Annotated in this window: 33 protein-coding genes, 1 tRNA gene and 9 pseudogenes; 30 read left to right on the top strand and 13 right to left on the bottom strand. The window is 59.5% G+C overall.

All coding sequences use genetic code 11. The features are described from left to right. Window positions 1-69: 69 nt before the first annotated feature. The 5 genes from C8024_RS04155 to C8024_RS04135 all read right to left on the bottom strand — a co-directional run bounded on the left by C8024_RS04155 (window position 70) and on the right by C8024_RS04135 (window position 7,932). On the bottom strand, window positions 70-4,290 hold the full coding sequence (locus C8024_RS04155; RefSeq protein WP_173203054.1) for a DUF11 domain-containing protein: 4,221 nt from the start codon (window positions 4,288-4,290) through the stop codon (window positions 70-72). Then, the gene (locus C8024_RS04150) at window positions 4,287-5,168 is read right to left on the bottom strand and encodes a hypothetical protein (RefSeq protein ID WP_173203053.1); all 882 of its coding nucleotides are present in this window, start codon (window positions 5,166-5,168) and stop codon (window positions 4,287-4,289) included. Before C8024_RS04150 ends, C8024_RS04155 begins: the two co-directional genes overlap by 4 nt. 65 nt (window positions 5,169-5,233) lie before the next feature. Then, a complete protein-coding gene (locus tag C8024_RS04145; RefSeq protein WP_173203052.1) occupies window positions 5,234-6,343 on the bottom strand; it encodes a DUF11 domain-containing protein in 1,110 nt (369 codons plus the stop codon). Window positions 6,344-6,405: 62 nt separating this feature from the next. After that, the gene (locus C8024_RS04140) at window positions 6,406-6,870 is read right to left on the bottom strand and encodes a DUF11 domain-containing protein (RefSeq protein WP_100095090.1); all 465 of its coding nucleotides are present in this window, start codon (window positions 6,868-6,870) and stop codon (window positions 6,406-6,408) included. Between the two features lie 21 nt (window positions 6,871-6,891). Continuing rightward, window positions 6,892-7,932: a hypothetical protein gene (locus C8024_RS04135; protein WP_254305538.1), complete on the bottom strand. Its 1,041-nt coding sequence runs from the start codon at window positions 7,930-7,932 to the stop codon at window positions 6,892-6,894. 368 nt (window positions 7,933-8,300) lie between these two features. Here C8024_RS04135 and C8024_RS04130 point away from each other — a divergent pair. Next, window positions 8,301-8,374: transfer RNA gene (locus C8024_RS04130), tRNA-Asp, on the top strand. Between the two features lie 49 nt (window positions 8,375-8,423). Here C8024_RS04130 and C8024_RS22875 read toward each other — a convergent pair. The 4 genes and pseudogenes from C8024_RS22875 to C8024_RS04110 form a co-directional block, all read right to left on the bottom strand. After that, a pseudogene (locus C8024_RS22875) lies at window positions 8,424-8,633 on the bottom strand (DUF2842 domain-containing protein); the annotation flags it as partial. Window positions 8,634-8,647: 14 nt separating this feature from the next. Next, a complete protein-coding gene (locus C8024_RS04120) occupies window positions 8,648-9,214 on the bottom strand; it encodes a 5-formyltetrahydrofolate cyclo-ligase (protein WP_100095089.1) in 567 nt (188 codons plus the stop codon). Between the two features lie 228 nt (window positions 9,215-9,442). Further along, entirely contained in the window at window positions 9,443-9,766 is a 324-nt protein-coding gene (locus C8024_RS04115; protein WP_173203050.1) for a cell division protein ZapA, read from the bottom strand. A 1-nt stretch (window position 9,767) separates the two neighbouring features. Further along, window positions 9,768-9,956, bottom strand: a complete 189-nt coding sequence (locus C8024_RS04110; protein WP_100095087.1) for a hypothetical protein — start codon at window positions 9,954-9,956, stop codon at window positions 9,768-9,770. Between the two features lie 221 nt (window positions 9,957-10,177). Between C8024_RS04110 and tkt the strand changes: the two are divergent. From tkt to thiE, 6 genes and pseudogenes are all read left to right on the top strand, one after another. After that, window positions 10,178-12,180, top strand: a pseudogene (gene tkt, locus C8024_RS04105) (transketolase). After that, a complete protein-coding gene (gap, locus tag C8024_RS04100) occupies window positions 12,158-13,165 on the top strand; it encodes a type I glyceraldehyde-3-phosphate dehydrogenase (protein WP_100095086.1) in 1,008 nt (335 codons plus the stop codon). The pseudogene tkt and the gene gap overlap by 23 nt, the downstream one beginning before the upstream one ends. A gap of 19 nt (window positions 13,166-13,184) precedes the next feature. Then, a pseudogene (gene pgk, locus C8024_RS04095) lies at window positions 13,185-14,374 on the top strand (phosphoglycerate kinase). 24 nt (window positions 14,375-14,398) lie between these two features. After that, window positions 14,399-15,286, top strand: a complete 888-nt coding sequence (locus C8024_RS04090) for a fructose bisphosphate aldolase (protein WP_100095084.1) — start codon at window positions 14,399-14,401, stop codon at window positions 15,284-15,286. Window positions 15,287-15,307: 21 nt separating this feature from the next. Beyond that, window positions 15,308-15,877 carry an O-methyltransferase gene (locus C8024_RS04085; RefSeq protein WP_254305537.1) on the top strand — a complete coding sequence of 190 codons (570 nt, stop codon included), beginning with the start codon at window positions 15,308-15,310 and terminating at the stop codon, window positions 15,875-15,877. Window positions 15,878-15,990: 113 nt separating this feature from the next. Then, window positions 15,991-16,629, top strand: a complete 639-nt coding sequence (gene thiE, locus C8024_RS04080; RefSeq protein WP_173203047.1) for a thiamine phosphate synthase — start codon at window positions 15,991-15,993, stop codon at window positions 16,627-16,629. Here the strand turns inward: thiE and C8024_RS04075 are convergent. Then, entirely contained in the window at window positions 16,626-16,871 is a 246-nt protein-coding gene (locus tag C8024_RS04075) for a hypothetical protein (protein WP_100095081.1), read from the bottom strand. The two genes, thiE and C8024_RS04075, sit on opposite strands and share 4 nt — an antisense overlap. Before the next feature lie 151 nt (window positions 16,872-17,022). Between C8024_RS04075 and efp the strand changes: the two are divergent. The 15 genes and pseudogenes from efp (at window position 17,023) to C8024_RS04005 (ending at window position 30,081) form a co-directional block, all read left to right on the top strand. Then, window positions 17,023-17,585: pseudogene (gene efp, locus C8024_RS04070) on the top strand (elongation factor P). A gap of 124 nt (window positions 17,586-17,709) precedes the next feature. Beyond that, window positions 17,710-18,527, top strand: a pseudogene (locus C8024_RS04065) (inositol monophosphatase). Window positions 18,528-18,631: 104 nt separating this feature from the next. Then, the gene (gene ndhC, locus C8024_RS04060; protein ID WP_100095079.1) at window positions 18,632-19,006 is read left to right on the top strand and encodes an NADH-quinone oxidoreductase subunit A; all 375 of its coding nucleotides are present in this window, start codon (window positions 18,632-18,634) and stop codon (window positions 19,004-19,006) included. A gap of 47 nt (window positions 19,007-19,053) precedes the next feature. Beyond that, a complete protein-coding gene (locus tag C8024_RS04055) occupies window positions 19,054-19,569 on the top strand; it encodes an NADH-quinone oxidoreductase subunit B family protein (RefSeq protein ID WP_100095721.1) in 516 nt (171 codons plus the stop codon). Window positions 19,570-19,711: 142 nt separating this feature from the next. Further along, entirely contained in the window at window positions 19,712-20,494 is a 783-nt protein-coding gene (locus C8024_RS04050; protein ID WP_173203045.1) for an NADH-quinone oxidoreductase subunit C, read from the top strand. A 108-nt stretch (window positions 20,495-20,602) separates the two neighbouring features. Beyond that, entirely contained in the window at window positions 20,603-21,835 is a 1,233-nt protein-coding gene (locus C8024_RS04045; RefSeq protein ID WP_173203043.1) for an NADH-quinone oxidoreductase subunit D, read from the top strand. 115 nt (window positions 21,836-21,950) lie between these two features. Continuing rightward, window positions 21,951-22,616, top strand: a complete 666-nt coding sequence (locus C8024_RS04040) for an NAD(P)H-dependent oxidoreductase subunit E (protein WP_173203041.1) — start codon at window positions 21,951-21,953, stop codon at window positions 22,614-22,616. Window positions 22,617-22,823: 207 nt separating this feature from the next. Then, a pseudogene (nuoF, locus tag C8024_RS04035) lies at window positions 22,824-24,144 on the top strand (NADH-quinone oxidoreductase subunit NuoF). Continuing rightward, a complete protein-coding gene (locus C8024_RS04030; RefSeq protein WP_173203039.1) occupies window positions 24,141-24,890 on the top strand; it encodes a hypothetical protein in 750 nt (249 codons plus the stop codon). Before nuoF ends, C8024_RS04030 begins: the two are co-directional and overlap by 4 nt. A gap of 70 nt (window positions 24,891-24,960) precedes the next feature. Continuing rightward, entirely contained in the window at window positions 24,961-25,647 is a 687-nt protein-coding gene (locus tag C8024_RS04025) for a hypothetical protein (RefSeq protein ID WP_173203037.1), read from the top strand. Continuing rightward, a pseudogene (gene nuoG, locus C8024_RS04020) lies at window positions 25,647-27,660 on the top strand (NADH-quinone oxidoreductase subunit NuoG). Before C8024_RS04025 ends, nuoG begins: the two are co-directional and overlap by 1 nt. Further along, a complete protein-coding gene (locus C8024_RS22485; RefSeq protein ID WP_302051591.1) occupies window positions 27,657-27,782 on the top strand; it encodes a hypothetical protein in 126 nt (41 codons plus the stop codon). Before nuoG ends, C8024_RS22485 begins: the two are co-directional and overlap by 4 nt. After that, window positions 27,779-28,837, top strand: coding sequence for an NADH-quinone oxidoreductase subunit NuoH (gene nuoH / locus C8024_RS04015; protein WP_173203035.1), 1,059 nt, complete (start codon window positions 27,779-27,781; stop codon window positions 28,835-28,837). The genes C8024_RS22485 and nuoH overlap by 4 nt, the downstream gene beginning before the upstream one ends. Then, window positions 28,834-29,319, top strand: coding sequence for an NADH-quinone oxidoreductase subunit NuoI (gene nuoI, locus C8024_RS04010; protein ID WP_173203033.1), 486 nt, complete (start codon window positions 28,834-28,836; stop codon window positions 29,317-29,319). Before nuoH ends, nuoI begins: the two co-directional genes overlap by 4 nt. Before the next feature lie 147 nt (window positions 29,320-29,466). Then, a complete protein-coding gene (locus C8024_RS04005; RefSeq protein ID WP_100095719.1) occupies window positions 29,467-30,081 on the top strand; it encodes an NADH-quinone oxidoreductase subunit J in 615 nt (204 codons plus the stop codon). 1 nt (window position 30,082) lies between these two features. On the opposite strand, the gene C8024_RS04000 is transcribed toward C8024_RS04005, so the two are convergent. Continuing rightward, window positions 30,083-30,250 (bottom strand): hypothetical protein, encoded by a 168-nt coding sequence (locus C8024_RS04000; protein WP_173203031.1) that lies wholly within the window; start codon window positions 30,248-30,250, stop codon window positions 30,083-30,085. Here C8024_RS04000 and nuoK point away from each other — a divergent pair. The 8 genes and pseudogenes from nuoK to C8024_RS03960 all read left to right on the top strand — a co-directional run bounded on the left by nuoK (window position 30,233) and on the right by C8024_RS03960 (window position 39,071). After that, complete coding sequence (gene nuoK, locus C8024_RS03995) at window positions 30,233-30,538, top strand: NADH-quinone oxidoreductase subunit NuoK (protein WP_100095067.1); 306 nt, start codon at window positions 30,233-30,235, stop codon at window positions 30,536-30,538. The two genes, C8024_RS04000 and nuoK, sit on opposite strands and share 18 nt — an antisense overlap. A gap of 109 nt (window positions 30,539-30,647) precedes the next feature. Next, window positions 30,648-32,650 (top strand): annotated as a pseudogene (gene nuoL, locus C8024_RS03990) (NADH-quinone oxidoreductase subunit L). After that, window positions 32,650-34,188, top strand: a complete 1,539-nt coding sequence (locus tag C8024_RS03985; RefSeq protein ID WP_173203029.1) for an NADH-quinone oxidoreductase subunit M — start codon at window positions 32,650-32,652, stop codon at window positions 34,186-34,188. Before nuoL ends, C8024_RS03985 begins: the two are co-directional and overlap by 1 nt. After that, window positions 34,188-35,641: pseudogene (nuoN, locus tag C8024_RS03980) on the top strand (NADH-quinone oxidoreductase subunit NuoN). Before C8024_RS03985 ends, nuoN begins: the two are co-directional and overlap by 1 nt. Then, complete coding sequence (locus C8024_RS03975) at window positions 35,638-36,351, top strand: biotin--[acetyl-CoA-carboxylase] ligase (protein WP_217271979.1); 714 nt, start codon at window positions 35,638-35,640, stop codon at window positions 36,349-36,351. Before nuoN ends, C8024_RS03975 begins: the two are co-directional and overlap by 4 nt. 15 nt (window positions 36,352-36,366) lie before the next feature. Further along, complete coding sequence (locus tag C8024_RS03970; protein WP_100095062.1) at window positions 36,367-37,149, top strand: type III pantothenate kinase; 783 nt, start codon at window positions 36,367-36,369, stop codon at window positions 37,147-37,149. Further along, the gene (locus tag C8024_RS03965) at window positions 37,146-38,786 is read left to right on the top strand and encodes a ribonuclease J (RefSeq protein WP_173203027.1); all 1,641 of its coding nucleotides are present in this window, start codon (window positions 37,146-37,148) and stop codon (window positions 38,784-38,786) included. The genes C8024_RS03970 and C8024_RS03965 overlap by 4 nt, the downstream gene beginning before the upstream one ends. A gap of 6 nt (window positions 38,787-38,792) precedes the next feature. After that, window positions 38,793-39,071, top strand: a complete 279-nt coding sequence (locus tag C8024_RS03960; protein WP_100095060.1) for a DUF1467 family protein — start codon at window positions 38,793-38,795, stop codon at window positions 39,069-39,071. Window positions 39,072-39,081: 10 nt separating this feature from the next. Here the strand turns inward: C8024_RS03960 and C8024_RS03955 are convergent, their stop codons facing one another. Continuing rightward, complete coding sequence (locus tag C8024_RS03955; RefSeq protein ID WP_173203025.1) at window positions 39,082-39,660, bottom strand: hypothetical protein; 579 nt, start codon at window positions 39,658-39,660, stop codon at window positions 39,082-39,084. After that, window positions 39,657-40,845: hypothetical protein (locus tag C8024_RS03950; RefSeq protein WP_173203023.1), on the bottom strand; the 1,189-nt coding region annotated here is incomplete at its 5' end. The genes C8024_RS03955 and C8024_RS03950, both read right to left, overlap by 4 nt.

The raw sequence follows: 40,845 nt of genomic DNA, 5'->3' as shown, positions 1-40,845 counted from the left end.
CCTTCTCCCTCACGGGAGAAGAAGTCGAGCTTCAAAGCCCCAGGCCGCCCAGACTTTCCTGGTCGAATTTCAGGCGGAAGGTGACGAACGGGCCGTCTCTGGTGTAGCGGCTTTCTTCAAAGTCGCGGTCGGCGAAACCGACGACATTATAGCCGACCGAAATATAGGCGTTTTTGAACGGGGTGATGCCGACGCTCGGACCGCCGGAATAGGCGACGCTGTCGAAATCATTGCCGACGCGGGCGGTGGCCTGGCCGCCGACGTCGATCGTGTCGGACAGGTCGAACTTGACGTCGCGCCGACGACATTGCTCCAGCCTTCGACATCATCCTGCCCGAAACGGTCGAACACATAGCGGCTGCCCCAGAAGAAACCATATTCCCCCGCTTCGGTGAACAGTCCGCCACCGGAATCCAGCGGGGTGTAGTTCACGCTCAGGCTGTTGATGATCCGGCGCGAGGTGACATTGCCGTCGACGAGCAGCGGCGCGCCACCGATCGGTCCGGATTCACCGGAGACCGCATTGCGCAGGCGATCCTCGCGGAATTCCAGCTTCTCGATCCATGACCACCGGCTGTCCGACGGACGATGGGCCCAGCTGGCTTCGGCTTCGATGACGCGCGAGCTCGTACCGCTCTCGTCCTTGGCGACAAATATGCTGGCCAGTGCGCCGAGCGCGCTGCCTTCGCCGATCTGCCTGAGCAAGGCAGTGGTCAGTCCGTAGCGGGTGCTGATATCGCCATCGCGATATTCGGCGCGGCTGTTCCAGCTCCAGTCGGCGTGACGGTAGGTGGCACCGGCGGTGACCGCGAGGAAATCCTCGGTCAGGGTCGCGTCATTGCCGAGGAATCCGCCCGAGGCGACCGGCTGTTCTGTGTTGATGACATCGCTGCGATCAAATCCGCTGATGGTTTCATTGCCATCCAGCGAGAAATCGACGGTCCACTTGTCGCCGATCGGAATGCTTTGCGTCAGGCCGTAAGCGGCATAGCTGCGCGGACCATATTCGGTAATTTCCTGCTGATTCATGCTGCTGACGATGCGCGCGCCGTTCCAGGGGGAGACGTCGACGCCGATGCGGGCCGTGCGGGCATCGATATTCTCGCCATCGGCAATCTCGTAGGTGCCGATGATCTTGATGTCTTCGGTAATCGCATAGCGCGCCGAGAAGCTGTGACGCGCAGGGAAGTCGATGCTTTCATCCTGTCCGCCCAGAGCGAATTCGGTTTGCGCATCCAGTTCCAGCTTGCCGTCGAACAGCCGCTGGGTAGCGCCAAGCCGGACGAGAGTGGATTCATTCACCGTTCCGTCCGACAGCCGGTCATTGGCATAGATCAGGCCGGCGCGGACAGATGTGTTGTCGGTGCGATATTCCAGCTCGGCGGTGGCGGCGCGGCGGCGCGCATCCGACATCAGGAAATTCTCCTGATAGCTGGTGAGGGCGAGTGACAGATTGTCCCGGACGCGAACCCGGCCATCAATGCCGAATTTGCGGGTTCCGCTTTCTGCGGCGTTCAGCTGTCCCAGACCATAGCCGGATGCCTGACGCCGGACATAGGCGAGAATGTCGAATTTCGAACCATGATGTTCCGCTTCGATCAGCCATGCGGTCGCCGCTTTGCCGCTGTCCGAGGCGGTGAGATCTTTCGCCTCGTTATCGGTCAGGGCGAGCTCCGCCCGGAATTCGGTCTTGAGGTCAGGCCGGTAGCGGACGTCGACGCCGAGCAAATCGGTTTTGACGCTCTCATTCTCGTCATGCACGGCGGTTGCACCGACTTTCAGCTTCTCGTCGGCAGTCTGGTAAGTGGCGCGGCCACCGGCGTTGAGATTGCGGTCGCCAACACCCAATGTTTCATATTCGGCGATGATGAACTGCGGATCGAGGGTGCTGCTGCGGCTCAGTACCGGTTCGCGGAAGCGCAAGCTACCGGCGAGATAATCGATGTCATAGTCGATATGCCGGGTCAGTTCGCGCCGTTCGACGATCTGCGCCGAGCGGAAGCGGTCGCGCGTTTCCAACGTGATCCGTTCGCTGTTGGCCAATATATCGCGGGTGGCGAGGGCATAGGGACCGGACAGGCCGTTGCCCTGGATTTCCTCGCGCCGGAAGCGGTTGGGCGAATCCGCCGCAAAAGCGTTGAGATGCACCTGATCGCTTTTATATTCCGCCTTGATGCCATTGAACGCGCGCTGGTAGCGGGCCAGTTCGGGCTCGCTGATGCCCGTCTCGTAATCGCCGAACAGGGCGTAAAACTGGGGCCGCTCCAGCTTCAGATAGAGGCGGCGGACCGATGCGGCATCATAGCGCTGCTCGCTGCGATCCGCGTAGACGGTATAATAGCTGCGCGGATCGATGACGCCCTGGAAGCGGGTTTCGTCTTCTTCCTTGTCGCTGTCATAGGCCAGCGTCATCAGCCATTTGCCCGTGACCCGGCCCTTGGCATAGAGCGCGATCCGGCCGTCGACATTGATATTGTCATCATCGTCGGCGAGATCCTCGAGCCGCTCGTCGAGCGTGTTGAAACCCAAGGTACCGGCAGCGAAGCCGACCACGGTCCATGGCCGGTCACCGGGATCAAGCCAGGTTTCGACTCGCTGGGCGCGTTCGACTTCGCCGTCCCGGAAGGGGAAGGCAATGCTCAGCGAACCGGAAGCGGTCGTCGGTGCCAGTTCGATATAGGCGATGCCTTCGTCGCCCTCGACCCGCCACACCGGCCGACCGCGTTCCAGACCGGCAAGCTGGTTGGCCTGCTGGGCATCGATTTCGATCGCCGGGGCATAAGGGGCGGGGACAGAGAAATCGCCGACCATGCCATTGCGAGCCGGCTTGCCGTCGCGGTCGGTCAGGCGCACCGCGATCACCGGGCGGGTAACGCCGTCGGCGACGAGAATGGAGCGGTCCCTGAGCAGTTCCGCGTGCAGCGGGCTGCCGGCATAATGGACCTTGCGTTCCAGTTGCTGGACCAGCTTGCCATCGCGATCGACCACGCGGGCGATCAGGATATTGGTGCGGTCCTCGATTTCGATCCCGCGCCAGGTGCTGACCCGGACCTTGCCGTTGGCGCTTTTCTTGGTGCCGTCAAAGGCCAGCGGCGTGACCGCTTTGCCATTGACCGAAAGCTCGACCCGCTGGCCGGCGTGATGCTTGATCGCGACGCGCAGCGCCTTGACCCGTGGATTATGCTCTTCTTCGGGGAACAGCCATGCAATGCCGGGCTGTTCGCCGGCAACCCAGTCGCGACCCGCGCCCGCCGCTTCGGGATCGGAAAGAAGTTCCGGCTTGTGATAGGTCTCTGCGGTCTTCATGTCTCTGGGTGCGACCTGTCTGGCCCGGAAATCCGCGCGTTTCAGCGCGCCGCCACGGCCTTCGACAAAGCGCGAAATCGCGCTGCCGGCGGCGCGCGTGTTGCGCGCGCAATCGACCAGGGCCTGATCGGCCGGGAAGGTCGACGGATCGATCTGGACCACGTGCAGTCCGGGCTTGAGGCCCTCGAAATGATAGCGGCCGTCGCTGTCGGTGACGGTATAGGTTCCGTCCTGCAGCATCACGCGGATATCGCCGATGCCCGCCGCTGTCCGGGGATCGGCGCTGCAGCCGCCGCCGGTGATGCGGCCGACAAGCGTGAATCGTTCGGAAATGCCGTCGCGAACGATGCTGACAATGGCATCGACGGTGTCGCTGGTGGTGCCGCGATCATCGCGGGCGGAAGCGAGGTTGAGCGCGTCTCCGGGCTGCGCGTCCTGGCGCACTTCGGCAATATAGGTCAGCAAGGCGCTGCCCGAAGGGGGCAGGGACGGCACTTCGACGGAGAAATCGCGGCCATTGGCCTGGACAGACGGCGTGACCAGGTCGCCATTATAGCGGACCGTGCCGGTCTTCAGCCGCATCGCGCCTGGCAATTGGTCGGAAATGGTGATCTGGCCCGTGCTCCGCAAAACGTCGGAATTCTGCACGGTAATCCGATATTGTACCGCATCTCCGGGCGCGGCCTGGGCGGTGGAGGCCGATTTGGTGATCAGCAACGGCGCGCCGGGCCGGTCCAGCGGTACATCGACACGGACCGGGGACGGATCGCTCAGGATGATGATACCGCCATAGGAGCCATCGACAATGGTGAAGGGAAGCCCGTCGGTGCGCCGCAATCCGGCCAGTTGCGCGGGCGTCGCCACCGATTCGAAACGATAGGGCTGGGGCGGCTCGACGAGCAGGCGATAGCGGCCTGCCCGGGCAAAAGGGAAACGGTAGAAGCCGTCGCGGAAATCGTAGACCGTGCCGCCGCTGTCGGTCACCATTCTCCCGAAATCACCGTGCTCGGGAACAGCGAAACCCCGTCGTCGCCGAATACCTGGGCCGGCTGGCCGGTCGCGATATCGATCAGGGTGACGCGTGCGCCACTGACCGGCGTGCCGTCACTGCTGTCGAAAATCTCGCCGAACGGATCGATCAGGATGCCGACTTTCGCGCTGCCGATCGCGTTGCCGCCCATTTCGTGGACGGTGATGTCAAAGGTTTCACCGCGTTTTACCGACAGGACGCAATCGCCCTGAACCGGGGCAGGCGGGACCGCGGCGGTGTTGATCAGGCCGACAAAGCGGCCGCTGTCGGGCGCTGTCTCGACGATATTGATCTGTTCCCGGTCGCCGGTCGGTGTGGTCAGATAGATGTCGAAGCTTTCGATCGCCCGCGGATCGAGATTGCGATTTGCCGCTTTTATCGAGATGATCAGCGGCTCACCGGCCCTGATACTGTCCGTCGGCACGACCGAGGCGGGACTTCTGGGTGTCCCGGCAAAAGCGCCGCTGAGTTCGATCGGGATGCTGCCGCGCGTGCTCCGGCACATGGTCTGTGCAATCGGGAATTGCTCGGCCCCTGGCGGGTCGGCAAAGTGGAATAGCATGACGTCCAGCGGATCGGAAGGCGGCTGGACAATCTGGATGTCTACGCGATTGGACGGTTTCTGCTGCCGCTGGCCGCCGATATCCCATTCCGCTCGCGCGATATTGCTGATCAGCGGCAGATGGTGCGCCGGTTCGACCTCGAAACCGGACGCGTGCGGCTGCTCCTCGGCAAACTCGGGCTGGGCGAGTGCCGTTGAGGCCGGCGCGCTCAGGGCGCACGCCGCCAATGCCAGACCGACTGGCTTGAAAAAGGTGGTGAATCTACCCACGAATATGGCCGGAATTCAGCGGCAAACCGGAAAAATACCGGTTTGCCGCCAAATTGCGAAAGGCTCTATTCGACCGTTACACGGAAGACGAGCGTTTCGGTCGCGCCCGAGGCAACGGTGCCAAGATTGCCCGAAACCACGCCTGAGGCCTCTGCACCGGTGCCGGTGCCGTCGGCATTACAGATGGATCCGGTGACCGTGCCTTCGGTTACCACGCCGATGACGGCCGGAACCGTCGCCGGACCGGTGGCCAGGCTGCTATAATAGGCCAAATTGGCCGGAATCGTATCCGAAATGGCCACGCCGGTTGCCGCTGCGCCGCCGGAAGCGTTGGCGACAGCGATGCAATATTCGACAATTGCACCGGGAATGGCTTTCGGATTGGTGCTGCCGTTGACCGGATCCCACAAGACACTGCTGGTTTTGGTAACCGTGATGTCCGCCGCGGATACTTCATAGGTATCCGTAGCGCTGTGATAGCCGTCGCCGGCGCCATCGGAACTACCGGTGCCCGCCGCGTCGGCAAAGACATTCTGCACTACCGAAGTGTCGTCCGCGTCACCCGAATCGTTCGAGAAGGCAAGGCCCTGCACGCCCGAACCGGTTGCCGGTAGGCCGCTGCCACCATGGGCTGCCGCCTGGCCGATCAATATGACATCCGACAGATTGCCGGTGACGACACCGCTCGGGATATTCGCCACGACGTGGATCGTCACGCTGCTGTCTTCACCGAGATTGTCGATATAGGTGATCAAAGTGTCGCTACCGTCAAAGACGCCGGCGGTGGTGCCATTGTCGAGATAGTAGGTGAGCGTGCCGGTCACGTCGAAATCGTCCGTGGCCGGTTGCTCGGCGCTCAACAACACGTCGATCGTGTCGTTGGTCTGGTTGCTGACGGTATAGGTCACCGCCTGCTGCGTCGCGTTCGGCGCGACCGATGTGTTCACCGAATCGCTTTTGGCGAGGACAAGGTTCACCTTGCGGTCGACTACAAACACGTCACTGTCGGTTTCCGCGGTCTGGCCGGTCCCCCCGACATTATATGCCACACTTACGGTATTGGTAATGCTCGTTCCTGCATCAGTGCCCAGATCTGCAGCGAACGCGGGGTTTGCACCCAGCGCCGCTACAGAAATGGTACTAGTGGCAACGAGAAGTTTCAGTATACTGGTCATAACTGTCTCCTGTTTCACTTATTTGGATCGCCTAACCCCGCGGCGATCCGGTACGGTTGCGGTCACTTCACAGTGCCGCGAAAAACCAATTTCCCTCCCGAACCTGCAGAAAGGGCACGATTGAACGTCCATTTCACATGGGTGACATCGGTCATAAGGGCAGGACGGATTTCACCGTTCGCACCCAGGTAAGTGAGGTCCGCAAGCGGCCCCCAGTTCTTGCCTCCGTCAACGGAGACAATTTCAGTGCCATCAGACGTTCCATTGAACGCCACCGCCTTCGGTAGCGGATTGGTGACAGAGAAATCCGTAGCCGGCGCGCTGCCGACATTTTTATATTTGACGACGAACACGAGCTTGTCGCCCGGTGTGACGGTCGTCGGCTCCTCGAGCACAAGCGCGGTGGTGCCGTTCGGCTTTGCCACCTTGCGTTCGACGAAAACGTCGCTCGACAGGCTGACATTATTGGCCGCGATCGCCGTGCCCGGCATGATCAGTGCTATCGCGAGAGAAATTGCTTTTATCATTTTGCTATACCCCGATTGCGTTCAGTCGACGGTGACTTGAAAAGTGATGGTGCGGGTCTGCCCGCCCGGAACCGTGCCCAGCGCCACGGCGATCGAATCGTCGGCAAAACTGCCGGCGTCGCCGTCATTGTCGGCATCACCCAGCGGTGCGCCTTCGAGCGTGATGGTTCCGGATCTGTAAGTGGTCTCGGCGGGTATATCGTCGCTGATCACCAGATTGACGAGATCGCCGGAGCCGACCGTGGTCGCGACCAGCTGATAGAGGATGACCGCGCCGGGGACCGGCTGCGCGCCGCCGAACGGATCGGTGATGGTCGCGCTTTTGGTCAGCGTGACGTCGGATGCCTGGATCACGAAAAAGCCGCTGTCGGCATCGCGCGCGCCGGTGGAACCGATCACGGCATCGCCGCCGCCATCGCCCTGTCCGGCGAATATCGTGCCGGGCGTGCCATGGCCGGTATTGGCGACTGCGGACAGCTCGATCTCGGCGCGGTCCCCGTCACCGGCGGCCGCGGGAATCGTCGACAGGATGAAAACCGCTATGCTTTCATCGGGTGCCAGCACCGGATCATTGGTGCCGGGCGTATAGAGAGTGTCGACGCCCGGATCATAGACTCCGTTGCCATTGCTATCGAGAATCGTCTGCTCGAAGACCGAATCAAATTCGTCACCGGGCTTGGCCGTGTCGGCGGACAGGGTGAAGGCTTCCGACCCGTTTCCGCTGTTGGTAACCTGATAGCTCAGTACCTGTGCAGAAAGACCAGGAGCGCTGGCCACATCACCGGGATCGCTGGAGACGACCGTGACATCAAGCAGTTCGTCGACCTTGATGGTGACCTTGTTCGAATCAATCGTGATCGGCGTGCCGCCCTCGGGCGAGTCATAAGTGGCCTGCGCGACATTGACGATGTCGGTTCCCGCCAGCGTTCCCGCTGCCTGTGCAGCAGTGGACGGCAGAGCAAGGGCAGCCGTGCCCAGCGCCAGCGCCAGACGGAGACCCGCACCAAGCGAACTTGGCGAAGGCGGTCGGCATCCCGAAAACTGTGTTTGTGCATATTCCATGCCGGCCATATGCCAAAGAAAGCAAAATATTTGGTAAACGGGAAATAAATGATGTTGGCCCGCCACCTTCCTTTAAAATCACGGAGATCTGGCGTTTTTCCCGGATCGTTAAGCAGTCATTTCGCGCTGGTTAACCCGCTGTTTACCATGATTGCGCTTAACTTCTGACCATTGCGACCGTTGATGGCTGGTTTCGGGAAATAGCGAATCCCGCTTCGGCAGCTTGCGGCAGAAAGGCTATGTCAGGAGGGGCAAATGCGTCGCGGAGAGAAATTTCGAGAAATATATAGAATAATCGAAAGAGTGTTGTTGACAGGGATGCACCGCTCTTATACTTGCGCTGCTCCACCGCCTATAGAGGCACATAAGCGGGTGTAGCTCAGTTGGTTAGAGCGCCGGCCTGTCACGCCGGAGGTCGCGAGTTCAAGTCTCGTCACTCGCGCATTTCCCTTGTTTTCCGGGAAATGGCGCCAAGACCCCGTATTCATCCAGGTCAATAATGGACGCATCGGGAAGATCCACGCAATTCCGAGAATCACATAGACTGGCAATTGCAGCCAGAAGTTCAGCGCGCTGATCCTTTCGATCAGGGTGACCGCGATTCCGCACCACAACAGGATCAGCACCAGTATCAGGATCATGCCCGCCGGCTTGCGCCAGCTGGGTTGGTCTTTCGGCTGGCTGTCGGTTTCTGGCGTCATGGCGTCATCCTGTATCATTCGATTATTTCGCATTCCGTTACGATCATCTGCAAGGGCAGGTCGTGCGCTTCGGTCGGTATCTCGTCGGCTTCCTGAACCGACCAGGCCAGGCCGATACGGGGTATATCGGGATATCGGGCAAAGCTGCGGTCATAATAGCCACCACCCTGGCCGAGGCGCCGCAGCGACCGGTCAAAGGCAACGAGCGGGGCTATGATCACATCAGGATCGACCAGCGGGCAGGAATCGTCCGGTTCGGGGATGTCGCGGAAGCCGCATTCCAGCAGCTCCGGGCCGGTCACCATCCGGAATTCCAGTGCGCCGCTATCCATCACGCGGGGAAAGGCGATATTGACGCCGGTCTCGGTCAGATATTCGACCAGCCGCTCGGTGGGCGCTTCGCTGCCTACGCTCCGGTAAAAGGCGATTGTCTTTCCGGGAGCAAGCAGGCGGGCCAGAGGGGAGGGTGGACGGCGAAAGGACAGATTGCGGCTGGCCCCGTCCAATTGCCCGACAAAGCTGTCGCGCCGCCTTCTATATTCTTTACGTAGTTTCTGCTTTTTCTCTTTTAAGCTACTCAAAAGAATGTCTTTCTTTGGGAAGGTGACGGGACCGTCTCGGTCGTTGGCCGGAAAATCCTCTGACGCCTATTACGTCAGGTGGGCGCCATATGCATCGGACCCGACTGCAAAACAGTCCGCAATCCGGGCAGGGACAGCTCCCTAGGAAGTTATATCGCCTCAGGGATGTTCGTATCTAGCTCGTGCCAGACAGTACCCGTCACACCCTATCTAGGCGCGATGGGGGTGTTACTCAAGACTGTTCGCCAATTGTTCGGCGCGATCTGCCAGTTTTTCCAAGGCGGCAATGGCCTTTTCGTCCATCGGGTCGGGTTTGGCCGGCGCGTCGGCTTGGACAGGCGCGGCATTGTCGGATTGCGCGCTGTGCAGCTCATCGGCGAGCAGCAGCGAAGTGAACAGCAGCATACGGCTTTCGGTCAGGCCGGCCGGATCACCGGATTCACGGGCTTTTCCGTCGACCATTGCGGCCAGTTTCGTCAGATGGGCTTCTTCGCCGTCCTGGCAGGTCACCATGAAGGAGCGTCCGCCGATTTCCAGTTTCATTTGCGCCATGTCAGTGCTCCTGCCGCTCGATCAACCCGTCTATCGTCCGGATGGCCTGCTTCATTTCTGCTTTGAGCGCCTCGTGGCGCGCTTCCAGTGCCGGGTCTATATTGGCCTCAGGCCTGTTCTTGGCCGATTCTATGCGACTGAGCGCCCGTTCGATCCGGCCGATGGCCAGGATGACACGTTCATTGTCCATGAGCATTTTCCAAAGCTTGTTCCCAACAGGTCAGTTCCTGTCTTTCGTTGCTATCAATCTATTCTGACGCCGTAAACACCGGATGATGAAAAGCGGTCCTTGACGCCGCCTCGCTGGATCATCAAAGGAAGAGGCAAAATAGCGAATCGCGGCATTCCGTTGCGTTTTTTCACGCGTCCAATCCAGGGGATCAGACTAGATATGACCGTTACCGAAAAAGCATGGCAAACGCCATCAGAGCGCTCTCCATGGATGCGGTACAAGCGGCAAACAGCGGCCATCCAGGGATGCCGATGGGCATGGCGGACGTGGCCACGGTCCTGTTCAGCGATTTTCTGAAATATGATCCGAAAGCCCCGAAATGGGCGGATCGTGACCGTTTTGTCCTGTCGGCCGGCCATGGCTCGATGCTGATCTATTCGCTGCTCCATCTGACCGGCTATGCGCGGCCCACGCTGCAGGATATCAAGGATTTCCGCCAGCTCAGCTCGCCCTGCGCCGGCCATCCGGAAAATTTCAAGCTGGAAGGCGTCGAGACGACAACCGGGCCGCTGGGGCAGGGCTTTGCCACCGCAGTGGGCATGGCGATTGCCGAGCGCCATCTGAACGCGACCTTCGGCGATGATCTGGTTGATCACAAGACCTGGGTGATTGCCGGTGACGGCTGCCTGATGGAAGGGATCAACCATGAAGCGGTTGGTCTGGGCGGACATCTGGGGCTCGGTAGACTTAATGTTCTTTGGGATGATAATGGTATAACTATCGACGGTGGAACGGAATTATCGACCAGTGAAGATATTCCGGCACGCTATCGGGCGTCCGGATGGCACGTCGTGTCCTGCGATGGCCATGACTTTGACGATATCCGCCGGGCGCTGAAGGAAGCAGAAGCCGATCCGCGGCCTTCGCTGGTCGCCTGCAAGACGGTCATCGGCTATGGCGCCCCGACCAAGCAGGGCACCTCGGCGACCCATGGCGCGCCGCTCGGCGACGAGGAAATCGCTGGCACCCGTGCCGCGCTCGGCTGGGATGCAGAGCCTTTTGTCATTCCGGACGACATAAAGGCGGCATGGCGCAAGCTGGGAGAGAAGGGCGCTGCGGTGCACGCGGACTGGGACGCGCGGCTGGAAGGCCATGCGCAGGCCGCCGAGTTCAAGCGCCGTATGGCCGGTGAGCTGCCGGAGGGCAATGCGATGCAGGCCTATATGGAAGGCTTGGCCAAGGATCCGCCGAAATGGGCGACTCGCAAATCTTCCGAAATGGCGCTCGGCGCGATCACCGAGGTTCTGCCCGAAATGATCGGCGGCAGTGCCGATCTGACAGGTTCAAACAATACCAAAACTCCTTCCACCAAGCCACTGACAAAAGACGATTATTCGGGTCGCTATATCTATTATGGCATCCGCGAGTTCGGCATGGCGGCGGCGATGAACGGGATGGCGCTGCACGGCGGTATCATTCCTTATGGCGGGACATTTCTGGTGTTCACCGACTATTGCCGCGGCGCTATGCGGCTTTCCGCGATCCAGACGCCCGGGCCATCTATGTGATGACCCATGACAGCATCGGTCTTGGCGAGGATGGTCCGACCCATCAGCCAATCGAGCATGTCCAGAGCCTGCGCCTGATGCCCAACATGCACGTCTACCGGCCCGCCGACGCCATCGAAACGGCGGAATGCTGGGCGCTCGCTATCAAGCGCGCCGATGGTCCCTCGACACTGGCCCTGACCCGCCAGGGCCTGGCGCCTATCCGCGATGACGTCAGCACAAACCGCTGCGAACAGGGCGCTTATCGCGTCAAGTCGGCGGAAAATGCGAAGCGGGTCGTGCTGATTGCAACGGGTTCGGAAGTATCGCTGGCGCTGGCGGTTGCCGAGAAGCTGGAGGCTGCCGGTACCGGCGCGGATGTCGTGTCGATGCCTTGCACCGAATTGTTCGACGAGCAGTCTGCCGAATATCGCGGCGACCTGCTGGGCGGCCCGGATATGTTGCGGGTTTCTATCGAAGCGGGGACAACCTTCGGCTGGGAACGTTATACCGGCCTGGACGGGCTGCGCTTTGGCATCGACAGCTTTGGAGCATCGGCGCCGATCAATGACCTTTTCGAGCATTTCGGGCTGACCGCAGATGCCATCACCCCGCAAATACTAGAAAAATTGGCTGAACACAGCCAGCAAGTTCGCATGCAAAGGAGCAAAATTGATGACAAAAGTAGCAATTAACGGATTTGGCCGGATCGGCCGTCTGGTCGCCCGCGCGATATTGGAACGCGAAGATGACGGTCTCGAACTGGTCGCGATCAACGATCTGGCGGACGCCGAATCCAACGCTCTGCTGTTCGCCTATGACAGTGTGCATGGCCGTTTCCCCGGCGAAGTGACCGCCCATGGCGATCATATCATGGTCAATGGCAAGAAAATCGCGGTGACCTCTGAACGCAATCCCGGCGATCTGCCGCATGGCGACATGGGCGTGGACATCGTGCTCGAATGCACCGGCTTCTTCCAGTCCAAGGATGCGGCACAACCGCATATCGACGCCGGCGCGAAACGCGTGTTGATCTCCGCACCGGCCAAGGGTGACCTGAAAACGGTCGTCTACGGCGTCAACCACGACGTCCTGACGTCATCGGATATCATTGTTTCCAATGCGTCCTGCACGACCAACTGCCTCGCTCCGGTTGCTAAGGTGCTGCACGACACGGTGGGCATCGAGCGCGGTTTCATGACCACGATCCACAGCTATACCAACGACCAGCGGATGCTCGACCAGATGCACAGCGACATGCGCCGTGCCCGCGCCGGTGCGGTCAACATGATCCCGACGACCACCGGGGCTGCCCGCGCCGTCGGTCTGGTGCTGCCGGAACTGAACGGCAAGCTCGACGGCTCGTCCGTCCGCGTGCCGACCCCGAATGTCAGCCTGGTCGATCTGGTGATCACGCCAAGCCGCGACACCACGGTCGAGGAAGTCAACGGCGCGCTGAAAGCCGCTGCCGAAGGCGCGATGAAGGGCGTGCTGGTCTTTGAAGACAAGCCGCTGGTGTCCAGCGACTTCAACCATCAGCCGGCCAGCAGCTCGGTTGACAGTCTCGAAACCACGGTGATGGACGGCAAGCTTGTCCGCGTCGTCAGCTGGTATGACAATGAATGGGGCTTCTCCAACCGCATGATCGATACAGCCAAGGTCATGGCGGGCTTGCTCTAACTCACAAAGGTTCTGATTAATGTCAGCTAATAGCTTCAAAACGCTTGATGATATCGGTGATGTTCGGGGGAAGCGCGGCCTGGTCCGCGTCGACCTGAACGTCCCGATGGCGGACGGCAAGGTAACCGACGACATGCGCCTGAAGGCCCTGATGCCGACGGTCACCGAATTGGCTGACAAGGGCGCGAAGCTGCTGTTGCTCGCCCATTTCGGACGCCCGAAAGGGGAATATGTAGCCGAATATTCGCTCGAACCCGTGGTCGCCCCTCTGGCGGCGGTCCTGGGCCGGGACGTCGGCTTCATGCAGAAACCCGACCAGGCGGCCATCGATGCCTTGCCCGAGGGCAGCATCACCGTGCTGGAAAACAGCCGCTTTGCGCCGGGCGAGGAGAAAATGATCCGGCGATGGCCAAGGCGATCGCCGCTTTCGGTGACTTCTATGTCAACGATGCCTTTTCGGCGGCGCACCGCGCGCATGTGACGACCGAGGGGCTGGCGCATCTGCTGCCATCCTACGCCGGCCGTTCGATGGAAGGTGAACTGACCGCGCTCGACAAGGCGCTGGGCAATCCCGAGCATCCGGTGGCCGCCGTGGTCGGCGGGGCGAAAGTCTCCAGCAAGCTCGACGTGCTGCGGCAGATGGTCGAGAAGGTCGATCATCTGATCATCGGCGGCGGCATGGCCAACACCTTTCTGGCGGCGCGCGGCGTCGATGTCGGCAAGTCCCTGTGCGAGCATGAGCTGGCCGACACCGCCAACGAAATTTTGGCCGCAGCGGACGCGGCCGACTGCACCGTGCATCTGCCTTATGATGTGGTGGTGGCAAAGGAATTCCGCGCCAATCCGCCGACCCGTACGGTCAATGTCCACGAGGTCGAGGCCGATGAAATGATTCTCGATATCGGGCCTGCTGCCGTCGAGGCGCTGTCCGATGTATTGAAGACCTGCAAGACTCTGGTCTGGAACGGTCCGCTCGGTGCGTTCGAGACGCCGCCGTTTGATAGTGCCACGGTCGCGTTGGCGAAAACCGCCGCGGCCCTGACCAAGGAAGGGCAATTGCTCTCTGTCGCAGGGGGTGGCGATACGGTCGCCGCGCTCAACCATGCCGGCGTTGCCGATGATTTCAGCTTTGTATCGACCGCAGGAGGCGCTTTCCTTGAATGGATGGAAGGCAAGCCTCTGCCCGGCGTCGAAGCGCTAAACCAATAATATTGAACATATCAGGAAATGAAAATGGCGAATAGTGAAATGATGAGCAAGATCGAGAATGGCCAAGGCTTTATTGCCGCACTGGACCAGAGCGGTGGCTCGACGCCCAAGGCCCTGGCCGGTTACGGCATCGGTGCCGATTCATTCTCCAATGACGACGAGATGTTCGGCCTGATCCACAAGATGCGCAGCCGGATCATCACCTCGCCCAGCTTCGGCAATGGCAAGGTGATCGGCGCGATCCTGTTCGAAAAGACGATGAATGGCGATGCTGGCGGCAAGCCGGTGCCCGAAGCGCTCTGGGATCGCGGCGTTGTGCCCTTCCTGAAAGTCGACAAGGGTCTCGAGGACGAGGCCGATGGCGTCCAGCTGATGAAACCGATCCCCGATCTTGCCGACCAGTGCAAGCAGGCGCTGGCAAAAGGTGTTTTCGGCACCAAGATGCGGTCGGTGATCAACAAGGCCAATGCGAAGGGCATCGCGGCGATCGTCGCCCAGCAATTCGACTTCGGCAAGCAGATCCTGGCCAACGGGCTGGTGCCGATCATCGAACCGGAAGTGAATATCAAGAGCGAGGAGCGGGCCGAATGCGACAAAATCCTGCTCGGCGAACTGAACAAGCATCTCGACGCGCTGGCCGATGACCAGCGGGTGATGCTGAAATTGTCGATTCCGGTCGAGGCCAATCTCTACAAATCGCTGGTCGATCATCCCAAGGTGGTCCGGCTGGTGGCGCTTTCCGGCGGCTATTCCACCGAGGAAGCCTGCGCGGAACTGGCGAAGAATGAAGGCATGATCGCCAGTTTCAGCCGTGGCTTGCTGCAGGACCTGCGGGTTTCGCAGAGCGACGAGGAATTTGATGCCGTGCTCGGCGGCGCGATCGACAAGATTTATCGCGCTTCGATAGCCTGACCGGAGGGCCCGGGCTTGTCCATGTCCGATCCCGCCTGGTCTGCTGTCGACGATTATATCGTCGACAAGCTGATCGGCGAGGACGCTACACTGGAAACGGCGCTCGCGAATAACCGGCGAGCGGGCCTGCCGCCGATCGACGTTTCCCTGGCGCAAGGCAAGATGTTGCAGTTGCTGGCACGTGGCGTCGGGGCGAAGCGTATTCTGGAGATCGGGACGCTGGGCGGTTATTCATCCATCTGTCTGGCCCGCGCGCTGGATGAGGACGGCGTGCTGGTCACGCTGGAGCTCGAAGGCGACTATGCAGCCGTGGCGCGCGGCAATCTCGACCATGCGGGCGTCGGCCATCGCGTCGATATCCGCGTTGGGCCGGCCTGCGACACGCTCGCCGGCATGTGCGCCGAGGCGGAGACCGCTTTCGACTTTGTCTTCATCGATGCCGACAAGGATAATTATCCCGCCTATCTGGACTATGCGATCCGCTTGTCCCGCCCGGGCACGATGCTGATATTCGACAATGTCGTGCGGGCAGGCGAGGTGATCGATCCGCGGTCCGGCGATCCGAAGGTGGCCGGTACCCGCGCTGTATGACGCGCTGCAGGATAATCCGCGCATAGATGCCACGGCGATGCAGACAGTGGGCAGCAAGAAGTGGGACGGTTTCCTGCTCGCCTTGGTCCGATGAAGGCGCTAGAAGACGGAAAATGAACGACATTCCCTGCCAGCTATATCTGATTTCGCCACTGGATGTCGGCGGACCCTTTCCCGACCGTCTGCGCGAAGCGCTGCAGGCCGGACCTGTCGCGGCTTTCCAGTTCCGCGTGAAGGATGTCGACCGGCAGGAAGCCGCGCGGCTGGCCGAGCCGCTGAAAGCGATCTGCGACGAATTGGATGTAGCCTTCGTCGTCAATGACGATGTCGCGCTGGCCCGGCAACTGGGCGCGGATGGCGTGCATCTGGGACAGGCGGACGAGAGTCTGAAAAATGCCCGCGAGACATTGGGCAATGATGTCCAGATCGGCATCACCTGCCACGACAGCCGCCATCTGGCGATGGAAGCAGGAGAGGGCGGCGCCAATTATGTGGCCTTTGGCGCTTTTTTCCCGACCAGCACGAAGGAAACCCATCACCGGCCTGAACCCGAACTGCTCCAATGGTGGTCCGGGATGATGGAAATACCCTGCGTCGCTATCGGCGGAATCACGGCAGAAAACTGCCAGCCTCTGATCGATGCGGGTGCGGATTTTCTGGCAGTGAGCGGCGCGGTGTGGAATGACCCGGCCGGCCCCGGGGCGGCGGTCAGGAAATTTGCCGAAATATTGGAGAAGACTCCGGCCGGTTAGGACGAACCGTGGGTCTTGCCGATATTGGACGACAGATATTGGGCGACGAAACTGCTGACCGACGGCGGGACGAAATTGGGCATTTGTTCCATGTCGCGCAAATAGCCCTCGGTCTCCTTGAACGAGTGCATCCGTCCATTGGCAATCGAATAGCCGAACAGGCCGGCCGCCAGCGCGGTTTTGCGCCGTGGGGTCGCATTTCTGTAGTTGCCGCGCAAGCGTGTCATCTCTGTTTGTGCCATGCCCTGTTCCTAGCCGCAGCGCGTTTCGGCGTATTGTATGAAAAAGACCTGTGGTGTGATCGCACCGCTTTCGGTGTCACCGGGCTTGCCTATTAGGGGCCAGCAGATTACAGCGCCGCTCAATCAAACATTCTATCGAGCGAGACAAGCGATGAAAATCAGCGGTGTGGATATCCGTCCGGGCAATATATTGGAATATGAAGCGGCCTCTGGAAGGTTGCCAAGATCCAGCATACGCAGCCGGGCAAGGGCGGCGCCTATATGCAGGTCGAGATGAAGAATCTCGTCGACGGTCGCAAGACCAACGTTCGTTTCCGCAGCGCCGATACGCTCGAGAAGGTTCGTCTCGACACCAAGACCTTTCAATATCTTTTCGCCGATGGCGACCTGCTGACCTTCATGGACAAGGAAAATTACGAGCAGATCACCTTGCCCGCCGATCTGCTGGGCGAAGCGGTCGAATTTTTGCAGGACGGCATGGACGTACAGCTGGAACTTTATGACGAAAAGCCGATCTCCGTGGCGCTGCCCGACCAGATCGAGGCCGAGGTTGTCGAAGCTGACGCTGTGGTCAAGGGGCAGACCGCTTCTTCCAGCTACAAGCCTGCCGTGCTCGACAATGGCGTCCGCGTCATGGTGCCGCCGTTCATTTCGGCCGGCACGCGGATCATCGTCGATGTTTACGCCCGCGAATATGTTGGCAAGGCCAGCTGACCAAATATCCTCCCGCTTGCGGGAGGGACCAGGGCGGGCACGACCATATTGCTCGCCTGCTCTTTGAAAAACAGATAGACCCACCCCAAGCCCTTCCCGTAAACGGGACGGGGGAGACATTAAAATGCCAGCACATTCCGCCCTTATCACCGTCATGGAGCGCGCCGCGCGCAAGGCGGGATCGCGCCTGCGCCGCGATTTCGGCGAAGTAGAGCATCTGCAGGTGTCCAAAAAGGGCCTGCCGACTTTGTTTCCAAGGCCGACATGCGCGCCGAGCGGATTCTCTACGACGAATTGCTGAAAGTCCGTCCCGGCTGGGGCTTCGTGCTCGAAGAGGGCGGCATGATCGAGGGCGAGGAAGGCAAGCCGCGCTGGATCATCGATCCGCTCGACGGCACCTCGAATTTTCTCCACGGCATTCCGCATTTCGCCATTTCGATCGCGGTTCAGGAGCGCTCGCTCGACGGGCGCGGCTGGGGCAAGATTACCAGCGGCATGATCTACGAACCGCTCACCGATCTCACCTGGTGGGCGGAAATGGACAAGGGCGCATGGCTCGGTGAGCGCCGTTTGCGCGTCTCGGCCCGCCGCGATCTGTCGGAAGCGCTGATTGCCACCGGAATCCCTTTCAAGGGCCATGGCGATCTGGGCGAATGGGCGCGGATCTTCGGCGCCGTGGCACCGCAGGTCGCCGGGATCAGGCGCAATGGTTCGGCCGCGCTCGATCTCGCCTGGCTGGCTGCCGGCCGCTATGACGGTTTCTGGGAAGCCGGTCTGAAAGTATGGGACGTTGCAGCCGGGATATTGATGGTTCGCGAAGCGGGCGGTTTTGTCACCGACTATACCGGCGGCGACCAGCCGATCGGGCAGGGCGAAATATTGGCATCGAACGAAGCGCTGCACAGCAAGCTGCACCGGATATTGGCAAAGTCGCTGCTCTAACTGCGAACGCCTCGCAAAAGGCCGCAATTTTAGCCACTTCACCCTTGCGGCATGGGGAGCCACTGCCTAAAAGCGGCCCCGAATATTAGCGAAACGAGTCATCAGTGGTCGATCTTTCCGAATATGCACCGATATTATTGTTCCTGTTCGTAGCGGCAGGTCTGTCCACGGCCTTTGTGTTCCTGCCGATGGGTGTCTCCCGTCTCACCGGAACCCATAATCCGAGCGCCGAGAAGCTCTCGGAATATGAGTGCGGTTTTCCCGCCTTCGAAGATTCGCGCAGCCAGTTTGACGTCCGCTTCTATCTGGTCGCGATCCTGTTCATCATTTTCGACCTGGAGGCAGCCTTTCTGTTCCCCTGGGCCGTTTCGCTTGAACTCACCGGCTGGGTCGGCTGGACGACAATGATGGTATTTCTTGCCGAGCTGGTTATCGGCTTTGCATATGCCTGGAAAGTAGGAGCGCTGGAGTGGGATTAGAAACTGGCACCAGTGGTTCGGCCATATTGAACGCAGACGGCACGCCGATGCGTCCCGATACGCAGCCTGACGAGGCGTTTTTCAAGGACCTGAATTCGGAAGTGAATGACAAGGGCTTCCTTGTCACTTCTACCGAGGAATTGTTCCAGTGGGCCCGGACCGGTTCGCTCTGGTGGATGACATTCGGTCTTGCCTGCTGTGCGGTCGAGATGATCCACGTCAACATGCCGCGCTACGATATGGAGCGTTTTGGTGCTGCCCCGCGTGCCAGTCCGCGCCAGTCCGACGTGATGATTGTTGCCGGAACCCTCTGCAACAAAATGGCGCCGGCCTTGCGCAAGGTCTATGACCAGATGTCCGATCCGAAATATGTGATCTCGATGGGCAGTTGCGCCAATGGCGGCGGCTATTATCATTACAGCTATAGCGTTGTCCGTGGCTGCGACCGGATCGTTCCGGTCGATATTTACGTGCCCGGATGCCCGCCGACCGCAGAGGCCTTGCTCTACGGCGTGATGCAATTGCAGCGGAAGATCCGCCGCATCGGGACGTTCGAGCGGTGAGTATGACCTTCCATTATAATCCGTTCGCACTGAGCTTGTCGAAGTGCGCTCGTGGTCCTGAGATGTCCTTCGACAGGCTCAGGACGAACGGTATCTCCACTAACGGTCTCTCGACTTCGCTCGAGACGAACGGGGTTTTCTAATGGCTCATTCCGCACCAGCTATCTCCAGTAACGCCGGCGTTGCCGCCAAGCTTGGCAAGGCGATCGGCGCTGCCCTGATCGACACGGTCGAGGCCTATGGCGAAATCAGCTTCACCGTCGAGCGCAAGAAGCTTGCCACGGTATTGGAAAAGCTGCGCGACAAGCATGAATATCAGCAGTTGATGGAAATTGCCGGCGTCGACTATCCGGATCGCGCCGAGCGGTTCGAGGTCTGCTATCATCTGCTCAGCCTGACGAAAAACCACCGCATCCGCGTCAAGGTCACGACCGACGAGGACAATGCGGTACCGAGTGTTACCCATATCTGGGAAGTTGCCGGCTGGCTCGAGCGCGAAGTGTTTGACATGTATGGCGTTCTGTTCGACGGCAATACCGATCTGCGTCGCATCCTGACCGATTATGGTTTTCAGGGCCACCCGTTCCGCAAGGATTTCCCGCTGACCGGCTATGTCGAGATGCGCTATTCCGAGGAAGCCAAGCGCGTGGTTTACGAACCGGTGAAGCTGGCGCAGGATTTCCGCAGCTTCGATTTCATGTCGCCCTGGGAAGGTGCGGATTACATCCTGCCCGGCGACGAGAAGGTGGGCGGTGAAGCGCCGCCGCCGACACCGAAGACCACGGACGACAAGAAAGATACCGGCGCCGGCGAAAAGGCCGACAAGGAGGCTGCCAAGCCTTCGAAGCGGAAAGAGGCTGCGGCGAAGAAGCCTGCTCCGAAGCGGACAAAGTCGGGTACGCAAAAGAAGGGGGAGGGCAAGTGAGTTTCCGGCCCGCAAACCCGTTCGTCCTGAGCCTGTCGAAGGACATGGTCTGTCACAAGCTGGGCTTCGACAAGCTCAGCCCGAACGGCATTGTATCGGAGATATCTAATGTCTGACTATCTCGACGAAATGGACCATCTCGCCGACGAATCCGATCCGACGGTCGGCGATCTGGAAATCCAGAATTTCACGATCAACTTCGGTCCCCAGCATCCTGCAGCGCACGGCGTTTTGCGTATGGTGATGGAGCTGGACGGTGAGATCGTGGAGCGCGTCGATCCCCATGTCGGGCTGCTGCACCGCGGCACCGAGAAGCTGATAGAGCACAAGACCTATTTGCAGGCTTTGCCCTATTTCGACCGGCTCGACTATTGTTCGCCGCTGGCGATGGAGCATAGCTATGTGCTGGCGATCGAGAAATTGCTTGATCTCGAGGTTCCGCTGCGCGGGCAATATCTGCGGGTGCTATTCGCCGAGCTGACCCGGATCTGCAATCATATGCTCAACATTGGCGCCCATGTCATGGATGTCGGCGCAATGACGCCCAATATCTGGGTGTTCGAAATTCGCGAACAGTGCATGAATTTTTTCGAGCGGGCCAGCGGCGCGCGGATGCACAGCGCCTGGTTCCGGCCCGGCGGCGTCCATCAGGATGTGCCGCTGAAGCTGCTCACCGATATCGCCGACTGGCTCGACGAGTTCCCGACCCTGTTCGACGATGCAATGAGTCTGGTGGTCGGTAACCGCATCTTCAAGCAGCGCAATGTCGATATAGCCACCGTGTCGCAGGACGATGCAATCCGCTGGGGCTTCTCCGGTCCGGTGTTGCGCGGCAGCGGCGTCGCCTGGGACCTGCGCAAGTCGCAGCCTTATGACGTCTACGACCGGATGGATTTTGAAGTGCCGGTTGGCACCAAGGGCGATTGCTATGACCGGTTCATGGTGCGGGTCGAGGAAGTGCGCCAGAGCGCGCGGATCATGCGCCAGTGCCTCAATGAAATGCCCGATGGCCCCGTCGCCTCCACCGACCGCAAGATCGTCCCGCCCAAGCGCGCCGAGATGAAGCAGTCGATGGAAGCCTTGATTCATCACTTCAAACTCTACACCGAGGGCTTCCACGTCCCCGCCGGCGAAGTCTATGTCGCGACCGAAAGCCCGAAGGGCGAATTCGGCGTCTATCTGGTCAGCGACGGCACCAACAAGCCCTACCGCTGCAAGATCCGGCCGACCGCGTTCAGTCATCTGCAGGCAATGGATTTCATGACCAAGGGCCATATGCTGCCCGACGCCACCGCCATTTTGGGCGCGATTGATGTCGTGTTCGGGGAGTGTGACCGGTGAAGTTACGCAATTCACATAACGTCATTGCGAGGAGCGAAGCGACGCGGCAATCCAGAGCCTCGCGCGCAGACGCTCTGGATTGCTTCGCTACGCTCGCAATGACGGGAGTAAGATAATGGCCGAAGCACCAACCATCCCCGAGGAAATCGAAACCCGCGCGAAGTGGGGTGATTTCGCTTTCACGCCGGAAAACGAGAAGCTGGCGAAATGGCAGATCGCGAAATATCCGGCTGGCCGCCAGAAATCGGCGGTCATGGCGCTGCTCGACCTTGCCCAGCGGCAGGTCGGTGCGGACACCAAGACGCAAGGCTGGCTACCGGTTCCGGTGATCGAATATGTCGCTGCCTATCTCGATATGCCCTATATGCGGGCCTATGAGGTCGCGACTTTCTACACCATGTATAATCTCGCGCCGGTCGGTCGTTTTCACGTTCAGGTTTGCGGCACCACGCCCTGCATGTTGCGCGGCAGCGACGATGTGATGGCGGCTTGCAAGAACAAGGGCATGGCCAAGGGCAAGACCACGCCGGACGGCCTGTTCACGCTTACCGAGGTCGAGTGCATGGGCAATTGCTCGAACGCGCCGATGGTCCAGATCAACGACGATAATTACGAAGATCTCGACTATGATATCATGACCCGGATCCTCGAAGATCTGGCTGCGGGCAAGGAAATTCCCGTGGGCTCGCAAATCGGTCGCAAGACCAGCGAAGCCGAAGGCGGTCCGATGAACCTGCAGGCGATGGTTGAAGAAAATCACGATTACCGGGGGGAATGGTGATGGATTTTCTGTGAACCGTTTTCCGTTCGTGTCGAGCGTAGTCGAGACACATTGCGCGACAATCGGTCTCTCGACTTCGCTCGAGACGAACGGTGTTGGAAGGGAGCGCTAATGCCATGCTACTCGACGGATATGCAGGCTGGATCGGGCTCGCCGTGGTCATCCTTGGCATTATTGGCGGCCTGTGGGGTCGCTGGAGGAAAAATAATGGCGTTTGATTTCCTTCAGGACAAAGACCGCATCTTCACCAATGTCTACGGTTTCCAGCACTGGGGGCTGAAAGAGGCGCAGCATCGCGGCGACTGGGACAATACCGCCGATATCATCAAGCGCGGCAATGACAAGATTATCGAGGAAATGAAGGCCAGCGGCCTGCGCGGTCGTGGCGGCGCGGGTTTCCGACCGGTCTGAAATGGTCGTTCATGCCCAAGGAAGCGCCCAAGGATAGCCAGGGCAATCCGCGGCCAAGCTTTCTCGTCATCAACGCCGACGAATCCGAACCGGGCAGCTGCAAGGACCGCGAAATCCTGCGCAATGATCCGCACAAGCTAATCGAAGGCGCCTTGATCGCCGGTTTCGCAATGCGCGCGCGCGCCGCCTATATCTATATTCGCGGCGAATATATTTTCGAAGCCAAGGTCATGGAGGCGGCCGTCAAGGAAGCCTATGACGCTGGCCTGATCGGCAAGAATGCCGCCAAGTCCGGCTATGATTTCGACGTCTTCGTCCACCGCGGCGCCGGCGCCTATATTTGCGGCGAAGAAACCGCGATGATCGAAAGCCTGGAAGGCAAGAAGGGCCAGCCGCGTCTCAAGCCGCCATTTCCGGCGGGTGCAGGCCTCTACGGCTGCCCGACCACGGTCAATAATGTTGAATCGATCGCGGTCGTTCCTACAATTCTGCGGCGCGGCGCCAGCTGGTTCGCCAGCTTTGGCCGCGAAGGCAATCACGGCACGAAACTGTTCCAGGTTTCCGGCCATGTCGACAAGCCAGCCGTGTTCGAGGAAGCCATGTCGATCCCGTTCAAGGACATGATCGAGAAACATTGCGGCGGTATCACCGGCGGCTGGGATAATCTGCTCGCGGTTATTCCAGGCGGTTCTTCGGTCCCGCTGGTGCCGGCCGAGCAGATCATGGACGCGCCAATGGACTTTGACGGTCTGAAGGATCTCGGTTCCGGTCTTGGTACGGCTGCGGTCATCGTGATGGACAAGTCGACCGATATCGTTCGGGCGATTTCGCGGCTTAGCTATTTCTACAAGCATGAAAGCTGCGGCCAGTGCACGCCGTGCCGCGAAGGCACCGGCTGGATGTGGCGGGTGATGGAAAAATGCGCGATGGCGACGCGGATATCGAGGATATCGATACGCTCTACGAAGTCACCAAGCAGGTCGAAGGCCACACGATCTGCGCGCTTGGCGACGCGGCGGCCTGGCCGATCCAGGGTCTGATCCGGCACTTCCGTCCGGAGATGGAACGGCGAATCAATGAACATAAAGGCACAGATGTGCTGGAGGCAGCGGAATGAAGACAGCATCATTAATAGTCGGATCCCTCTTGACTTTGGCTCTGGGCGCGCCGTTCGGCAGCCCGGCCCTTGCGCAGGTCGATCCGGACATCCAGCTCGGTTCGAAGATACCGGTCCGTCCGGAGAAGCCCGATCCGGTCAAGGATGGCCTGGTCAGGGACCGCTATGTCAGTTGCGCTTATGGTCCGCACCAGAAGCAGATTGATGGCTTGCTGGCGATCAGCGACCCGTTGACCGTCGATTTCGAAGGCGCAGGTATCGAGGAATCGAAAATGTTCCGCCAGTGGAATATTCGCGAATGTTTTGTCATGCAGGGCGATGCGGTCCAGAGCTCGATCTCTTTCTCTCCGTCGGCCTTCCGCTACATGATGCTGGAAGCAGCCTATTTGCGCGCGCATACCAAAACACCGGTCAATCACGAGAACTGGGTTGCCAAGCCGCGTGACTATGTCACGACCGGCGAAATGTTGCCAACGGCAAAGGCTCTGGGGATCATGTCCGACTGTATTGCGAGCCAGGATCCGGTAAATGCCGACAAGCTGCTTCGCACGGCTTCCGGCACGAAAGCCGAAAAGGAAGCGGCGGTCGCTCTGGTTCCAGCCCTGAGCGCCTGCATCGTTGCCGGCCAGCAGCTGCAGCTCAAGCCTGCTAATATCCGCGGCTTTGCAGCTGACGGAATGTGGCAGCGCTTCGTTGCTGGAGCGCAGACCGCCAGTCAAACTCCTCTGCCAGAGGCGCAGGACTAATGTCTGAATTCACCATATATGAGATGGGATATGGCTACCCGATCAGGTCAGCTGTGCCGGAGGCAGCCGCGTGAAACCGGTCTTTGCATTCATACTCATGGCCATGATGGTAATGGGCGGGGTTGATGGCCCGGCCTATGCGCAATCTTCGCAGGCCAGCGAACGACAGGCTGTTACGCATTTCTGGAGATTTGCCAATTGCGTTGCGAAACATGACCGCCGGCGCGCAGAGGACATTTTAAATGGTGCGGACAACTCGGACGAAAATGTCAGGATGACAAAGTTGCTCGCCACGAAAAACCGCGGCTGTATTCCTGCTGGATCGGAAATGAAATTTTCCGGATCGCTTTTCAGGGCCGCATTGTCCGGTGCATTGCTAAGTCGGAAATACCGCAGTGATGCGGTCGGCGACTATTCTTCTGTCGAGCCCCTCTACCGGGTTACAACATTAGCCGATGGTACGAGCGATGCGATCGTAAAAGACATTGCCCTGAAGCAATTTTCCGAATGTGTTTCCCGGATGGCTCCAGCCAAGACGCTCGCGCTTTTTGGCACAAAGCCTTATTCGAACGACGAGGATGCGGCATTTGCATCCCTGCAAGCTGAAATGAGCCATTGTCTGCCGGTTTCCGAAGGCCAGCAATTCGGTTTCACCCGTCTTGAATTGCGAACGCTTCTTGCGGAAGTCGCTTATGAACTGGATATGAAATTGGCTCTGGGAATGGAAGCAACTGAAACAACCGAGGCGCAAAACTAATGCCTAAAGTCACCGTAGATGGCATCGAGCTGGAAGTGCCGCAGGCGCGACCGTGCTGCAGGCGGCCGAGCTTGCCGGCAAGGAAATCCCGCGTTTCTGTTATCATGAGCGGCTGTCCATCGCCGGCAACTGTCGCATGTGTCTGGTCGAGGTCAAGCCGGGACCGCCGAAGCCGCAGGCCAGCTGTGCCTTGCCGGCTGCCGAGGGTCAGGAAATCCGGACCGACAGCGAAATGGTCAAGAAGGCGCGCGAAGGGGTGATGGAGTTTCTCCTGATCAACCATCCGCTCGATTGCCCGATTTGCGACCAGGGCGGCGAATGCGATCTGCAGGACCAGGCCATGGCCTATGGCAAGGGCGGCTCGCGCTACGAAGAGAATAAGCGCGCGGTGACCGAGAAATATATGGGGCCGATCGTCAAGACCGCGATGACCCGCTGCATCCACTGCACCCGCTGCGTGCGCTTTGCCGAGGAAGTCGCCGGCGTCGAGGAAATTGGCGCTATTGGCCGTGGCGAGGGGATGGAGATTACCTCCTATCTCGAAGGCGCGGTGCACAGCGAGCTCAGCGGCAATGTCGTCGATCTATGCCCGGTCGGTGCGCTGACCAGCAAGCCTTACGCTTTTGAAGCGCGTCCATGGGAATTGACCAAGACGCTGGGCATCGACGTGATGGACGGTGTCGGCACCAATATCCGCATCGACAGCCGTGGCCGTGAAGTGCTGCGCGCTCTGCCGCGCGTCAATGATGACGTGAACGAGGAATGGGCGACCGACAAGACCCGCCACGCCATCGACGGCCTGATGAAGCGCCGTCTCGACAAGCCCTATGTGCGCAAGAACGGCAAGCTGGAAGCCGCAAGCTGGAACGAAGCATTCCAGGCAATTGCCGACGTGAACGCGGGCAGTTCTGTTGCGGCTATTGCCGGTGATCTGGTTGACTGCGAAACCATGTATGCGGCGAAAAAGCTGCTCAAGTCGATGAAGTCGGACATGCTGGAAGGCCGCCAGACCGGGCTTTCCTATGACGTCTCCAGTCTCGCCGCGGTGAATTTTAACACGACCATCGCCGGTATCGAAGAAGCGGATGTGATCCTGCTGGTCTCGACCAACCCGCGCTGGGAAGCGTCGCTGGTCAACACACGCATCCGCAAGGCCGTGCGCCAGCGCGGTGCGAAGGTATATGGCATCGGGCCGGAAGCAGACCAGACCTATCCGGTCGAATGGCTGGGCGACGATATGGGCTTGCTGGCGAAGCTGCCCAAGGCGCTTGCCGATGCTCTGAAAGGGGCAGAGAAGCCCGCGATCATTCTCGGCGGTGGCGCGCTCAGCATCGATGGCGCGCATGGCGCGGCGCTCAAGCTGGCTAGCAAATATAAGCTGATACGCGATGGCTGGAACGGCTTCAACGTCCTGCATATCGGGGCCTCGCGCACCGGCGGGCTGATGCTCGGCTATGCTTATGACGGCGGGATCAGGGCGATTGCGGCGAAGAAGCCGAAATTGCTCTTCTCGCTCGGCGCGGACGAGACCGATTACAGCCTCTTCGAGGGCTGCTACAAAGTCTATATCGGCCATCATGGCGATGCCGGTGCCCATGCCGCGGATGTGATCCTGCCGGGCGCGGCCTATACCGAGAAAACGGCACCTATGTCAATCTGGAAGGCCGGGTTCAGCGTTCGAACAAGGCGATCTTTGCGCCGGGAGATGCGCGCGAAGACTGGAGCATCTTGCGGGCTCTGTCCGATGTGATGGGCAAGACGCTGCCGTTCGACAGTTTTGAAGAATTGCGCGCCAATATGGCCAAGGACCATCCCGAACTGGCCGCCGAAGGTCTGGTGACGCTCGAATGGTCGCCGCCAACCGGCTTGCCCGACAAGCCAACAGGGCACGGCGTCCATCCGGTCAAGGATTTCTACCTGACCAACAGCATCGCCCGCGCCAGCGCGACCATGCAGCGCTGTTCCGCGGAACTGCTGCACGCCGATGACGAGATTTTGGAGGCGGCGGAATGAGTGATTTTGGTGATTTCGTCATCCCAGCGCAGGCTGGGATCCAAACCAAGCTCGGTTCTCTCTCGATAGTCGGGCTGGACCCCAGCCTTCGCTGGGGCGACAATATGGAGGTGTCGGCATGACAGAATATCTCCAAACCACCTTCCTCGGCGCTGAACTCGGCTGGTTCGTGGCCACGCTGGCGCTGATCCTGCTGATCGCTCTGCCGCTGATGCTGGCCGTCGCGATGATCATTTATATCGACCGGAAAATCTGGGCGGCGATGGCGCTGCGCAAGGGCCCCAATGTGGTTGGTCCGTTCGGCCTGCTGCAAAGTTTTGCCGATGGCCTGAAAGTGTTCCTGCAGGAAACGATCATTCCGTCGAGCGCCAACAAGGGCCTGTTCCTGCTGGCGCCGATCATCACCTTCACCGTGGCCCTGCTGGCCTGGGCGGTGATCCCGTTTGGCGATGGCATGGTGCTCGCCAATATCAATATCGGCTTGCTCTATATTCTCGCGATCAGTTCGCTGGGTGTTTACGGGGTGGTTATCGCCGGTTGGGCGAGTAACTCGAAATATCCGTTTTTCTCCGCCATGCGCGCCGCCGCGCAGATGATTTCTTATGAAGTCTCGATCGGCTTCATCCTGATCTCGGTGGTATTGTTTGCCGGGACATTCAATCTTTCCGATATCGTGCTTTCGCAGGAAGGCCATATATTCGGTCTCGTTAATGCCTATGGCCTGAACCCGCTCTTGTTCCCGATGGCGGTTGTATTCCTGATCGCCTCGATGGCGGAAACCGCGCGGCACCCGTTTGACCTGACCGAAGCGGAAAGCGAATTGGTTGCCGGTTACCAGACCGAATATAGCTCGATGTCATTCGCTCTGTTCTGGCTCGGCGAATATGCCAATATCCTGCTGATGTGCGCGCTCAACGCGATCCTCTTCTGGGGTGGCTGGTTGCCGCCGCTGGATGTCGACTGGATCCCGTGGTTCGATATTCCGGGCATTGTCTGGCTGTTCGGCAAGATGTTCTTTTTCTTCTTCATCTTCAGCTGGGTGATGGCGACGGTTCCGCGCTACCGCTATGACCAGCTGATGCGTCTGGGCTGGAAGATATTCCTGCCGCTTAGCCTGCTCTGGGTGTTCCTGGTCAGCGGCTATGTGATGATTGACAAGTTTGGATTGCCGCTATGAGTATTGCACAAACCATCAAGGCCTTCACGCTTTGGGAATTTATCGGCGCGCATTTGCTGACGCTGAAATATTTCTTCAAGCCGAAGAAGACGATCAACTATCCCTATGAAAAGAACCCGATTTCGCCGCGGTTCCGGGGGGAGCATGCGCTGCGTCGCTATCCCAATGGCGAGGAACGCTGCATCGCCTGCAAGCTGTGCGAAGCGGTCTGCCCGGCGCAGGCGATCACGATCGAGGCCGAACCGCGCGAAGACGGTTCACGCCGGACCACGCGCTATGACATAGACATGACCAAGTGCATCTACTGCGGTTTCTGTCAGGAAGCCTGTCCGGTCGATGCGGTCGTCGAGGGGCCGAATTTCGAATATGCGACCGAGACCCGCGAAGAGCTGATTTACGACAAGTCGAAGCTGCTGGAAAACGGCGACAAATGGGAGCGGGCAATCGCGGCAAACCTTGCCGCCGATGCGCCTTATCGGTAATGGGCGGGGGAACACGGGGATTATGACAATTTCACACGATTCTGACATACTCGTCATCCCAGCGAAGGCTGGGATCCAATCCAATATATGCTCTTCCACCATAGGCGGGTTAGGCCCCAGCCTTCGCTGGGGTGACGGAGTGGGAATATAATGCAAATATTCGCTTTCTATCTCTTCGCATCCATCGTGCTTGCCAGTGGTGCCATGTGCATTTTCTCGCGCAATCCGGTGCACAGCGTATTGTGGCTGATCCTCGCCTTTTTCAATGCGGCGGGGCTGATGCTGCTGGTTGGCGCGGAGTTTATCGCGGCGCTGCTGGTCATTGTCTATGTCGGCGCGGTCGCGGTGTTGTTCCTGTTTGTGGTGATGATGCTCGACATTGATTTTGCTGAGCTGCGCGCGGGTTTCATGAAGAACCTGCCGCTCGGTCTGCTGCTGGCGCTGGTGCTGGTGGTCGAGATCATCTTCGGCGTCGGAACCTGGCAGTCTGCGGGCATGGGCGAGGCCACCGCTGCGGTCGGTCTGCCGGAAGGCGCGCCGTCTAATATCGAACAGCTCGGCGCCTTGCTCTACAGCAAATATGTCTTCCTGTTCGAGGCCGCGGGCATGATCCTGCTGGTCGCCATGGTCGGCGCGATCGTGCTGACCCACCGCACGCGTGGTGGCGTCCGCAAACAGAATATCGCCGATCAGGTCGCTCGCCGGCCCGAAGACGCGACCCGCAACACACAACCCGAAGTCGGCAAGGGAGTGGAACTGTGATTCAGAATCTATCGGCTTCATCCACCGTTCGTCCTGAGCCTGTTGAAGGACCCGGTTCGTCGGTAAAATCGCGTTCCGAAAACTGTGCTTCGACAGGTTCAGCACGAACGGATTTTCTTTCCGCCAGATATTCAGCAGCCGGGGATATGTCATGATCGGTATCGAACATTATCTCGTCGTCAGCTCGATCCTGTTCGTGATGGGCATGCTCGGCATTTTTCTCAATCGGAAAAATATCATCATCATCCTGATGGCGATCGAACTGATCCTGCTCGCGGTGAATCTCAACTTTGTCGCGTTCAGCGCCTTTCTCGGCGATATGACCGGGCAGATATTCGCCATGTTCGTTCTGACCGTGGCGGCTGGCGAGGCCGCCATCGGGCTGGCCATTCTCGTGATTTATTTCCGTCAGCGCGGCACCATTGCCGTCGATGATGTCAACCGGATGAAGGGGTGAACATGAGTTCGTCTAACAATACCGTTCGCCCTGAGCCTGTCGAAGGGCAGGTTTCGCGCACGCCGTCCATATTTCGACAAGCTCAGCACGAACGGCTCCGGGGGCAAGCGTGAACAGTATCACCCTCATAGTATTCCTGCCGCTGTTGGCAGCGATTGTCGCAGGGTTCGGCAATCGCGTGATCGGCAATGTGCCGGCCAAGATCGTCACCACGGGCGCGCTGTTCGCGTCCTGTGCACTCAGCTGGCCGATATTTCTCGGCTTTCTGAGCGGGGCAAATAGCGCCGAAGTTGTGCCGGTCCTGACCTGGCTGATCTCCGGCGACCTGCAATTTGACTGGGCGCTGCGCGTCGATACGCTGACCGCTGTAATGCTGGTGGTTGTGACCACCGTGTCCGCGCTCGTCCATCTCTATTCATGGGGCTATATGGACGAAGATCCGGACCAGCCGCGCTTCTTCGCCTATCTGTCGCTCTTCACTTTCGCCATGCTGATGCTCGTGACCGCCGACAATCTGGTGCAGATGTTCTTCGGCTGGGAAGGCGTGGGACTGGCCTCCTATCTGCTGATCGGTTTCTGGTTCAAGAAGCCGAGCGCCAATGCCGCCGCGATCAAGGCCTTCGTCGTCAACCGGGTTGGCGATCTCGGCTTCATGCTCGGTATCTTCGGTACATTCCTGGTCTTCGGCACGGTGTCCATTCCGGAAATTCTCGAAGCCGCGCCGGGCATGGCGGGATCGACGATCACTTTCGCGGGCATGCGTTTCGATACGATGACCATCCTCTGCCTGCTGCTGTTCATCGGCGCGATGGGCAAGTCGGCGCAGCTCGGGCTGCACACATGGCTGCCGGACGCGATGGAAGGCCCGACCCCTGTGTCGGCGCTGATCCACGCGGCCACGATGGTGACCGCAGGTGTGTTCATGGTCTGCCGCCTGTCGCCGATGTTCGAGACCAGCGACGTGGCTTTGACCGTTGTCACCATAGTCGGGGCCTGCACCGCGATTTTCGCGGCGACCGTCGGTCTCGTCCAGAATGATATCAAGCGGGTGATCGCTTATTCGACCTGTTCGCAGCTCGGCTATATGTTCTTCGCCGCCGGTGTGGGCGCGTATAATGTCGCGATGTTCCACCTGTTCACCCATGCCTTTTTCAAGGCGTTGCTGTTCCTCGGCGCCGGTTCGGTGATCCACGCGATGCACCACGAACAGGACATGCGCTATTATGGCGGCCTGCGGAAAGAAATCCCGCTGACCTTCTGGGCGATGATGGCCGGTACGCTGGCGATCACCGGTGTTGGCATCTACTGGCTGCACGCGGCTTTGCCGGCTTCCACTCCAAGGACGCGATCATAGAGGCGGCCTTTGCCTCGGGCAGCGAAACCGGCCAGTTCGCCTTCTTCATCGGCGTGCTCGCGGCGCTGCTGACCAGCTTCTACAGCTGGCGCCTGATGTTCCTGACCTTCTGGGGCAAGCCGCGCTGGATCCAGTCCGAGCATATCCAGCACAGCGTGCACAAGACACCCGAAGAAGCCGGCGCCGACCAGACCGGTGGCTATCACCCGCATGAAAGTCCGTTATCTATGCTGATTCCTCTCGGCGTTCTGTCCGTCGGTGCTGTCTTTGCCGGCTTTGTGTTCAGCCATGCCTTCATCGACGATGGCGCGTTCTGGAACGGATCCATTGCCTATGACGCCGGCCTGATGCACGCGATGCACGAAGTGCCGCTGTGGGTGAAATTGTCTGCTACGGTGGCCATGCTCACCGGTCTCGTAACCGCCTATTTCATGTATTTCCGCGGAACCGACCGGCCGGCAAGACTGGCCGCGACCTTCAGCCCGCTGTACAATTTCTTCTTCAACAAATGGTATTTCGACGAGCTCTACAATCTGATCTTCATCCGCCCCGCCTTCTGGCTGGGCCGGAAATTCTGGAAGACCGGTGACGAGGGCACGATCGACCGCTTCGGCCCCAATGGTATCGCTTCGGTGATCGCCAGCGGCTCCGGCGTGATGAAACGCTTCCAGAGCGGCTATCTCTACAGCTATGCGCTTGTCATGCTGCTCGGTCTGGCGGCCGCAGCGACCTGGATTATCGTGCAGGGAGCCAGCTAATGAACCAGCTCGATTTTCCGATCCTGTCGCTGATGATGGGCCTGCCGATGCTGGCAGCAATCATCTGCCTGTTCCTCAACGCGCAAGCCGCGCGCTGGCTGGCGCTGGTGACGACACTCGTCCTTTTCGGCCTCGGCGTGGTTCTCTGGGCCAATTACGATATCGGCGGTCCGCAGTGGCAATATGTCGAGCGGTCTGATCTGTTCGGCAATTTCGCCTGGGCGCTCGGCATCGACGGCATTTCGATGATGCTGATCATGCTCACGGTCTTCCTGATGCCGATCTGTATCGGTGCCAGCTGGGAATCGATCCAGACGCGGGTCGGCGAATATATGGCGGCTTTCCTGTTCATGGAGGTGCTGATGATCGGCGTCTTCGCAGCGCAGGATATCTTCCTCTTCTACATCCTCTTCGAAGCCGGCCTGATTCCGATGTATCTGATTATCGGCATCTGGGGCGGTGCGAACCGGATTTACGCCAGCTATAAATTCTTCCTCTACACCTTGCTCGGATCAGTGGTGATGCTGATCGCGATGCTGTGGATGGTGCAGGATGCCGGAACCAGCGACATTCCGACCCTGCTCAACTATGATTTCGCGCCCGAGGCACAGACATGGCTCTGGCTGGCCTTCTTCGCCAGCTTCGCGGTCAAGATGCCGATGTGGCCGGTCCACACCTGGCTGCCCGACGCGCACGTTCAGGCACCGACCGCCGGTTCGGTCATATTAGCTGGCGTATTGCTGAAAATGGGCGGTTATGGCTTCCTGCGCTTCTCGCTGCCAATGTTCCCCGAAGCATCCGAACAGTTCATCTGGCTGGTCTTCGCGCTGTCGATGGTGGCCGTGGTCTACACATCTCTCGTGGCGCTGGTGCAGCAGGACATGAAGAAGCTGATCGCTTATAGCTCGGTCGCTCATATGGCGATTGTCACGCTCGGCCTGTTCGCCTTCAACCGTCAGGGCATCGAGGGCGCGGTCATCGTCATGCTGAGCCATGGTCTGGTGTCCGGCGCGCTCTTCCTTTGCGTTGGTGTCATCTACGACCGGCTGCATACGCGTGAAATCGACCGCTACGGCGGGTTGGCGATCAACATGCCGAAATATGCGATTCTCTTCATGCTGTTCACCATGGCGTCGATTGGCCTGCCGGGAACCAGCGGTTTTGTTGGCGAATTTCTCTCACTGGTCGGCCTCTATAAGGTCAACAGCTGGGTTACGCTGGTCGCCACCACGGGGATCATCCTCGGCGCCGGCTATATGCTTTATCTTTATCGCCGCGTTGCCTTCGGCGAGCTTGTTCACGAGGACGTCAAGGCGATGCCGGATCTGTCCGCGCGGGAAATGGCGCTGCTCGCGCCAATCGCTGCGGCGGTAATGTGGATGGGTGTCTATCCCGAAAGCTTCATGGCACCGATCCGCGGTGACGTCGGCGCGCTGGTTGCGCGTATTGATCGCGCGGCTCCGGAAGGCGATGCGCAGCTTAAGATGGGAGAGGCCAAGGCCGTCACCCAGGACCATGTTCAAGGGGAGGCCCACTGATGGATATCGGAAATTCCCTGTATCTGGTTGCACCGGAAGTATTTCTCACGATCTCCAGCCTGATCCTGCTGCTGGTTGCCGCCTGGGGCGGTGAAAAATCCGCGCGCCTGATAACGATATTGTCGGCAGCGGCGCTGTTTGGCGCATCGATCCTGTTGATGGTTCTGGCCCATATGCCCGAATTCAAGGATGGCGTCTTCGCCTTCGACGGCCAATATCGCATGGATGCCTTCGGCAGCACCGCGAAATTCCTGATTTATCTGGCCGCGATCGTCTCGCTGATGGTTGCGCCGCGCTTCTTCCAGGCCGGCGGAAAATATCGCCCGGAATATCCGATCCTGATCCTCTTTGCCTGCGTTGGCATGGGGATGATGGTCTCGGCGACCGACATGATGACGCTCTATATCGGTCTCGAACTGAACAGCCTGTCGGCTTATGTTCTGGCCAGCTTCATCCGCACCGACGTGCGCTCTTCCGAAGCGGGTCTGAAATATTTCGTGCTGGGCGCGTTGGCCAGCGGCATGCTGCTCTTCGGCATCTCCCTGGTCTACGGTTTTGCCGGTTCGACCAGTTTTGCGGTGATTGGCGATACGCTCAGCGGTGATCTGTCTACCGGTCCGCTGATCGGTCTGGTGCTGGTCCTGTCGGGACTGGCGTTCAAGATCAGCGCGGTGCCGTTCCACATGTGGACGCCGGACGTTATGAAGGCGCGCCGACACCGGTCAGCACCTTCTTCGCCAGCGCGCCGAAAGTCGCCGCAGTGGCGCTGACCGCGCGGGTCATTATCGACGCTTTTGGCGGCCAGACCTCGGCCTGGCAGCAGATCATCGTCTTTGTTGCGCTCGCCTCGATCATCCTCGGTGCGGTTGCCGCGATCGGACAGCAGAATATCAAGCGGTTGCTGGCCTATAGCTCGATCAACAATGTCGGCTTCCTGCTCATCGGCCTCGCTGCCGGTACGCCGGAAGGCATTTCGGCGATGATGTTCTATCTCGCCATCTATGTCGCGATGACGCTGGGCAGCTTTATCTGCGTACTGGAAATGCGCGACAAGGACGGCCGACCGCTGGAAAGCCTCTCGAGCCTCGCCGGACTGTCGCAGACGCGTCCCGGTCTGGCTGCGGCTTTTGCCGTGTTCATGTTCTCGCTCGCCGGTATCCCGCCGCTCTTCGGTTTCTGGGGAAAATTCCTGGTCTTTGATGCAGCTGTTGCTGCCGGCATGTTGCCGCTCGCAGTGATCGGTATCGCCGCATCGGTGATCGGCGCCTTTTACTATATCAAGGTGGTCAAGATCATCTATTTCGATGATCCATCGGGCGAGATTGTCGCGACCGGGCACAAGACCGAAAATGGGCTGATTGCGCTCATGGCATTGTTTGTCTCTCCGCTTGGCTATTTGGCAATCCCGTTCATGGCGCCGATTACCAACGCCGCCGCGGCGTCGCTTTTCTGACTATATTCGTAGAGACTGTTGCCGAAACCGCATCGACCAATGCGGATGTCAAGGCGCTGGCCCTGACCGGCAGCGCGCCGGAAGGATTCTGGTTGCGCGCGGAGACACAGACCGGCGGGGTAGGGCGCCGGGGCCGCAAATGGGAAAGTCCGAAAGGCAATCTCTTCTGCAGCACCGTCGTGCATATGCGACCGGGTGATCCGGAGCCGTCCTCTTTGTCTTTCGTCGCGGGACTGGCGGTTCACGCCGCCATTCGTCATTTTCTGCCGGACGTGCCGATGCTGCTCAAATGGCCCAATGATGTGCTCGTATCGGACGCCAAGATCTGTGGCATATTGCTGGAGCGGGTGAAGGAACAGGTGGTGGTCGGCATCGGCGTCAATGTCGCGCAGGCCCCGCAGGTCGAGGGACGGGCCGTGACCAGTCTGAAAGAGGAAGGCGCGGTCGTGGACGCCATTGACTTTCTTGACCAGCTGTCGAGAGAATTTGAAAATTGGGTAAAGCTCTGGCGCGAAGCGGGTCTGGCTCGCATATTGAGGGAATGGGAAGCGCTGGCGCATCCGGTCGGAATGACCGTGACGACCAGCGACGATGGTGGTGACAAGATCAGCGGCGAATTCGCCGGACTGACTGTCGACGGCGCGCTGCGCTTGAGAAAAGCCGACGGAACGCTTATCGCAATACGCGCCGGTGATATTTCCATCGGATAAAGAGAAGAGTCGCTTATGCTATTGGCCATAGACGCCGGAAATACCAATGTCGTGTTCGCCCTGTTTGATGGCGACGACATTCGCGCGCGCTGGCGGATCGCCACCGATGCCCGTCGCACGGCGGACGAATATGTCGTCTGGCTCAGGCAACTGCTGGAGCTGGAAGGGCTGGAGCTGGGCGCTGTCGATGCGGTGATCATCGGCACCGTTGTCCCGCGCGCGCTGCATAATTTGACCGTTCTCTCGGAAAAATATTTCGGTGTCACTCCGCTTGTCGCGGGTCGTGGCGCCGCCCATTGGGGTATCGCCCTGGATGTCGAGCAGCCCGACAGCGTCGGCGCCGACCGCGCGCTCAATGTGATCGCGGCGCACCAGAAATATAAGCAGGATATCGTGATCATCGATTTCGGCACGGCGACCACATTCGACGTGGCCGATTATGAGGGCGCCTATAAAGGTGGCGTGATCGCGCCCGGCATCAATCTGTCGCTCGACGCGCTGGTCGGAAAGACCGCACAATTGCCGCGTATCGCGCTGGAATCGCCGGAAGACGACAATGTGATCGGTACCACCACCGAAAGCCAGATGCTGATCGGCATTTTCTGGGGCTATGTCGCGATGATCGAAGGGCTGGTGGCGCGGACCAAGGCGCAAATCGGCCGCCCGACGAAAATCATTGCTACCGGCGGACTGGCCGTACTTTTTGACGAACATACAGATGTATTTGACCATCTGGAATCGGACCTGACTCTTCAGGGCCTGCATTTCCTCTATCAGCGAGCAACACACGCTTCATGACAAAAGCTAAAAAAGAACTTCTCTTCCTGGCCCTTGGCGGTTCGGGCGAAATCGGCATGAACGTCAACCTCTATGGTTGTGACGGCAAATGGGTGATGGTCGATCTCGGTATGACCTTTGCCGATTCCAGCTATCCTGGGATCGACCTGATCCTGCCCGATCTCGAATTTATCGAGAAAAACCAGAAGGACCTGCTCGGTATCGTTCTGACTCACGGGCACGAGGATCATATCGGCGCGGTTCCCTATTTTGCCGCTGATCTGGATGTGCCGTTGTTCGCGACGCCTTTCACGGCGGGCCTGATCCGTCGCAAGCTGGAAGAAGTCGGCCTGCAAAATGATGTCGAACTGAATATCATCCCGAATGAAGGCAGTTTTGATCTCGGGCCGTTCGGCTTCCGCTATCTGCCGATCGCGCACTCTATTGCCGAGGGCAATGCGATGCTGATCGACACGCCTTATGGCCGGATTTTCCACACCGGTGACTGGAAGCTGGATGACGAGCCGGTGCTTGGCGTGCCGTCCACTCCCGAGGAATTGCAGAAAATAGGCGACGAGGGCGTCCTCGCGATGGTTTGCGATTCGACCAATGTCTTCAACACCAATGCTTCCGGTTCGGAAGGCGAAGTCCGCCGCAATCTGATGCGCGTGGTCGACGAGATAGACACCCGCGTCGTGGTCACGACCTTTGCTTCCAACGCCGCCCGGTTGCAGACCTTGGGCGAGGTTGCCATCCACGCGGGCCGCAAGCTCTGCGTGGCCGGCCGCTCGCTCGACCGGATCATCGAAAATTGCCGCGAAAACGGCTATCTCAAGGACTTCCCGCCGACCGTCGACTTTCAGGAAGCGATGAGTCTGCCGCGCGACAAGGTCATGATCATTGCAACCGGCGGGCAGGGTGAGGCGAGGGCGGCTTTGGGGCGGATCGCCGGCGACAGCCACCAGATCAAGCTCTCAGAGGGCGATCATGTGCTCTTCTCGTCCAAACAGATTCCCGGCAATGAAATCGCCATTGGCCGGATCCAGAACCAGCTGGCGGCCAAGGGCGTCGTCATGATCACCGAGCGCCAGGAGCATATCCACGTCTCGGGCCATCCCGGACAGCCGGAGCTGGCGCAAATGTATGACTGGATCAAACCGGAAATACTCGTCCCGGTCCATGGCGAAATCCGTCACATGAAAACCCAGGCCGCATTCGGCCTGCAGCACGGCATTCCAAAGGCCATATTCCAGCAGAACGGCGATGTCGTGCGACTGGCACCCAATGGCCCGAAAATCCTCGGGCAGGAACGCACAGGGCGTCTTGTCGTCGATGGCGACGTGATCATTCCGGCTGACGGCAAAACCTTGAACGACCGGCGCAAGACCGCGCATAACGGGATGATTTCGGTCGCCATCGGTCTCGATCACAAGGGCAAGATATTTGGACAGCCCGTGCTCAAAATGCACGGCGTGCCGCTCGAGGAAGACGAAGAGGATTTTCTCGACGAGGTCGTCGACAAGATCGTCGGCAAATATAGCAAGCCGGTCGGCGATATCGACAAGTTCAATGAAGCGATCCGTCTCTTGGTCCGTCGCAGCGCAACCGAGTGGACGGGCAAGAAGCCGATTGTTTCGGTGCTTACCGTGGAGGCGTAGCAGGCTGTGGAACCCACCTCGATTCTGGCGATTTACATATTGTTCTGGGTGACGGCAGCCTTCATCGTGCTGCCCATCGGCATCCGCAACCATCATGAATCCGGTGTCGAGATGGTGGAGGGACAGGCGGACGGAGCGCCGGCCAATTTCCGGCCGTTGCGCGTGTTGCTGATGACCACCTTGCTGGCGACGGCGGCTTTTGGCTTATTCTATCTCAACTATGCCAATGGCTGGATCACGCTCGACACGATCGATATTTTCAACAGCCGGGAGCGGATGCGCTAGGCGACCGATGCTAGTTGCGCAGGCGCTCGATTGCCTGGGCCAGCGCCACATAGAGCTTGCCGACATCTGATGACAGCAGGGTCACGCTGACCGCGCTGCCGTCACGGGTGGCGAGCACGCCGCGCAGCATCGCCTCGAAATCGTGGATATAGCGGTTCACATGTTCGCGGAATTCGTCATTACCCGAATATTGGGCAAGGATTTCGCGTACTTCCCGGTTGTCGAGCAGGCGAACCGCCCGCCGCGTGAAGATGCCGCGATCGCCTTTCAGATAGGCCGCCCATTCGGTGTCGGTAACATCGTTCGACAGGATTTTCCCGACATCGATCGAGATGGAATTGAGCGATTCCGTAAGCTGCGCCACCCGCCGGGTGAAATTCTCGTCGCTGCTCTGCTCGGCCTTTTCCCGGGCGAAGAGGATGCGCTGTTCCAGCTTGGTGGTCATGTCCTCGATCGCCGCCAGCTGATCGGTGAGATGCGCAGCGGTCGACTGGGTCGTCACCACCGCGCTCGAAACCGCCTGTTCCAGCTTCGGAGCAATCGAGGCGATCTTGTCGTCGATGATCCGGTTCAGCGCCTCTTCGCTCATTTTTCGAATGTTTCGGTTGAACCCGCGATAGAATTCTCGAGCGCCTGGCGCGAATGTTCGGAAGCCTGCTTGGCGGTCTCTTTCACTCGCAGCAGCGCGCTGATCATTTTCTCGCCCGCGCTTTCGGCCAGCGATTCATTCTGTTCGCGCACGGTCTCTATGGCCTTAGCAATATCGTCGATCTGTGCGACCAGCGATGTGCTGGTATCTTCACCCTTGTCGCGCAATTTGCCCAGCAGTTCCTGTTGTTTGGTGATCGAATGGTCGGTCTGGGCCACCTGCTGGGCAACCCTGCCGGCATCTTCCTGTGCCTTGCGAGCTTCGCGGGCGATCTGGCTGTACAGCGACAAGCTTTCCTGCGATTTTTCCGATACCCGTTCGAAAGCCGTCGGCAGGGTCTCGTCCATTTCCCGGGCGCTGCTGTCGAGCGCGACGAGCAATTTCTCCATCCGCTCGATCATCCCGTCAGCCACGGCATAGCCGCTTTCCAGAGACTGTTTCAGAGCATCGCTATTCTGCTCCATGGCGGTCATGGCAAAGGCCAGCTTGGCGGTCTTGTCACCGCTTTCATTGTCCAGATTTGCGAGATTCTCGGCAATGTCGGTGATGTTTCGATCGAGCGTCTCGGCGAGGGTTTTTAGCCGGACTTCTTCCTCGTCGGCGATTTTTCCCGCGCTTGCCAACGCGGTTTCCAGCGCATCCAGGTCAGCGCGCATCGCCGATGCGGATTCCGAAGCCTCGGTGGCAAGCTGCGCTCGCGTCTTGTGGATGGCATCGACGGTTTCCGCCGTGGTTTTCCGCATCAGGGTCGCCAGCTGGTTCGATCCGGCTTCTGCTTCCTGCAACTGCTCGGTGAGGCTGGCCTTGATCCGTTCGGCCTCGACGGCAAGATTTTCGACCGACCGGGTGGACTTGCCGGTCAGGGCGGTGAGGCTTTGCTCGGCCGCGGTGCCGACTTCGCCGATTTTCTTGAGCGTGGCAACCATCGCCGACATTTCGGTCTGGGCGGTGCGTCCGGCATTGCCGATCTGGTTGGTCACATCCTTCGCTGTGTTGATCACCACCGGCAGATGTTCGCGCAACTGCTCGAGATTCTTGTAGGCGGCGCCACCGACATCATCCAGTTTCTGCATCTTGCCCAGCCCGTCATCCAGCGACTTACGGATCAGGCCAGCAGCTGTGGTA

It is taken from the genome of Sphingopyxis sp. BSNA05, from assembly GCF_013265645.1.
Classification (GTDB): domain Bacteria; phylum Pseudomonadota; class Alphaproteobacteria; order Sphingomonadales; family Sphingomonadaceae; genus Parasphingorhabdus.
This window is presented reverse-complemented; position numbering and strand designations above follow the sequence as displayed.

Excerpts from the sequence above, each read along its gene's own strand:
- C8024_RS04050 (WP_173203045.1), top strand. The coding sequence starts at position 19,712 with ATGGCTCATTCCGCACCAGCTATCTCCAGTAACGCCGGCGTTGCCGCC.
- C8024_RS03970 (WP_100095062.1), top strand. The coding sequence starts at position 36,367 with ATGCTATTGGCCATAGACGCCGGAAATACCAATGTCGTGTTCGCCCTG.
- C8024_RS04135 (WP_254305538.1), bottom strand. The coding sequence starts at position 7,932 with ATGGAATATGCACAAACACAGTTTTCGGGATGCCGACCGCCTTCGCCA.
- thiE (WP_173203047.1), top strand. The coding sequence starts at position 15,991 with ATGAACGACATTCCCTGCCAGCTATATCTGATTTCGCCACTGGATGTC.
- C8024_RS04055 (WP_100095721.1), top strand. The coding sequence starts at position 19,054 with ATGCGTCCCGATACGCAGCCTGACGAGGCGTTTTTCAAGGACCTGAAT.
- C8024_RS04030 (WP_173203039.1), top strand. The coding sequence starts at position 24,141 with ATGAAGACAGCATCATTAATAGTCGGATCCCTCTTGACTTTGGCTCTG.
- C8024_RS04110 (WP_100095087.1), bottom strand. The coding sequence starts at position 9,956 with ATGGACAATGAACGTGTCATCCTGGCCATCGGCCGGATCGAACGGGCG.
- C8024_RS04085 (WP_254305537.1), top strand. The coding sequence starts at position 15,308 with ATGTCCGATCCCGCCTGGTCTGCTGTCGACGATTATATCGTCGACAAG.
- nuoK (WP_100095067.1), top strand. The coding sequence starts at position 30,233 with ATGATCGGTATCGAACATTATCTCGTCGTCAGCTCGATCCTGTTCGTG.
- C8024_RS04000 (WP_173203031.1), bottom strand. The coding sequence starts at position 30,250 with ATGTTCGATACCGATCATGACATATCCCCGGCTGCTGAATATCTGGCG.
- C8024_RS04040 (WP_173203041.1), top strand. The coding sequence starts at position 21,951 with ATGGCCGAAGCACCAACCATCCCCGAGGAAATCGAAACCCGCGCGAAG.
- C8024_RS04090 (WP_100095084.1), top strand. The coding sequence starts at position 14,399 with ATGGCGAATAGTGAAATGATGAGCAAGATCGAGAATGGCCAAGGCTTT.
- nuoI (WP_173203033.1), top strand. The coding sequence starts at position 28,834 with ATGAGTATTGCACAAACCATCAAGGCCTTCACGCTTTGGGAATTTATC.
- C8024_RS04045 (WP_173203043.1), top strand. The coding sequence starts at position 20,603 with ATGTCTGACTATCTCGACGAAATGGACCATCTCGCCGACGAATCCGAT.
- C8024_RS03985 (WP_173203029.1), top strand. The coding sequence starts at position 32,650 with ATGAACCAGCTCGATTTTCCGATCCTGTCGCTGATGATGGGCCTGCCG.
- C8024_RS22485 (WP_302051591.1), top strand. The coding sequence starts at position 27,657 with ATGAGTGATTTTGGTGATTTCGTCATCCCAGCGCAGGCTGGGATCCAA.
- C8024_RS04145 (WP_173203052.1), bottom strand. The coding sequence starts at position 6,343 with ATGACCAGTATACTGAAACTTCTCGTTGCCACTAGTACCATTTCTGTA.
- C8024_RS04140 (WP_100095090.1), bottom strand. The coding sequence starts at position 6,870 with ATGATAAAAGCAATTTCTCTCGCGATAGCACTGATCATGCCGGGCACG.
- C8024_RS04115 (WP_173203050.1), bottom strand. The coding sequence starts at position 9,766 with ATGGCGCAAATGAAACTGGAAATCGGCGGACGCTCCTTCATGGTGACC.
- C8024_RS03965 (WP_173203027.1), top strand. The coding sequence starts at position 37,146 with ATGACAAAAGCTAAAAAAGAACTTCTCTTCCTGGCCCTTGGCGGTTCG.
- C8024_RS03955 (WP_173203025.1), bottom strand. The coding sequence starts at position 39,660 with ATGAGCGAAGAGGCGCTGAACCGGATCATCGACGACAAGATCGCCTCG.
- nuoH (WP_173203035.1), top strand. The coding sequence starts at position 27,779 with ATGACAGAATATCTCCAAACCACCTTCCTCGGCGCTGAACTCGGCTGG.
- C8024_RS04075 (WP_100095081.1), bottom strand. The coding sequence starts at position 16,871 with ATGGCACAAACAGAGATGACACGCTTGCGCGGCAACTACAGAAATGCG.